This is a genomic window from Planosporangium spinosum (assembly GCF_049999945.1).
GTDB classification, from domain to species: Bacteria; Actinomycetota; Actinomycetes; order Mycobacteriales; family Micromonosporaceae; genus Planosporangium; species Planosporangium spinosum.
Genome location: NZ_JBLYUB010000015.1, coordinates 111,966 through 169,636, shown reverse-complemented (window position 1 = coordinate 169,636; position 57,671 = coordinate 111,966). Strand labels below are relative to the sequence as shown.

The window sequence follows — 57,671 nt, the reverse complement described above, 5'->3', positions numbered from 1 at the left end:
CCAGTTCGGCATGAACTGGAGCGCCTACTCCCGGTACGTCGGCGACATCTTCGGCGCGCCGCTGGCGATCGAGGGACTGCTGGCGTTCTTCCTGGAGTCCACGTTCCTCGGCCTGTGGATCTTCGGCTGGGACCGGCTGCCGAAGAAGGCGCACCTCGCCAGCATCTGGCTCGCCTCGATCGGCACCATCCTGTCGGCGTACTTCATCCTCGCGGCGAACTCGTGGATGCAGCACCCGGTCGGGTACCGGATCAACCCGGACACCAACCGGGCGGAGCTGACCGACTTCGTGGCGCTGCTCACCAACTCCACGACCCTGGTCACGTTCCCGCACACCCTCGCCGCGGCGTTCCTCACCTCGGCCGTCGTCATGCTGTGCGTCTGCGCCTGGCACCTGAGGCGCGGCAACGAGATCTCCGTCTTCCGGCCCAGCCTGCGCCTGGCGCTGTGGGTCATCGTGATCTCCGGTGCTGCCGTCGCGATCAGCGGTGACATCCAGGGCAAGATCATGACCGAGCAGCAGCCGATGAAGATGGCCGCCGCCGAGGCGCTGTACCAGACCCGGCCGGCCGCCTCCTTCTCGCTGTTCTCGATCGGCCCGCTGGACGGCAGCGCCGAGACGTTCGGGCTGCGCGTGCCGAACGCCGCGTCGTTCCTGGCCACCGGCGACCCGAACGGCACCGTCGAGGGGATCAACGACCTCCAGCGCGAGTACGAGCAGCGCTTCGGCCCCGGCGACTACACGCCGTACGTGCCGGCCACGTACTGGTCCTTCCGGCTGATGATCGGTCTGGGCATGGTCTCGGTCCTGCTCGGCGTGCTCGGCCTGTGGCTGACCCGACGGAGCCGGCTGCCGAAGGGCGCGCTGTTCTGGCGGGCCGCCGTCTGGTCGGTGTCGCTGCCACTGCTGGCCAACTCGTTCGGCTGGATCTTCACCGAGATGGGCCGCCAGCCGTGGACGGTCTTCGGGGTCCTGAAGACGGCCGACAGCGTCTCCCCGTCGGTCGGCGCCGGCACCGTCATCACGTCCCTGGCCGTCTTCACCCTCCTGTACGGCGGGCTGGCCGTGGTCGAGCTGTACCTGATACTGCGCTACGCCAAGGCCGGGCCGCCGCAGCTACCGGCGCACGAGCCGGACGACGAGTCCACCGACGCCGACGACCGGCCGCTGGCCTTCGCGTACTAGAGAAGAGGCAGTCATGACGCTGGTTGACGTCTGGTTCACGCTGATCGCGGTGCTGTGGACCGGGTACTTCCTGCTCGAAGGGTTCGACTTCGGGGTGGGCATCCTGCTGCCGGTGCTCGGCCGGGGCGACGAGGCCCGCAAGCGGGTGATCCTCAACACGATCGGACCGGTCTGGGACGGCAACGAGGTCTGGCTGATCGTCGCGGGCGGTGCGACGTTCGCCGCCTTCCCCGAGTGGTACGCGAGCCTGTTCTCCGGGTTCTACCTGCCGTTGCTGCTGATCCTGGTCGCGCTGATCGTGCGCGGCGTGGCGTTCGAGTACCGGGGCAAGGTCGACAGCGACCGCTGGCGGCGCAACTGGGACACCGCGATCGTGTTCGGCAGTCTGCTGCCGGCGATACTGTGGGGCGTGGCATTCGGCAACATCGTGCGCGGGGTCGCACTCGACGCCGATCACCACTACGTCGGTGGGTTCATGGATCTGCTCAACCCGTACGCCCTGGTCGGTGGCGCCACCACGCTGCTGCTGTTCACCACCCACGGGGCGGTGTTCCTCGCGCTGAAGACGGCCGGTCCGGTCCGCGCCGACGCGCGGGCGGTCGCCGCCCGGGCCGGTACCGCCGCGGTCGTCCCGGCCGCCGGGTTCCTGCTGTGGACCCAGGCCACCCGGGGCGACGCGACGACCGCCGTCCCCGCGCTGATCGCGGCGGCCGCGCTGGTCGCGGCGCTGCTGGCCAACCGGTCCGGCCGGGAGGGCTGGGCGTTCCTGGCCACCGCGGTCACGATCGCGGCCGCCACGGCGACCCTGTTCGGCGCGCTCTTCCCAAACGTGCTGCCATCCACGATCGACCCGGCGTACAGCCTGACGGTCACGAACGCCGCCTCCACCCCGTACACGCTGAAGATCATGACCTGGGTGGCGGTCGCCTTCACGCCGGTCGTGCTGGTGTACCAGGGCTGGACGTACTGGGTGTTCCGCAAGCGCATCGGGGTGCAGCACATCCCGCCGGCGACCGCGACCCCGACGCCGGCCCGCAACGCGGCTTCCGTGGGGGCGACGTCTCCGTGAAGCCGCTCGACCCCCGGCTGATCCGCTACGCCGGGGCGACCCGCTGGTACCTGGTCGCCTGCGTCACCCTCGGCCTGGCCGGCGCCGGGCTGATCGTGGCGCAGGCGACCCTGCTCGCCGACGGCATCAGCACCGCCTTCCACGGCCACGGCGGCATCACCCCGATCCTCGCCGCCCTGGCCGTGGTCGTCGCCGTGCGGGCACTGCTGGCCTGGGCGCAGGAGGTGACCGCCCACCGGGCGGCCGCGGCGGTCAAGAGCCAGCTCCGCCAGCGACTGCTCGCGCACGTGACGAAGCTCGGCCCCGGCTGGCTGACCGGCCAGAAGGGTGGAGAACTGACCACGCTCGCCACCCGGGGGGTCGACGCGCTCGACGGGTACTTCTCCCGGTACCTGCCGCAGCTCGTGCTCGCCGCGGTGGTACCCGCGATCGTGCTCGCCCGGCTCCTGCCGGCCGACCTGCTCGCCACCGTGACGATCGCGCTCACGCTCCCGCTGATCCCGATCTTCCTCGCGCTCGTCGGGCTGACCACGCAGGCCCGCAACCGGCGCAGCTTCCGGATGCTGACCCGGCTGGCCCACCACTTCCTCGACGTGGTCGCCGGGCTGCCCACGCTCAAGGTGTTCGGCCGGGCCAAGGCCCAGGCCGAGACGATCCGCCGGGTCAGCGACGAACACCGGCGGGTCACCATGCGTACCCTCCGGCTGGCCTTCCTGTCCTCGCTGGTCCTGGAGCTGGTCGCGACGATCTCGGTCGCCCTGGTCGCGGTCGGCGTGGGCCTGCGCCTGGTCAACGGCACCCTCGACCTGCGCACCGCCCTGCTGGTACTGATCCTGGCGCCCGAGGCGTACCTGCCGCTGCGGCTGGTCGGCACCCACTTCCACGCCAGCACGGAAGGGCTCGCCGCCGCCGAACAGGTCTTCGCGGTACTGGAGGAAGAGCCGCCGGCGCGCGGCAGCCGCACCGACGTGCCACCCGGCCCGATCTCGCTGTCCGGCGTGTCGGTGCGCTACCCCGACCGCGCCGTCCCCGCCCTCGACGGCGTCGACCTGACCATCTCCCCCGGCGAGGTGCTCGCACTGACCGGACCGAGCGGCTGCGGCAAGTCCACCCTGCTGTCGGTCCTGCTCGGCTTCGTCACCCCGGACGCCGGCCGGGTCGGAGTCGGCGGCGCCGACCTGGCGACCCTCGACCCGGACGCATGGCGCCGGCACGTGGTGTGGATGTCGCAGCGGCCGTACCTGTTCGCCGGTACGGTCGCCGACAACATCCGGCTCGGCGCCCCCGACGCCTCGTCCGACGCCGTGCGTTCGGCGGCCGAGGCGGCACTGGCCGCCGGTTTCCTTGACGTCACCGTCGGCGAGGGCGGTGCCGGACTCTCCGCCGGCCAGCGCCAACGCGTCGCGCTGGCCCGTGCCTTCCTGTCACCGGCGCCTGTCGTGCTGCTCGACGAGCCGACCGCCAACCTCGACGGTGAGAGTGAGGCCGCCGTCCTGGAGGGGGTCCGCCGCTTGAGCCGCGACCGTACGGTCGTCCTGGTCGCCCACCGGCCAGCACTGCTCGCGATCGCCGACCGGGTGGTCACCATGGAGGCCGGCCGGATCGTCGAGGCGGTGACGGCATGACCACCCCCGCTCCCGTCCCGACCCCCTCCGCCGCTCCCCCCGCCACCTCCCTCACCTCTCCGCGATCGTGGACGCGTACGGGGCCTGTGGGCCGTACCCGGCGCCACGATCGCAGGTCGGTGCTGCGGTTGCTGCGCCTCGCGTCGCCGGTCGCGCCGCGCCTGCTGCTCGCGGCGCTCTACGGGGTACTGGCCGCCGGGAGTGCGATCGGCCTCACCGCGACCTCGGCCTGGCTGATCTCGCGGGCCGCCCAGCACCCGCCCGTGCTGTACCTGACCGTCGCGATCGTGGCGGTCCGCACGTTCGGCATCGCACGCGGGGTGTTCCGTTACCTCGAACGCCTGTCCGGGCACGACGCGGCGTTCCGGGTACTGACCCGGCTGCGGGTACGCGCCTACCAGCGGCTGGAGCGGCTGGCGCCGGCCTCCCTTCCGCTCCTGCGCGCCGGTGACCTGGTCAGCCGGTTCGTCGCCGACGTCGACGCGGCCCTCGACGTACTCGTCCGGGTGGTCCTGCCGTACCTGGTCGCCGCCCTGGTCGGCGCGTTGACCATCGGGTTCGTCGCGACGCTGCTCCCCTCGGCCGCGGTGGTCCTCACCGCCGGGCTACTGGTGGTGGCGATCGGCGTGCCGCTGGTCCAGCAGGCCGCCGCACGGCGGGCCGACCGCGGCACCGCGCACCTGCGCGGGGAACTGTCCGCGGCCACCGTCGACCTGCTGCACGGCCTGCCGGACCTGATCGCGTACGGGGCGACGGAGCGGCGGCTGGCCGCCCTCGCCGCGACGGACTCCCGGCTGCGGCGGGCCGCCTCCCGGTCGGCGACCGGGGTGGGCCTCGGCGCGGGCCTGCTGTCCCTGGCGACGGGCGGGTGCGTGTGGGCGTCCCTCGCCCTGGGCGCCCACGCCGTACCCGCGGGCGCGCTGGACAGCGTCCTGCTCGCCGTCGTGGTGCTCACCCCGCTGGCGGTCTTCGACACCGTCTCGGGACTGCCCGCCGCGGCGGCCCAACTGGCGACCGCCCGCGCCGCGCTCACCCGGGTCTTCGACCTGCTCGACCAGCCCGACCCGGTGGCCGAACCGACCGCACCGGCACCCCTGCCGCAGCCGCCGTACCGGCTGGAGGCGACCGGGCTGGGCGCCCGGTGGCCGGGCGGCCCCGAGGTGCTGCATGAGGTGTCCCTTGCGCTCCCGCCGGGCCGGCGGGTCGCGGTCGTGGGGCCCAGCGGCTCCGGCAAGAGCACCCTCGCGGCGGTACTCGTCCGGTTCCTGGACCCGAGCGCCGGGACGGTCACGCTGGACGGCGTGGACACCCGTGATCTCGCCGGCGACGACCTCCGTACCGTGGTCGGTCTGCTCACCGACGACGCCCGGCTGTTCGACACGACGATCGCGGACAACCTCCGGATCGGTGCCCCCGACGCCGACGAGGCCCGGATGCGCCCCGCGCTCGCCGAGGCCCGACTGCTGGACTGGGTGGACTCGCTGCCGAAGGGACTCGACACGATGGTCGGCGAGCAGGGCTCGCGGCTGTCGGGCGGCCAGCGACGCCGGCTCGCGCTGGCCCGCGCGCTGCTGGCGGACTTCCCCATCCTGATCATGGATGAGCCTACCGAGCACCTCGACGAGATGACCGCCGACGCGCTCACCGCCGACCTCCTCGCCGCCACCCGCGGGCGGACCACGGTCCTCATCACGCACCGGCTGACCGGCCTGGCCGAGGTGGACGAGATCGTCGTCCTCGACGGCGGGCGGGTCGTCCAGCGCGGCAGCCACGACGCGCTGGTCGCGGTCGACGGGCCGTACCGGCGGATGTGGCGCGGCTGACCGGAGAACCCCCGCACCCTCCGGCGCCCCGGAGAGCCCGGCAGCCGCCCGGCCGGCCGCGCACCCGCAGGAGTCCGCGCGGAGCGGAGCGGGCTACCCCTCCCGCCACACGGACAGGGCCGCCCCCTCCGCTTCCGCGGGGGCGGCCCTGTCCGTGGTCGCTGCCGGTGTGCCGACTACTTGCTGCCGGTCCCGCCCTGCCCGCGCCGTCGGGTCGGCGGCTTCGGCGGTGCCGGCTGCTCCACCTCGGGGGTGGGCAGGACCTGCGTACGCTCGGAGTCGTCGTCCGCCGCGGTCGCCGGCAACTGGATCGGCTGCGTCCTCTCGGCGTCCTGGCCGGCGTCGCCGCCGGTACCCGCCAGTTCCGGTGCGATCTCGGCGAGGCTGGCGACCGGCAGCGCGACCGTCGGCTCGTCGGACGGCGGGGCCTGCGGCAGGGTACCGGCCTCGGCAGCGGCGCGGCGCGCCGCGGCCTGCTCGGCACGCTCCCGCGCGGTCAGCCGACCGGTGCGCTTCTTCGCCGCCGGCCGTGCCGCCGCTTCCGGCGCCGCCTCGACGGGTGCCACCGCTTCCGGCGCCGCTTCCGGCGCCGTCTCAGCGGGGGACGTCGCTGCGGGGGCGGTCACCGTAGGCATGATCTCCGTCGGCGCCGTGACCGCCTGGGCAGCAGCCTCCTGCGCCTCGGCCTCCCGCCGGGCCGCCTCCTCGCGTTCAGCCGCCTCCCGCGCCTCGGCCTCCCGCCGGGCCGCCTCCTCGCGCTCCGCAGCCTCCCGCGCCTCAGCCTCCCGCCGAGCCGCCTCCGCACGCTCGGCCTCCGCCGCGGCAAGTGCCTCGGCCTCCCGCCGGGCCGCCTCCTCGCGTTCCGCTGCCTCCCGCTCGGCCGCCTCCCGCGCCTCAGCCTCCCGCCGGGCCGCCTCCTCGCGCTCCGCTGCCTCCCGCCCGGCCGCCTCCCGCGCCTCAGCCTCCCGCCGAGCCGCCTCCTCGCGCTCCGCAGCCTCCCGCTCCGCTGCCTCCCGCGCCTCAGCCTCCCACCGGGCCGCCTCCGCACGCTCGGCCTCCGCCGCGGCGAGTGCCTCGGCCTCCCGCCGAGCCGCCTCCTCGCGCTCCGCCTGCCGCTGCTCGGCCGCCTCGCGCACCTGCTCACGGACCTGCGGCAGTTCCAGCTCGACCCGGCTCAGCCAGGACTCCCAACGCAGCTGCATCGGCCGGATCAGGCCGCCGCCGACGCCGACGACGAGGATCCCTGCGATGGTGGCGAGTACCGCGATGAGGATCGGCGTGGTCACCGTCGTCGCCACGCCGATCTGGTTCAGCGCGGCGATGACACCGATGCCGATGATGAACGCACTGACCGTACCGGCGAGCAGCCGCCCGTACGACAGGCCGCCGAGCAGGCCGGTGATCAGGTTGCGCACCGCGGCGGCGACGGCCGCGGCGACCACGACGATGATGATCGCGACGAACGCCTTCGGCAGCCAGGTCAGGATCGCCGCGATGAGATCGGACACCGGGTTGGGTCCCCAGATCCCGAACGCCAGTTGCAGCGTGACCAGCAGGACGGCGTAGTAGACCAGGGTGGCCATCAGGCCACGGGCGTCGTACCGGGTGTGCGCCAGCACCCGCCCCACGCCTCCGCGCTCCACCGCCCGGTCGAAGCCGATGCGTTGCAGCAGGTGGTTCGCACCGGCGCGGAGCAGCCGGGCGGCGAGCCAACCGAGGACCAGAATCGCGATGAACGCGATGAACCTGGGTACGAAACGGGCAACGTCACTGAGCGCATCCTGGACCGGTCCGGACGCGAGGGCCATCACGGCGCCACCTCCCCATACGAGTTCCTATCGACCGTGCCGTACCCGACAGGTACGTCGATGACACGCCGGGACGCGATCACGGCTACGGCGGAACAATGTACTGGCAGGAGCGGTTATGTAATGCGTCGGTGTGCTGAGTGTCCCCCGGGCTACAATCATCGCCTTCGCGGAATACCGTCCGGCTGGAGCCGCGTCGCGCCACTCGCCGAGAGGCGACCTGCACACCGACCTTTCGTCACGCCCCCGCTGGTCAGCATGGCCGCGGGGGCGTCGCGTATCGCCACGCGGGCGTCGAGATCTCCCATCGGACGACCGCCTCTTCCGCCGGGAAACGTGGCACGGGAGGCCGCGTTTCCCGGCGGAAGAGCTCATCCTGGTCACGAAACTCACCCGAATATTCATCCAGCTTGGCGATAGCAGCCGCGGTGGGAGAGGATCCGACCATGCGTGCCGGAGTCGACCGTACGGGCAGGCGCAACGCCGCCGAAGGGTGGAGCCTGCCCGCGTGACCGTCCCCGATACGACCCCAAGCACCCGCCACGAGCTGGCCCATCTGGACCAGCTCGTGCGTTCGACGCAGTTCGACCGGGCCGGCCGGCTGCGGGTACTGCTGGTCGAGGACGACCCGGGCGACGCGTTCCTGGTACAGGAGCTGTTGCTCGAGGCGCAGGCTCCGGTCGAGTTGCAGATCGCCACCAGCATGGCGGAGGCCCGGGCGCTGCTGCGGTCGGTCGACTGCGTGCTGCTCGACCTCGGGCTGCCCGACGCGAGCGGGCTCGGCGGCCTGCGCGAGTTGCTGGACGAGGCCGGGGGCGCCGCGGTCTGCGTACTCACCGGGCTGGAGGACGAGCACCTCGGCGTCGCCGCGGTGGGTGAGGGCGCACAGGACTACCTGGTCAAGGGCAAGGTCGACGGGGTACTGCTGAGCCGGGCGCTGCGCTACGCCGTCGAGCGCAAACGGGCCGACGAAAACGCCCGCCGGCTGCGCGAGGCCGAGTTGCGGCAGGCCGAGTCGGCGCGGCTGGAGCGCGGCCTGCTCCCCCAGCCGCTGATCGACCCGTCGACGGCCGGGCTGGTCTCGTTCTACCGGCCGGGCCGGCACCGGGCCCTGCTCGGCGGCGACTTCTACGACGTGGTGGAGGTCAGCCCGGGCCGGCTGCAACTGCTCGTGGGCGACGTGTGCGGCCACGGCGTGGAGGAGGCCGCGCTCGGGGTGACGCTGCGGGTCGCCTGGCGGGCGCTCGTGTTGGCCCGGGTACCCGACGAGGAGGTACTCCCGGCGCTGGAGCAGGTCCTGGTCAGCGAGCGCCGCTCCGACGAGCTGTTCGCGACGGTGGCGATGGTCAGCGTCGACGTGCCGGCGAACCGGGCCACCGTCCGCCTCGCCGGCCATCCCCCACCGGTCCTGCTGACCGGCGGGCGCGCCGTGCCGTGCGAGGTGGACCCCGGCCTGGTCCTGGGAGTGATGCCCGGCCTGTCCTGCCCGGCGGTCGACGTCGACCTCCCCGGCTCCGACTGGGGGCTGCTGACCTACACCGACGGGCTGATCGAGGGGCTCGGCGGCGGTACCCAGGACCGGCTGGGCATCGACGGGCTGTGCGCGCTGCTGCGCGGGTACCGGGAGCGCGTCGGCACGCCGCACGAGCTGCCGCGGTGGCTGGTCGGCCAGGCGGAACTGCGAAACGGCGAGCCGCTCGCCGACGACGTGGCGATGCTGCTGCTCAACCCGGGTGGTGCGGAATGGTGACGAGGTGGACGCTGGGCCGGCGGATCACGGCCCTGTGCGCGGTCGTGGCGCTGCTGCTCACCGCCATCGCGATGGGCGCGGCCGGCGCGGCCGAGACGGGCCGGTCCCAGGTCAAGGAACTGCTGGACCGGATCGGTCCGCTGCGCACCAGCTCCGAGCAGCTGCTCACCGTGCTGGTCGACCAGGAGACCGGGGTACGCGGCTTCGTGCTGACCCGGTCCGACGACTTTCTCACGCCGTACCGGTCGGGGGTCGCCGAGCAGCAGCGGCTGATCACGCAGATGCGCGGCCTGACCCGCGACGGCACCGTGCTGCGGCACCTGGACGCCATCGACGCGCAGGCCGCGGCCTGGCGGGCCGAGGTCGCCGAGCCGGCGATCGCCGCGGCCCGCGCGGATGACCAGGCGCGGGTCGAGTCGATCCTGTCCGAGGCGAGCCGGGCGCGCTTCGAGGAGATCCGGGCGTCGGCCGGGGCGCTCCAGGAACGGGTGACCGCGATCCGGGCCGCCGCCGCGGACCGGATCCGCGGCACCCAGGGTGCGGTCGTCATCCTGCTGCTGCTGGCCGCGGTCGTGACGGTCGTCGGCGGCGTGGCGCTGGTGCTGCTGCTGCGCCGGTTGGTCACCCGCCCGGTGGTCACGCTCGCCGGCAAGGTACGGCAGGTGGCCGGGGGCGACTACGAGCGCGAGATCGCCAGTGAGGGGCCACCGGAGGTGGCACGGCTGGCCCACGACATCAACGCGATGCGCCAGCAGATCGTGGCCGACCTTGGCACGGTACGCCGGGCGCACCTGCTGCTGGAACAGGCCAACCAGCGGCTCGCACAGCAGGCCGAGGAGCTGACCCGGTCCAACCGGGACCTGGAGCAGTTCGCCTACGTCGCCTCGCACGACCTGCAGGAGCCGCTGCGCAAGGTGGCCAGCTTCTGCCAACTGCTGCAACGCCGGTACGCCGGCCAGCTCGACGAGCGGGCCGACCAGTACATCGCGTTCGCCGTGGACGGCGCGCAGCGCATGCAGCGGCTCATCAACGACCTGCTGGCGTTCTCCCGCATCGGCCGGATCACCACCGGGTTCACCGACATCGACCTGAACCGCATCGTCGCCGACGCGGCCGGCCAGCTCGGTTGGCGGATCGAGCAGGTGGACGGCGAGGTCACCTGGTCCGACCTGCCGGTCGTAAAGGGTGAGGAGCCGCTGCTGTCGGCGCTCTTCACCAACCTGATCAGCAACTCGCTGAAGTTCCGCCACCCCGACCGCCCGCCCCGGGTACGCGTCGAGGCGGAACGGGTCGGCGACGAGTGGCAGCTCTCCTGCGCCGACAACGGCATCGGCATCGAGCCGGAGTACGCCGACAAGATCTTCGTCATCTTCCAGCGGCTGCACCCGAAGAGCGAGTACCCCGGGACCGGCATCGGGCTGGCGATCGTCAAGAAGATCGTCGAGTACCATGGCGGCCGCATCTGGCTGGACACCGAGGCCCGGGAGGGCACGGTGATCCGGCTCGCCCTACCGGCCGTCACCACCGGGGCGGCGGCAGCCGGGCACCCGGAGCCGACGGCGACCGGCGAACCGCCGGCGATCACCGGCGCGCCGCCGGCGGTCACCACCGGCGACACCGAGTTGAGCCCGGCGGCCGCCGGCGCCCCCCGCACCGAGGAGACCGCGTCATGACCGACGCCCTGCGCCACCCGTCCGCGACCCCGATCGAGGTGCTGCTGGTCGAGGACGACCCCGGTGACGTCCTCATGACGCGGGAGGCGTTCGAAGAGCACAAGGTGGGCAACAACCTGTCGGTGGTCAACGACGGCGCGGAGGCGATCGCGTACCTGCGCCGGCAGGGCCGGTACGCCGACGCGGCCCGGCCGGACCTGATCCTGCTCGACCTGAACCTGCCCCGGCGTGACGGCCGGGAGGTGCTCGCCGAGATCAAGAACGATCCGGACCTGCGCCAGATCCCGGTGGTGGTGCTGACCACCTCGCAGGCCGATGAGGACATCGTGCGCAGCTACCAGTTGCACGCGAACGCGTACGTGACCAAGCCCGTCGACTTCGAGCGCTTCATCGAGGTGGTACGCCAGATCGACGACTTCTTCGTCAGCGTGGTGAAGCTCCCGCCCCGCGCCTAGCCTCCCCAAGGTCGTCACAACTTCCGGGAAGTTGTGGTCTCGGGGTACCCGTGAGGCCACAACTTCCCGGAAGTTGTCGCGGTCTAGTGAGCCGCCGAGTTGGCGGCGCCCAGCTTGTGCAGCAGCAGCGCCTCGGCCAGGCAGCCCCGGGCGAACTCGGCCAGGTGCAGGCTCTCGTTCGGGCCGTGCGCCCGCGAGTCCGGGTCCTCCACCCCGGTGACGAGCACCTCGGCGCCGGGGAACAGTTCCTGGAAGGTCGCGATGAACGGGATCGACCCGCCGACGCCCATGTCGACCGGGGCGACGCCGTCCCACGCCTGCGCGAACGCGGCGCGCGCCGCGTCGTACGCCGGGCCGGAGGTACCGACCACGCACGGCTCGCCGCCGCTCTCCAGGGTCACGGTCACGCGTGAGCCCCACGGCGCGTGGCGCTCCAGGTGCGCGGTGAGCGCCTCGTAGGCGGACTTCCAGTTGTCGCCGGGCGCGATGCGCACGCTCACCTTGGCCTTCGCCGCCGGTACCAGCGCGTTCGGCGCCTCACCGGTCGCCGGGGCGTCGATGCCGAGTACCGAGATCGACGGCTTGGTCCACAGCCGCTCGACGATCCGGCCGGTGCCGATCAGGTCGACCCCGTCGAGGATGCCCGACTCCTGGCGGAACCGGTCTTCGGGGTAGTCCAGCGGGGCGGCGCTGCCCCGGGCCAGCCCGTCGACGGCGACGTCGCCGGCCTCGTCGTGCAGCGTGGCGAGCAGCCGGGACAGGGCGGTCAGGGCGTCGGGCACGGCGCCGCCGAACATGCCGCTGTGTACGGCGTGGTCGAGCGTGCGTACCTCGACGAACGCGTTGACCAGGCCGCGCAGCCCGGTGGTGAGCGCCGGCTGGCCGACGTCCCAGTTGCCGGAGTCGGCGATGACGATGACGTCGGAGGCGAGGTCGTCGCGGTACTCGCGCAGCAGCGTCTCCAGGGATTCGGAGCCGTACTCCTCCTCGCCCTCGACGAAGACGATGACACCGACGGGCAGCGCGTCGCCGAACGCCCGCAGCGCGGCGACGTGCGTCATGATGCCGGCCTTGTCGTCGGCGGCGCCGCGCGCGTACAGCCGGCCGTCGCGCTCCACCGGCTCGAACGGGTCGGTCCGCCACTGGCTGAGGTCGCCCGGCGGCTGGACGTCGTGGTGGGCGTAGAGCAGCACGGTCGGCGCGCCGGGCGGGGCCGGCTTGCGGCCGATGACGGCCGGCTGGCCACCGGACCGGACGATGCGGACGTCGGGCAGCCCGGCGCCGCGCAGCAGCTCGGCGACCGCCTCGGCGGAGCGCTCGACCTGGCTGTGGTCGAAACCGTCGAACGCGATGCCCGGAATCCGGACCAGTCGCTCCAGGTCCGCTCGTACGCCCGGCAGTTCACGGTCTATGGCGGCGCGCAGTTCGGTCTCGGTCATGGGTGCGGTCATGACCGCGATCGTATGTTCCCCTTACCCGCCCGGCTACGTTCAGGGTTGCTCGCCGCCCCGCTCGTCGCCGGGATTCGTGGCCTGGGACCAGGGGTCGTCGTCGGCCTCCTGCCCTCCGGTGCCGGTGCCCCCGGTCCTCGGGCGGCCCGCGCCGGCCATCCAGTCGCGGACCCGTCCGGCGCCGGTGCCGACCCAGTCGCCGGCGCCGTCGCCGAGGCGGCGCAGCAGCGACACCAGCGGGTCCTGCGACCGGGCGAACGACTCCCGGTACGAGTCGGCGGCGGCCTTCACGTCCTCGCGTACCGACGAGGCGCGCGGATCGTCGCGGCGCAGGTACTCGCCGCCGAGGATGCGCTGGTACTCCCCCGAGTCGACCCACGCGCGCAGCGCCGCCGCCCGGCCGACCGGCAACGGGTGGGTGCGGTCCAGCACCATCCCGATCTTGATCATGCTGTCCCGCAGGTCGCCGGCCCGGTCGTACTCGGCGGCCTGTTCGAGGAACGCGGTGACGTCGATCTCGGACAGGTCACCACCGCCGGCGAGTTTCATGTTCAGCCGCAGCGACGCGTGCGGGTCCTGGCTGGCGAGCAGGCCCGCCCGGTCGGCGGACAGCTCGGCCTTGCGCCACCATTCCCGCAGCCCCGCCGAGATGGCGCGCAGCGCCAGCGCCCCGACCGGCAGCCAGGACAGCCGGGTGGCCCAGTCGTGCAGGATCATCGCCATCGTCCGGTAGACGGCGTGCCCGCTGAGCAGGTGTCCGATCTCGTGGCCGAGCAGGCAGCGCAGCTCGGAGTCGTCGAGCAGCTCCAGCGCACCAGAGTTGATCACGATGAACGGCTTGGACATGCCGATGCACATGCCGTTGATCGAGCGGTCGTACTGCACGTACAGCTCGGGCAGCTCCGTCACGTCGAGGGTGGCGGCCGCCTCGGCGAACAGCCGGTAGACCCGCGGGTACTGCCGGTGGTCGACCCGGATCGCGCTGCCGAGGTACTCCAGCCGCAACGCCCGCTCGTTCCACAGGCCGGACAGGGCCTTGAGGACGTCGTCGAAGCCGCGCAGTTCACGCAGCGCGGACAGGGCGCCCCGGTCGGCCGGGTGCTCCCAGGTCCGCGAACTGATGCCGGTCAGGACCACCCGCCTGCGTACCGGAGCCGCGCCGGTCGCCCCGTCGGGAGCCGCGCCGGTCGCCTCGTCGTCCGCCCCGTCGGGAGCCGCGCCGGTCGCCTCGTCGTCGGTGCTCATCGCCGATCCCCTCCCGGCATCACGCCGTACTCCCCGATCGTCGTCTACGCCCAGACCTTCCGTACATACTGGCCCCCGGGGTCAAGCTGAACGCCGGGTGCGCCGTCGACGAGCAGGTCCGCGTGGTCGGCGATACGGTCGGCGGCGAAGTGCGCCGCCTCGGTGTCGAACCAGCGCCGCAGCTCGGCCTCGATACCGGCGCCGTCGCGGCGCAGCGCCCGCGCCAGGCGCAGCTCGCGCGGCGCGGTGACGAAGACCGCCAGCGTCAGCTCCGGGCGGATCACCGCCCGCGCGCTGGTCACCCCCTCGACGACGAGGACATCCGGTACGGGTACCGGTACCGTCCCGGCGAACCGGCCCGCGTGCCAGTCGTAGCAGCGGTACGCCCCGGGCTGCTTGTCGCGCAGCGGCACCAGGACGTCCCGGTCGAACCGGGGCCAGAAGGTCAGCATGTCGTCCCAGCCGTCGAGCAGATCGTCGGTGTGGATCTCGGCGGTGTCGGCACCCGCCGCGCGCAGCGCCTGCGCCAGACGGGCGGCGAACGTGCTCTTGCCCGCGCCCGCCGGCCCGTCGACGGCGACGAGCCGGACCGGGCCGAGCCGGGGCGGGCGATCGAGTACCCGGGCGGCCAGGCCGGCGAAGGTCTCGACTGTTGTCACGGGGCACCCGGGGGGACGAACGGCAGGCGGGGCGGTGCGCCGGTCTCGATCAGGCGCCACAGCGCGTCCGTGTCGAGGTGCTCCTCGACCAGGTCACCGAGGACGTCCAGGCCGCGTTCGCGAAGTGCGGCGAAGTCGGTGTCGGGTGCCACCCGGAACCCATGCCGGCCGGCCCGGCGGGCCGCCACGGACAGGAACGCCCGGCGGAACTCGTCGGACTCGAAGGCGCCGTGCCAGTGGGTACCGAAGACGTTGCCGGCCCGGGCGCCCTCACCGATCCCGCCGGTGGTGTGGATCAGTGGGATGACGGCTCCGCTGGACACGTACCCGTGGTGGATCTCGTATCCGCGCACCGGGACGCCGAAGCTGGCGCCGACGGGGCGGGCGAGGGTCTTCTCCGCGGCGAACGCGATCTCGATCGGCAGCAGGCCGAGGCCGGGCACGGTGCCGCGCCGGCTCTCCACCTCGTCGTGGATACGTTCGGCGAGCATCTGGTACCCGCCGCAGATGCCCAGCAGCGGCTTGCCGGCCTTCGCGTGGGCCAGTACGGCGGCCGCGAGACCGGTCCCGCGCAGCCACATCAGGTCGTCCACGGTCGACTTGCTGCCGGGCAGGACGACCAGGTCGGCGTCGGCCAGGTCGGCGGGCTCGGCGGTGATGCGGACCCGTACGCCGGGCTCCGCGGCCAGGGCCTCGGCGTCGGTGGCGTTGGAGATGCGCGGCAGCCGGACGACCGCGACCGTCAGCCATTCGGTGCCGGCCGGCTGGGTCGGCCGGCCGAGGGTACGCCCGTACGCCAGCGAGTCCTCGCCGTCGAGCCACAGGTCGGCGCGCCACGGCAGTACCCCGTACACCGGGCGGCCGGTCAGCCGGTGCAGGTCGTCGAGGCCGGGCCGCAGCAGTGCCGGGTCGCCGCGGAACTTGTTGACCACGAACCCGGCGAGCAGCGCCTGGTCCTCGGGTGACAGCAGGGCGAGCGTGCCGTACAGCGCCGCGAACACCCCGCCCCGGTCGATGTCGCCGACCACGATCGTGGGCAGGTCGGCGGCGCGGGCGAGGCCCATGTTGACGAAGTCCCCGGCCCGCAGGTTGATCTCGGTCGGGCTGCCCGCGCCTTCGCAGACCACCACGTCGTACTCGGCCCGCAGCTCGGCGAGGGTGTCGAGCACCGTGTGCCGCAACTGGTCGCGCATCGTGCGGTAGTTGACCGCGTCGACCTGGCCGACCGGCCGGCCGAGCAGGACGACCTGGCTGCTGCGGTCGGAACCGGGCTTGAGCAGGACCGGGTTGAACCGCACACTCGGCGCGATCCGGCACGCGGCGGCCTGCATCGCCTGGGCCCGGCCGATCTCGCCGCCGCGCCCCTGCTCGTCCACGACCACGGCCGAGTTGTTGGACATGTTCTGGGCCTTGAACGGCGCGACCTTCACGCCCCGCCGGACCAGCCAGCGGCAGATGCCGGCGGTGAGCAGGCTCTTACCGGCGTCCGAGGTGGTACCGGCGACGAGGAGTCCCCCGCTCACGCCCGCTCCTCTCCGAGATCCTTGGCACCTACGCGGGCCATAGGCCGCCCAGGTGTCCAGGATCGACGAGTTCTCGTAGGGCGAGTTCCCGTGCCGCGGGCTTTCGCGGTGGCGGCGAGCACGGCGAGTGCCGTGGCCCCGGCGCTCACCAGCCCCGACAGCCGTACCGCCCGGTGGATGTCGGCGGGCTCCGGGGCGCGGCCGTGCCTCCCGAGCATCGGACGCTCCTCGACCCGCCCGGCGTACACGTTACGGCCACCCAGCCGCACGCCCAGGGCTCCCGCCATCGCGGCCTCGCACTGGCCCGAGTTGGGGCTCGGGTGCCGGCGACCGTCGCGGGTCCAGGTCCACAGCGCCCGTACCCGGCTGCCGCCGACCAGCGGGGCGGCGGCGACGGTGAGGGCGGCGGTGAGGCGGGCGGGTACCAGGTTCGCCGCGTCGTCGAGGCGCGCGGCGGCCGTGCCGAACCGGGCGTACCGCGCCGACCGGTGCCCGACCATCGCGTCGAGGGTGTTGACCGCCCGGTACCCGACCAGGCCCGGCAGTCCGGCCACGGCGCCCCAGAAGAGGGCGCCGACGGCCGCGTCGGAGGTGTTCTCGGCGACCGACTCGACGGTGGCCCGGGCCAGTTCGGACGGGCCGAGCGCGGCCGGGTCGCGCCCGCACAGGTGCGGCAGGCGCTCCCGTGCGGCGGCCAGGTCGCCGCTGTCGAGCGCCCCAGCCATCGCGGTCCCCTCCCGTCGCAGCGACGTCGATCCGAGCACGGTCCAGGTGGTGGCCGCCACGAGCACCGCCCGGGCCAGCGGCCGGCGGCGGGTAGCGACACTGGCGAGGACGGCCGCGGCGGTGGGGACGCCCGCGGCGACCGCCACGTACCGGGCCCCCGCGGCCGTGGTCGGCGCGTACATCCGCCGTTCGAGCGCGGCGGCGGCCCGCCCGTACCCGGCTACCGGATGCCAGCGCCGCGGGTCGCCCAGCGCGGCGTCGAGCAGGGCCCCGGCCAGCAGCCCCGCACCGGTGGCGACGGCGATCTTCGCAGACACCCGTGCAGCGTAACGACGAACGGCCGGGCGGGCCGCCGCAGTCCCGTCGCGCCGGTCGGGATCGCCAGGTACTGACGATCCCGACCGTCCCCGTTGCGCGGCGCCGGTCAGGCAGGGACCGGTACGCGGGTCCGGCTCCGCCGGCGGGCGGGCCGGGCGACCTCGGGAGCATCGTCGGCGGTCCCATCCGCCTCGGCGTCGTCGTCGCCGTCCGGGTCGCCGCCGTCGGGGTCAGCTCCGGAGGCGTCGACCGCCAGGTCGGTGCCGAGGCCGACGGCGCGGAGCATCTTCAGCGCGTCGTCCACCGCGTCGTCGTCGGAGCGGCCGTCATCCCGCTCGTCGTCCGTGCTGTCGCCGGCCGGCTCGTCGCCCGTCGGGCGCGCCGGGCCGTACCCGCCGTAGGGTGACGCCAGCGGCGTCCCGCCGTATGAGGACGCCAGCGGCGTCCCGCCGTACGGTGACGCCAGCGGCGTCGACGGCGGGTCGAAGGTCGGCGTCGGCGCGTCGGAGGGCGACAGCTCGTCAAGGTCGCCACGGCGCGACGGGTCGGCGGGGCCGCCGCGGCGCGACGGGTCGGTGGCCGGGGCGCCCACCGGGACGCTGACCTGACCCGCGATCCGGGCGTCGGACTCGGCGTCCTCGACCATGCTGGTCGCGGCGCCCGGGCGGTGGCGCCGGAAGTCGGCGAAGCCGCGGGACAGGTCGTGGCCGACCGCGATGGCCTCCAGCTCGTACGAGACCCGCTGCTGGCCGTCGTCGCCGATCCAGTCCCGGGTGTACATCCGGCCGGTGACCACCAGCGGATCGCCGGTGACGACCGAGTGCGTCACTCCCTCGGCGAGCCGGCGCCAGCACGTGACGCGCACCCGCAGGCTCGGGCCGTCGACCCACCGGCCGCTGTCCCTGTCGTACCGTCGCGACGTGGACGCCACCCGGAAGCTGGCCACCAGGGTGTTGGTCCCGGTGGTACGCCGAAGCTCGGGCGCGTTGAGCGCATTACCGACAATCGTCACAGTTGTATCGAACATCGCCTCTCCCAGTGCTGTGTCCTCAGCGGTGCCGTGCGAGTCGACTCGCGGACCAGCCTGGGGCCGTACGGGGACGCGCGTCACCCGGTACCCATGGATCTGTGGACAGCGAGGGTGCCTGTGGACGGGGCAGCGCGCAGAACGCGGATCTGGTAGGGGGATCCCTTTTAGTTGACTCGGCGGTAACCTCCCTGGCGTGGAGACGGACCTGCTGGGCGAGCCGTACGAGCGGCACACGATCGACCTCGGTACCGATGACGAGGGGCCGGTGACGGCGACGCTGGTGCGCCGGCGCGCCGACGAGCCCGACGGACGCGCCGCGCTGTACGTGCACGGCTTCTCCGACTACTTCTTCCAGACGCACCTGGCCGACTTCTACACGTCGCGTGGGATCGACTTCTACGCGCTCGACCTGCGAAAGTACGGTCGCAGCCTGCACCCGCACCAGACGCCGAACTTCTGCCGCGACATGTCGGACTACTACCCGGAGCTCGACGAGGCCGTCCGGATCATCCGCGAAGCGGACGGCCACGACCGGCTCCTGGTCAGCGGCCACTCCACCGGCTGCCTGGCCACCGCGCTGTGGGCGCACGACCGCCGCGACGCCGGTGTCGTCGACGCGATGTTCTTCAACAGCCCGTTCTTCGACATGAACGTGCCCCGGCGGATCCAGCTCGTGATGCGGCCGATCGCGATGCGCAAGGGCCGCACGCAGCCGTACTACAAGATGCCGACCGGCCTCAACGAGGTGTACGGCAGCAGCATCCACCGCGACCGGCACGGCGAGTGGGACTACAACCTGGAGTGGAAGCCGCTGCCGGGCTTCCCGGTCCACGCCGGCTGGCTGCGCGCCATCCTGCTGGGCCAGAAGCGGCTGCACGCCGGCCTCGACATCCCGGCGCCGATCATCGTCGGGGCGTCCACGGCCAGTTACAAGCGGGCCCGCTGGGGCGAGGAGGCGCGCGCCGCGGACTCGGTCCTCGACGTCGACCACATGGCCAAGTGGATGCCGGCCCTGGGGCGGCGGACCACGCTGGTACGCATCGAGGGCGGCCTGCACGACCTGGCGCTGTCCGCCGAGCCATCCCGCAAGCAGCTCTTCGACGAGCTGGGCCGCTGGATGGACGCGTACTTCGCCCGGGCCGCCGACGAGGTGGCTGCCCCGGCGTCCTGACGGTGTCCCGACGGCCCCCTACGGCTTGAACGGTATCCAGGCGCCGTCGCGGCGGACCAGCAGGTCCCGGCTCAGCAGGTGCTGATCGCCGGCCCGGAAGACCCGATCGACCGTACGCTTCGCCTTGTCCAGACCCGGTGGCGACTGCGACCCGGTCACAATGACGACATCGCGGGCCGGTACGCCGACGACAAGGTCACCGGGTAGCGAGGTCGCCAGCCGCGGCCACGGCCCGTCGGCCAACAGCAGGCTCGACTCGATCCCGTCGAAGGAGAGCATCAGGGTCGGCGGCCTGCCGTGGACGCGCACCGCGCCCGCCAGCGCGTCGAGGTTGTCGGCGGCGCGGCGCTGCAACACCCGCCGCGACAGCCCGAGTTGGTCGAGATCGAGCCAGCTCACCAGCCGCTCGCCGTATGGCGGGCCGAACGAGTACGAGACGGCGAGGTCACCGGCGAACTCGTCGAGGACGGGGGCGGCCGGGTCACCGTACGGGTCCTCCTGCGCCGGGGCAAGGAGGGGCAGGAATGTGGTGCTCGTCACTTGCACGGATGCACGGTAGTCGGTCGCGAGCCGTATTGGGGATCATCCATACAGCCCCCACGATTCCAGCCATTTCATCCCGTACGCCCGGATCGTAGAATTACCGAGTGTAGTTGCCTAAAACGTCTACGTACGGGGCGAGAAAGAAGACGCGCCGTTATCCCTTTCGACCAGCATGACGCCGTGGTATGGCGGTAGCCTTTGTCCGCGGCGCGGCCCCGCGCCGCCCAGGCGCCCGTAGCTCAGTGGATAGAGCAGAGGACTTCTAATCCTAAGGTCGCAGGTTCGAATCCTGCCGGGCGCGCCCAGTTCACAAAGTTTGTCCTCGATCTTTCGGCACCACCAGCTCACTGGGCTGAAGGGGCGCACCGATCCCGTTCTCGTAGTGCGTGAGCGACGATTTCCGACAGCGCAGCCCCGGCCTCGTCGGCCACCCCCAGCACCCACGCGGCACCAGCGAAGTAGTGCATGGCGCGGTAGAAGTTCTCCTCATCCTCGCTCAGCAGCGGGATACCACGCCGCCGCGTTCCATCCATCACCGCCGCCCCAGCAGCACGTGACCCGCTACCCCTGGGGTACGCCGCGGAAGCCTGCCGTACCTCGCGAACAACTGGCCCGCCGCAAGGCGACTGCGACAGGGCTCCTCCTCGCCGCAGGCTCGGCAGTATCCGCCGGGCGTACTGATCAAGTGGCGCTGGAGTTCCGCCTGCGCCTGGTCGAGCTGCGCAATCACCAGCGCGCTCAGGTACGTCGTCACCACTCCCCCTGGTTGCCGAGTGCGCTTATCCGTACGAGCACATGCCGCTCCCCCACCTCTTCGCCATCGCACCGCAGCTCGATGCCTCTGGCGAACGTCCACGTGGCGTTTGGGAACTGCGGGTGCGGCGGGACGATCTCGGTGAGGCGCATGCGTAGTGGGCCGGCACCAAAGCAGTAATCACCCGCTACGAGCGTCACTACGTCCCCGACGCGGGCCAGGCGGTCTGTCATCGCTCCACCTGCGCCTGGCGCCCACCCGGCTGGGTGCAGACGGGGCACGTGAACTTCGAGCCGCACCCTGGACACCAGCGCGACTTGACCTTGAACAGGAACAGTCCGGCGGCGAAGCCCAGGATGGCGACGCCGGTCAGCGTGCAGGCGGACAGGTAGAACACTGCGTTCACCTCCACCGGAGCAGATCGGTACGGGCACCGGCCACCCACAGCGGCCCGTCACCCTCGTCTCGGGGAGTCGGCGCCAAGCCTCACGAGAAGTACCCGATGAGGTCCGGCGCCGACCCGATGCGCCGAGCAACCGGCGCGGCGCAGCCGGAACCCTGAAGGAAACGGCAAGCGTCGAGCGCGGCGCCCATCCACCCGAATCCCAAGGCGTTGATCAGGAGAAACGGGGTCGAGAGCGACGTCGCCCGAGTTTGCCGACTAGGAACGCAGGCCGCTCTCGCCGCCCAGACTGGCACAACTCAACATGTTGGGTCAACAGCCCAACATGTTAGGTTGAAGATCACTTAACATGTCGAGAGCTTGAACGCGGGATCCTCGCGTGGTCGAATCGTGGAGCCGACTAGGGAGTTCCACGACCATGCCCGAAGAACCCGCGTACCGCCGTATCGAGGCCGACCTGCGCCGCCGCATCCGGGATGGCGAGTGGCCACCGGGCGGACGGCTGCCCACCTATCAGGAACTCGCGAACGAGTACGGCGTGTCGCTGCAACCAGTTCGACAGGCCCTGACCCGGCTGGAGAGCGCCGGCGTCGTCGTCCTGCGCATGGGAGGTCGACCGCTCGTCGCCGACGAGGAACAGCGGCGCGGTTCATCCGACTGACAGAGGCCGGGTCAGCATTGGCAAAGCTCAACGAGCGGTGCCGCGCCGTCCACAGCCAACCATGGGGTTCTTCGCCATGCCGGAAGCCGAATACTTACGCATTCAAGCGGATCTGCGGCGCCGCATCGATGCAGGCGAGTGGCTGCCGAACACCCGTCTGCCCACCCAGACAGAGCTGGCCGAGCACTACGGCGTGAGCGTACAGCCGATCAAGGCAGCGCTCAGCCGTCTCGACGTGCTCGGCGTGGTTGTCCAGCGCCGGGGCGGCAGAGCCATCGTGGCCGATCGCAGCCGGCAACAGCCAGCCGGGCGCTGAAGCGCCACGAATGGCACCCGCCCGCGCTGTTCGGTCCGCTGACCCAGCGGGCGGCCCGGGGCAATGCCAAGCCGCCGGCACACGTATTCGCGCCGCGCCATCGTCGACGCGATCCGCCACACCGCACACAACGACGGAGGGTGGCGGGCCCGGCGGCCCGCCACCCGTACCCGCGCCCTATTCGAATGGTTGGTGGTCGGGCTGGCAGACCGTACCGGCCGGCGGTACCGCCAGGTCGACCAGGTACCGCAGCGCGATCGAATCAGCGCATACGCTCTGGCCGCCCAGGATGGCGTGGCCGAAGGCGTCGACGCTGACCAGCCGGTCGTTGCCCAGCTCCGCGGCCATCCGCTGGTTGAAGTGGTAGTTGGTGGCCGGGTCGTGGTAGTTGCCGAACAGCAGGACCGGGTTGGCCGTCTTCCGGTTCCACGGTCCGCTGTAGCGCTCCGGCCGGTCGACCGGCCATGTCGCGCAGGCCACCTGGCTGAACGCGTGCGTGCGGCCGACGGTCGGCGACTGACGCTCCCACAGCTCAGCGGCGGCCGGGTGCAGCGCGGGTACCCGGCCGAACGGCTCGTCGGAGCAGTTCACGCTGATCCCGGCGTCGTTGCCGGTGTACGGAGTGTCGGGCCGCACGTCACGCAGCCCGGCGCCGGCCGCCGGTGTGCTCCACCGGCTACCCGCCGCCCGCGCGGCAGCCGACGGAGGCGTCGCGCCGGGGTGGATCGCCTCGTACAGCAGCTGCAGGTTCGCCGCCAGTTCGGGGTACGCGTCCGCGGAGTACAACGAGCCCGCCACGTAGTCAGTGAACATGCTCAACGTGACCGTGAAGCCGAGAGCCGGTACGTCCACCGGCCCCCGGCGCAGCCGCTGGCGGATCTCGGCGAACGTGGCCGCCGGGTCCCCGTCGCTGAACGCGCACCGGCTGCCGGCCTGGTCGCACAGCGCGAGGAAGGCGTTCACCACCTCCTCCTGCCCGGCGGCGCGCTGGTGCAGGTACTCCAGTCCGTTGCTGGTACGCAGGGCCGGGTCGACGTTGCCGTCGAGCACCATCGCGCGGACCCGCTGCGGGTACAGGTTGGCGTAGGTGGCCCCGATCAGCGTCCCGTACGAGAAGCCGAGGTAGTTGAGCCGGCTGTCGCCCACGGCGGCGCGCATCAGGTCCAGGTCCCGCACCACGTTCACTGTGGACACATGAGCGAGCAGCGGTCCGGCGTTCGCCGCGCACGCGTTCGTGAACTCCCTGTTGCCCTGCATCGTCGACGCGATCTCCGGGCCGGTCACCGGCACGCCGACGATCTTGTCGAAGACCGCTGTCGCGTCCTCCTCGGTGGTGAAGCAGCGCACCGGCGCGCTGCGGCCCACACCGCGCGGGTCGAAACCGATGAGGTCGAAGCGCCGCCCCACCTCGGGCAGCAGGGCGGCGAGCGCGACGGGCATGGTGTACCCGCTGCCGCCCGGGCCGCCCGGGTTGGAGAACAGGGACCCGAGCCGCCTGCCCGGGTCGTCGGCCGCGCGGCGCAGCAGGGCCAGACCGACCGTACCGGCTGCCGGGTGCGCGTAGTCGAGCGGAACGTCGTACGTCGCGCAGCTGTACCTGTTCCGATCGGCCGCCGGTAGCTCGGCAAGGACGTCGGTGGGGCAGGTGCCCCAGGTGACCGGTGGCGCGGCTGGCCGCGCCGCCGGGGTGGCGGCCGCCGCGGCGACCGCAGGTTGCGCCAGCAGCACGGCGGCGACCCCTACGGCGATCGCCGCCCGGACCCGCCACCGCACGCGCCTCGCTGGACCTTCCATCGGTACCCTCCCCTGGGACGACTGGTCGTCCTGCCATCGTCGTGTACCGATGGCTCCAGGGCATCGGGGATTATCCCTACATCGGGGTACGGCTACGACTCAGCCGGACGGCGGCCACCGCGAACCCCTCAGCGACGAGCAGGTGCCGCTACCACCACTTGCCCTGTTCGCCCTTGGCTCCCTGCGGCACGCCGCCGACCCAGTGCGCGCCGATGCCGTCGATCTCGACCACCAGGTCGGCCATCTCGGCGCCGGGCTCGCCCCCGTAGTGCTTGACGACCAGGGCGGAGACCTCGTCACCGGCGACCGGATGGGCTTGGCCGGGCAGTTGGCCGGTCACCGACGACCGCCACTGGAACGCCTTCTCGTCCGCGGCGCTGATGCCGTACGTGACGACGCTACCCAGTACTGCCACCGCCACCCCCTCCTTTACCCGCGTACGCGAATCGCGGCATGGACGGAGGTAACGTAACGTGCCTCGACCGGCAGCGCGACGATCTACCGAAAATCTACTAGCGTCAATCTTCTCCGTTAGTGATGTCAGCTCCGCACCGGCACCGACCAGCCCCGACGGGGCAGTCCACCCCGCGGCCGCCGCTCGAACGCGGCGACCAGACTGCCACATCACAGACCCGGCAAGGTCACAACCCTCCACTCACCGGACTCGGATCTGACGCGCGATTCCCACCATGAATTGATCTCGTCAGGCACTCACCGGCGCCACACTCTTGACCCGTCACAGTAGCCGACGATATATTTTTTCAATTCACGTCGGCCATTTCAGGCCATCATGCGGGACCCGGTTCGGACCGACACACCCGCCCCCGACGCGGGCCACCGGCGACAACCGCGAAACATATTCCAGGTTCCCCTGGCACCGCCAGCCATCCGCAGCAGCGCTTCAGCGTCGAATGACAACCAGATAATTTCCTCCCGCACCGCGGCGAGATCGCGACGGCGACCAGAGCGGAATCCACGACCGGAGCCAGGCGGACCGCACACCTCGATCCGCAGCGAAACCCGCCACGAAGCCCCCGAGCGAAAACCCGACGCGGGCACCAACCCCGAACCGGCCCCGGACACCCGACGCAAAAATCGACACGGACCCTCACCGAAATGCCGAAAGAATCTCCGTCCAGGAGGTGATGCCGCCATGCCGATTTTCGGCTGGGATTGACGCGTCCGACTACGACTGGGACCGGGGTCCGATGGACCTGACCGCTGCGGCCCGCGACGGGATCTCGTTCTTCACCCACAAGGCCACCGAGGGCACCCAGATCCGGCACGCCCACTACGGAGACGCGCTCAACCGGGCCGCCGCGGCCGGAATTCCCCTGGTAGGGGCGTACATCGTAGTCCGCACCCCGGGCAACAACGGCCACGGGAGCATCCAGGCCCAGGTCAACTACTTCGTGTCGTACCTCGACGCGCAGACGCCGTGGTGGCGTGGCCGGCGCGAGTTCTTCGTCCAGGTCGACCTGGAGCACTGGGGTTATGACGACGTGGCTCCGCAGTACGGGGTGCAGGCGTGCGGCCTGCTGCGCAGCGCGACCGGAAAATGGGTCGTCCTCTACGCGCCACGATGGGCCTACGGAAACAGCATTCCCGGCAATGATCCATTGTGGGCGTCCGCCTACGGCACCAATCCCGCCGTGCCCTACCGGCAGGCGTACCGGGGCGACGACGACGCCGGCTGGAGTCCGTATTCCGGCCGCACGCCGATCATTCTCCAGTACGGCAGCAGCACCACGATCGGATCGCAGCCCACCTGCGACGCCAACGCCTATCGCGGAACCGGCGACCAGTTCCGTGGAATCATTATCGGAGGTGCGAACGTGGCCGGAGAAGCCGACCTGGCATTCAGTGCGCCGTACACCGGAACCGAGCCGTGGATTTCCGGGCAGTCCTGGATGGCGAAGGCCGTGGAGGGCCCGCTCATCCGAGCGAACGTGAAACTCGACCAGCTGATTGCGACGCTCGCCCAACTGAACACGAAGCTCGACCAGTTGAGCGCCAAGCTCGACGCGCTCCAGGCGGTCACCGCACCGACCCAGGATCAGGTAGACGTGTCGATCCTGAAGGCGATGCAGGACCCGGCGGTACAGCAGGGGATCGGCGACGCCATCGCATCCCACCTCCACGTGAGCTGACCGTACGGCTCCGCTGCGTGAGGGCGACACAGCCGAGCACCAGCAGCGCGACACCGACCGCCGGGCCGGTGACCGGCTCGTGCAGCAGCACCGCCGACCAGCCCAGCGTCAGGACCGGCTGGGCGAGCTGGATCTGGCCGACCCGGGCCACGCCGCCCCGGGCGAGCCCGGCGTACCAGGCGAAGAAGCCGAGGAACATCGACACCACGGTCAGGTACCCGAAGCCGAGCCACCCGGCGGCATCAGCACGCGGAACCCGCGCGAGCACCGTCACGGCGGTGACCGGCACGGTCACCGGCAGGGACAGTACGAGCGCCCAGCAGATCGTCCGGGCGCCGCCGAGGTCACGGGCGAGCGCGCCGCCCTCGGCGTACCCGAGGCCGCACAGCGCCACGGCGGCGAGCAGGAACAGGTCCGCCGACGAGAACGAGCCGGACACCGCACCACTGACGGCGAGAAAGCCGAGCACCGCGACGAGCCCGGCGGCACCGGCGGCCCAGAACGCCGCCGGTGGGCGCTCCCCCGCCCGTACCACCGCCAAGACCGCGGTCACGGCCGGCAGTACGGCGATGACGACGGCGCCGTGCGCGGCGGTCCGGGCCTCCAGGGCCAGCGAGGTGAACAGCGGAAACCCGACGACCACCCCGGCGGCGACCAGGACCAGCCGGCGCCACTGCGCGGGCGTGGGCCGCGGCGCGCGGGTCAGCCACAGGTACCCGCAGGCGAGCGCACCGGCGCCGGCGGCCCGCCCGAACGCGACCAGCCACGGGTCCAGGGTGGCGACGGCGACCCGGGTGGCGGGCAGCGACAGGCTGAACGCGAGGACGCCGAGCGCCCCGAGGGCGATACCCGTCACCCGGTCCCGCCCGATACCCGTTACCCGCCCAGCACCGGTAGCGTTACTCTGATCTCTCATGAATGATGATAACGCAGCCGGACGCGTTATCCGAGAGCTCCGGGCCCTGGCCGCTTCCGCCGCGCCCGGTAGCCGCCTGCCGTCGGTCCGCGAACTGACCACCCGGCACGGCGCCTCCCCGGTGACCGTCACGCGGGCGGTCCGCACCCTGGCCGCCGAAGGACTGGTCGAAGCCCGGCCGGGCCAGGGCACCTTCGTGGCGCGGCAAGCCGGAAGCGAACAGCGGCAAGCCGGAAGCGAAACCGGGCAACCGGAACGGCCCGACCTGGAGTGGCAGGCCGTCGCGCTCGGCGCCCGGCCCGCCGGCGAGGAGACGATGCAGGCGCTGCTCGCGGTCCCCCGCCCCGGCGCGATCCCACTCTCCGGCGGGTACCTCGACGAGGACCTGCAACCGGTCGCCGCGCTCGGCGCCGCACTGGCCCGGGCCGCCCGGCACCCGGCGGCGTGGCAGCGCGGGCCGGTCGAGGGGCGCGCGGACCTGCGGGCCTGGTTCGCCCGGGAGGCCGGCGGGGGCCTACGCGCCGACGACATGGTGGTCTGCCCGGGCGGGCAGGCGGCGCTGTCGACGGCGTTCCGCGCCCTCGCCGTACCCGGCGAGACGATCCTGGTCGAGTCGCCCACCTACCTCGGCGCGCTCGCCGCCGCGCGGGCCGCCGGGCTCACCGTCGTCCCGGTACCCGCCGACGCCGGCGGCGTCCGGCCGGAGCTGCTCGCCACGGCGCTGGCCCGCACCGGTGCCCGGCTGTTCTACTGCCAGCCGCTGTACGCCAACCCGCACGGCGCGACACTCGACCCGGCCCGGCGCGCGGCGGTCGCCGAGGCGATCCGGAGAGCCGGAGCGTTCCTGATCGAGGACGACTACGCCCGCGACCTGGCCGTCGACGGCGACCCGCCGCCACCGCTGGCCGCCGACGACCCGCACGGCCACGTCGTGTACCTGCGGTCGCTGACCAAGTCGGCGGCGCCCGGGCTGCGGGTCGCGGCGATCGGCGCGCGGGGGGCCGCCGGGGCTCGGCTGCGCTCGGCCCGGGTACTCGACGATTTTTTCGTCGCCGGCCCGTTGCAGCAGGCCGCGCTGGACTTCGTCACGTCGCCGGCCTGGCTGCGCCACCGGCGGGCGCTACGCGCGGCGCTGCGGGCACGGCGGGACGCGCTGATCGCGGCGCTGCGACGGCACCTGCCCGAACTCGTACCGGACACGGTGCCCGGCGGCGGCCTGCACCTGTGGGTACGCCTGCCCGACGGGCTCGACGACGTCGAGGTGACCGCCGCGGCAGCGGCCGAGCAGGTGGTCGTGTTCCCCGGGCGACCGTGGTACGCCGGCGAGCCGCCCGCACCCCACCTGCGCCTGACGTTCGCCGCCGCGCCGCCGGACGTCCTCGACGAGGGGGTACGCCGGTTGGCGCGGGCTATCCGGAGCTGACCCCCAACCGGTCGGCCAGCCAGTCGGCCGTGTCCGGCAGCCACGCCCAGCGGGCGTTGCCGAGCAGGTGGTTGCCCTCGGGGACGAGGAGGTACTCCCCGCGCGGCGCCTCCCGGGCCAGCCGTTCCCCGTTCGTGACACCGGGGATGGCGTCCCGGCCACCGTCCACGACCCGCAGCGGCTGCCGGATCCGCGCCGCGACGCGATCGAGCCGGACCCGGCCGGCGAACGCGCGGGCGGCGTCGGCGCTCCCGGTACGCAGCGCGAGGGTCCCGGTCACGAACGGCGGCAGGTCGTCCCAGGACAGCGCGTACGGGCCGCTGACCGTGACCCCGGCCCGGAGCCGGGGGTGGTGGGCCAGCGCGACGGCGCCGTAGAAGCCGCCGAGGCTCAAGCCCAGCAGGCCGACCCGGCCGGCGTCGACGTCCGCGCGCCCGTCGAGGGCGGCGAGCGCGGCGGCGACGACCGGGTGGAAGTCCGGCTCGGGTGCCGAGGTCGCGGCCAACTCCCCCTGGCCGGGCCCGTCCAGGGCGAAGGTCGCCACGCCCCGGCGCAGCAGGGCGGCGGCGATGGGGTGGAACTCGATCCGGCTGGAGTCCATGCCTGCGACCACCAGGGCGACCGGTGGACGGTCGGCCCCGGCCGGGCGCCGCAGGGTGGCCCGGAACCCCGCTCCCGCGACGTGGTCGGCCGTCGGGTCGAGGTGGCGCAGGGACCGGCGCATCGCGTCGGTGGCCGCGGCGTGCGCCTCGGTGGCCCGGACCGGCAGCGTGGTGGCGAAGTGGAACCACAGCGCCGCGTCACGGTACGCCTCGCCGGCCGTCACGGACCGGCCGGCGGCCTCGGCGCGTTCACCCCGCGCCAGGTACTCCGACGCCGTGGCGACGAACGCCGCGGGCCAGTCGCGCAGGGAGGTCAGCCGGGACGTCACCGCGTCGTACCGGGCGGGGTCGACGCCGGCCGGTACGACGCGGGACCGGGCGTCCGCGACGTGCGCGGCCAGCACGCCGGGAGTGTCGAAGAATGACATACCTGTCCTCAGTGGTTGGTCAGCCGGACGCCGGCCCCGTCGGCCGGCCGGGCGCCGGGCGCGGCGAGTGTGGCGGGCGCGGCGAGCGTGGCGAGCAGGCGCAGGGCGTCCTCCGACGTACTGCCCGGTTCGGGGGTGTACGTCACCAGCACCTGGGCCGGATCGTCGGACAGCCGCATCGTCTCCGACGCCACCTCGAGCCGGCCCAGCAGCGGATGGCGGAGCTGCTTGATGGCCGAGGTCTTACGACGTACCGGGTGCGCGGCCCACCAGCGCCGGAAGTCGTCGCTGCGCACCGACAGCTCGCCGACCAGCGCGGCCAGGTGCGGATCGTCCGGGTGGTGACCGGCGTCCATCCGCAGGTAGGCGACCTGCGCCCGGGCGCACTCGGCCCAATTCGGGTACAGGGCCCGGTAGGAGGGGTCGAGGAACATCAACCGGATGAGGTTGCGGTCCCGGCCGGCCAGCGCACCGAAGTCCGTGATCAGCGCCGCGGCGAGCCGGTTCCAGGCAAGGATGTCCATGCGCTGGCCGATCACGAAAGCCGGCACGTGGTCGAGGGTGTCCAGCAGCCAGCGGACGGTCGGCCGGACCCGCTGCGCCGGCACCGGCCGCCCCCGTGACGGCCGGTGCCGGGCCAGCCGGCCGAGGTGCGCCCGTTCGTCGGTGTCGAGGCGCAGCGCCCGGGCCACCGCGTCCAGGATCGCGTCGGAGACGTTGCGTACCCGGCCCTGCTCCATCCGGATGTAGTAGTCGACGCTGATCCCGGCCAGCTGAGCCAACTCCTCGCGGCGCAGGCCGGGCACCCGCCGTCGACCCGCGTGGGGCACGCCCAGGTCGGCCGGGTCCAGCCCGGCCCGACGGGCGCGCAGGAACTCCCCGAAGTCGCCTCCGGGCTCCCCCGATGTGCTCATGTGTCCATTGTGGTCCAGATATCGCCGGCGAGCCTGGCCCTGCCGTTACCACCATCGGCGGCCCCGCCCGGGCGCGGTACCCGGGCTTTACAGGAAACGGGCTTCCGTAAACCGCCGGGAGACGGAAGGCTGAATCCATGACATCGCCAACCGTCGACCTCCGGCTGCTCGCCGACCCGAGCGTCCGGGCCAACCCATACCCACTGCTGCACCAGCTTCGGGAGGCGTCACCACTGTCGCTGATGGACGGACAGCTCGTGGTCGCGGCCCGGCATCGCGACCTGTCGGCCATCCTGCGCCACCCCAACGCCAGCAGCGAACGCTCCCGCTCCGCGCTCGCACCGCCCGACGTGAAGCCCGGTACGTTCTCCTTCCTGTCGCTGGACCCGCCCGACCACACGCGGCTGCGCCGGCTGGTGTCGTCGGCGTTCACCCCGCGGGTGGTCGCGGACCTGCGGCCCCGGATCACCGAGATCGTCGACACGCTGTTCACCCGGGTCGCCGGGCGGGGCCGGATGGACATCGTCGACGACCTCGCGTACCCGCTGCCGGTACAGATCATCAGCGAACTGCTGGGCGTGCCGGCCGAGAACGGCGAGCAGTTCCGGGAGTGGTCGGGGCTGCTGGCCCGGTCGCTGGACCCACAGGTCGCCGACCCGGACCCGGAGCGGCTGGCCCAGGGCGCGACGGCACTGGCCGAGTTCCACCGCTACTTCTCCCGCCTGATCGGGCAGCGCCGCGACCACCCGCGCGAGGACCTGCTGTCGCTGCTGGTGCACGCCGAGTCCGAGGGCGACAAGCTCACCGAGGACGAACTGCTCGCGACGTGCGTCCTGCTGCTGGTCGCCGGGCACGAGACGACCACCAACCTGATCGCGAACGCGGTACTGGCGCTGCTACGCCACCCCGACCAGCTCGACGCGCTGCGGTCCCGGCCGGACCTCGTCGACGGGTGCACCGAGGAGACGCTGCGCTACGACGCCCCGGTGCAGCTCACCACCCGGATCGCCCGCGGCCCGCTGCCGGTCGGCGACCGCGAGGTACCCGACGGCACGGTCGTCCTGATGCTGATCGCGGCGGCCAACCGCGACCCGGAGGTGTTCGACGACCCGGACCGCTTCGACATCACCCGCGGATCCGGCCGGCACCTGGCGTTCGCGGCCGGCATCCACTTCTGCCTCGGCGCCGGCCTGGCGCGGCTGGAGTCGGCCGTCGCCCTGGCGGCGTTCGCCCGGCGGGTCACCGCGCCGCGCCTGCTGACGCCCGACGTGGCGTACAAGGAGAACTTCACCCTGCGCGGGCCGGCGCGGCTCGACATCGGATTCGAGGCCATCGAACCGGCGTAGTTCGAAGCCATCGAACCGGAGAAGGGCCGGTTCGCCAGGCCGGCGTTTAGGGACGAGGGCGGGGCGGGCACACATATTCCGCCCCCTCGATCCGACTGGAGACCGACGGCCATGAGCGAGTACTGGTACAAGGAGGCGGTCATCTACTGCCTCGACGTCGAGACGTTCGCCGACTCCGACGGCGACGGCGTCGGCGATCTGCGGGGGCTCATCGGACGCCTCGACTACCTGGCGCGGCTCGGCGTGACGTGCCTGTGGCTGAACCCGATCCACCCCTCGCCGGGCAAGGACGACGGGTACGACATCACCGACTTCTACACCGTCGACCCGCGCATCGGCAGCCTCGGCGACTTCGCCGAACTGCTGCACCAGGCGTCCAACCGGGGTATCCGGGTGATGATCGACCTGGTGGTCAACCACACCTCCGACGAGCATCCCTGGTTCAGGTCGGCCCGCTCGTCACCGGACTCGCCCTACCGTGACTGGTACGTCTGGAGCGACGAAGAGCCGCCGGACCGGTTCCAGGGCATGGTCTTCCCCGGCGAGCAGAGCGAGACGTGGACCTACGACCGCACCGCGAGGGCCTGGTACTACCACCGCTTCTACGATTTCCAGCCCGACCTGAACTTCCGCAACCCGCAGGTGCGTGAAGAGGTCAAGAAGATCATGGCGTTCTGGCTCCAGCTCGGTGTCGCCGGCTTCCGCCTGGACGCCGTGCCGTTCATCATCGAGCTGACCGAGCCGGGCAAGGACCCCTGCCCGAAGGACTTCGAGTTCCTCACCGAACTGCGCCAGCACGTCCAGTGGCGGCGCGGCGACGCGCTCCTGCTGGCCGAGGCCAATGTGGAGCCCGACCAGCTTCCCACGTACTTCGCCGACGCCGGCGGCTCGAACAACCGGCTGCACATGCTGTTCGACTTCATGCTCAACGGCCGGCTGATGCTGGCCCTGGCACGGCAGGACCCGGAGCCGGTCATCGAGGCGCTCCGCGACACCCCGAAGCTGCCGCCCGGCGCCCAGTGGGCGACGTTCCTGCGCAACCACGACGAGATCGACCTGTCGCGGCTCACGGCCGCGCAGCGCGCCGACGTGTTCGCCGCCTTCGGCCCGGACGAGGACATGCGCCTGTACGACCGCGGGATCCGCCGCCGGCTCGCCCCGATGCTCGGCGGCGACCGGCGGCGCCTGGAACTGGCGTACTCGCTGCAGTTCACCCTGCGGGGTACACCGGTCCTGCGGTACGGCGAGGAGATCGGCATGGGCGACGACCTGTCGCTACCCGGCCGTAACTCGATCCGTACCCCGATGCAGTGGTCGCCGGCGGCGAACGGCGGCTTCTCCACCGCCGAGAAGGCCGAGGACCTGATCCGGCCGGTCGTCTCCGGCGGGCGGTTCGGGTACGGGAAGGTCAACGTCACCGCGCAGCGCCACGACAGCGGCTCGCTGCTGGCCTGGTTCGAGCGGATGATCCGCACCCTGCGGGAGAGCCCCGAGGTCGGTGCCGGTACGTGCCACCACGTCGAGCGCGAACTGCCCGGCGGCGTCCTGGCCCACCGGGCCGACGGCAACACCGGCACGATGCTGTTTCTGCACAACCTCGGCCCCGACGAGGTCACCGTCGACCTCGGCCACCTGTACGGCGAGGCGGACGATCCCAACCAGGTCTTCGGCGACCGCGAGTACCGGCCGGTGGGCCGGCTCGACGCGCTGGAGCTGGCCGGGTACGGGTACCGCTGGATCCGGCTGTGCCGCACCGCCGGAAGCTGACCCGGCACCGTTCTACAAGCAGGGGCGGGCCGCCAGCACGCACATGTCGTCGGCCGGGTTGGTCGGGCCGAGCCGGCGCAGCAGGTCGGTCAGTGAGCAGCCGTCACCCTCGGCGACACTCGCCAGGAGCGAGTCGGCGACGTCGTCGAGGCCCTGATCGTGGCTGCCGCCCCGGGACTCGATCAACCCGTCGGTGTACAGCAGGAGGATGTCACCGGCGGCCAGGGGCACCGTCGCCGTCTGGTAGGTGGACCGGACGTTCGCGCCGAGCAGCATGCCGGGCGGGCGGGCCAGTTCGCTCACCTCGCCGCCGCGTACCAGCAGCGGTGCCGGGTGCCCGGCCTGCGCCCAGGTCAGCACGCCGGTGGCGCGGTCGAACCGGCCGACGGCGGCGGTCGCGGTGCGCGGCCGTTCCCCGTCGTGGTCGCAGAGGATGCGGTTGAGGTGCCCGAGCAGCTCCGCCGGGTCGGTCGTGGTGGTGACGGCCAGCGCGGCGAGCGCATGCCTGAGCTCGGCCATGACGGCCGCCGCGGCGAGCCCGTGGCCGGCGACGTCACCCACGGCGAGAATGGCGGTGCCGTCGGCGAGGCCGGTCGCGTGGTACCAGTCGCCGCCGACCGGTTCGCCGTGCTCGGCGGGCTGGTAGCGCACCGCGACCAGCAGGCCGGGCACCATGAACGGTGCCGCCGGCAGCGGCAGGACGACCTGGCGGAGCTGCTCGGACAGCTGCCGCTCGGCGGCGATGCGGCGCTGGCACTCGGCGACGGCCCGGCGCAGCTGCGCGTTCTCCGCGGCCGCCCGCCGAAGCTCCGTGTTCTCCGCCAGCAGGCGCGCCATGGTCTCGGCGGGGGACGGGTCCGCCCGCTTCCCCTCGACTGGCGACGCGCCGGGGTCCATCCCCTGACGATGTCACACCGGCACCGGCGAGCTGAACCCTCGAACCGTTGTGCCGTAAGGAACCGCACGGTGAGGAAAGTGCCCTTGCCCGCCGGTACCGGTGGACAAGGGCACTTTCGTGCGAGCGGGGTCGCGCTTTAGAAGACGCTCACGCCGTAGACGCTGAGCGCCTCGGTGACGGGCTGGAAGTACGTGGTGCCACCGGAGGAGCAGTTGCCGCTGCCGCCGGAGGTCAGGCCGAGCGCCGTCGAGCCGGCGTAGAGCGAGCCGCCGCTGTCACCGGGCTCGGCGCAGACGGTGGTCCGGTAGAGGCCGGAGACGCTGCCCTCGGCGTAGTTGACGGTCGCGTTCAGCGCCGTCACCTGGCCGCTGTGGATGCCGGTGGTGCTGCCGCGACGGGTCACCGTCTGGCCGACGTACGCGTTGCCGGCGCCGGTGATGTCCTGCGAGCCGACCGTGCCGGACTTGGTGATGGAGGTGTTGGTGTACCGGACGATGCCGTAGTCGTTGCCGGGGAAGCTGGTGCCGGCCCGGGTGCCCAGGGTCGTGCTGCCGTTGGTCCAGGTGGAACCGGCGTTGGTGCAGTGGCCGGCGGTCAGGAAGTAGTAGTTGCCGGCGCTGTCCCGGACGTTGAAGCCCAGCGAGCAGCGCGAGCCGCCGGTGTAGATGGCGTCACCACCGGAGATCGTGGTGCTCAGGATGCCGGGCGCGCTGGTCACCCGGACGATGCCGCCGAGGCGGGCCACGGCCGCGTCGAGCTGGGCGCGCTTGGCGCCGGTGACGGTGCTGTCGGCCTCGACGACGACCTGGTTGGTCTTCGGGTCGACGTACCAGGCGGTGCCCGGGATCTTGGCGGTGCGGTCGAGCTCGGCGGTCGCCCCGTTCAGCTGCGTGGAGCTGTACGTGACCAGCTTGGCGGTGGCGCCCTTGGCGCGGACGGTCTTGGCGGCGGCGTCGTCGGTGACGGTGACGGTGATCCTGCCGGTGGTCGAGTCCAGGTAGGAGCCGGCCGAGCGGGCGCCGAGGGAGTCCGCCAGCCCCTGGGCGGTCTCCGCACCGGCGGCGCCCTGGAGGGTGTCGGGCGGGGCGGCCTGGGCGAGGGACGGGGCAGCCAGTGTGCCGGCGACCAGTCCGGCGGCCGCGACGGTGAACGCGGCGCGACGGAACGACCTTGTGAGTCTCACGCATACCTCCGGGGATGAGGACAGTGTCCACGCGGCTGCACGGGTGCCGCGTGGACGGAATGCTGCCATCCCATCGATAGATGTACAAGAATGAATCTTGGCTGCGCGGGTATGCCGAGGGAAAACATTCTGACCCCTTTCGCGAACTCCTCGTCAGGAAGGGGTGTCGTAGATCACACCCATTGGTCCGCAAACGCGCGGGTGGCGGCCGATGCCGGCAAACGCCAAGGAGGCCGGCGATGCCGGCCTCCTTGGGTTATGTCCACCGCGCGGGTGTCAGCGCCGCTCGTTGGCCTGCTTGCACGTCACGCACAGGGTCGCGGACGGGTACACGGCCAGCCGCGCCGGCGGGATCGGCTCGGCGCACCCCTCGCACCAGCCGTATCCACCCTCGTCGAGCCGCTCCAGTGCCCGCTCGACCTGGTCGATCCGCTCCAGCACCGCGTTCGCCAGCGAGATCTCCTGCTCGCGGTTGAACGCCTTGGTCCCGATGTCGACCACGTCGTCACCCGCGTCGGGTACCAGCAGGCCCCGCTCCTGCGTCGTAATGTCGGCGACCAGCTCGCGGTGCTCGGCGCGCAGCTCGGCCAGGCGCTCCTCCAGGGCCTCACGGACGTTCGCGGTCTGCACGTCGACGGCCTCGGCGTTCGGCGCGACCGGGCCGCTGTGGACGGCGACGGAGGAACCACCGGGCGCGGCCGGCAGAACCGTCGGTCGGGCGAGGGCGGTGGTGTCGGCTTCCATCAACATGGGCGCTCCCAGTCAGCGGCCCGCCGGTCCGCCGGTCGGGCGTTGTCGTCCTATTCGTAACTACCTCGCGTCGACGCCGGCTTGGTGATCGTGCGTCGATGCGGCCCCCGGTACCCCAGGAATGCCCGCACGAAACCAAACGCAGAACTCTCCGTTTCGTCGCGGCTTTGCCGATAGAGCCTGGCATGAGCTCCTCCATCCACCTGCCGACCGCCCGGAGTGCGCGCCTGCGCGCCTTCGTGGAGGTGACGACGGCGACCCTCGACGCCGTCGCCGGCGAGGGGCGGCTGGCGGCGCTCGTCGTCGATGTGATCGGGCGTACCCTCGCCGCGCACGCGACCGTGTGGATCCTGCCCACCGACGGCGGTCCCATGACGATGCTCGCCGGCGACCACCCGGGCGGGCAGGAGGCGCGCCTGGCGGCGGCCCTGCGCGACTGGCTGGCCGATCCGGCCGGCGACACCGACACCGTCTGGATCGACGGCGCCGCCCTGCTGCCGATGCGGGTACGCGGCCGGCTGGCCGGCGCGGTCGCGGTGTCCCGCCCCGACGGGGAGCCGTTCACCGACGACGACATGGACTTCGTCCACGCCCTCGCGGACGTGACCGGTGCGACGTTCCAGAACGCCCGGGTCCTGGCGGACTCCGCCGAGGTGATGGAGGAGCTGCGCCAGCAGGGCGAACTGATGGAGCACATCTCCGACGCGCTGATCGCCTGCGACTCGGAACGGCGGATCGTCAACTGGAACGCCGGAGCGGAGCGGATCTACGGGTACCCGCAGGGCGAGGCCCTCGGCTGCGACGTCTTCGCCCTGCTCGCCACCCGGTTCTTCACCGTGGGCGGGGTCGCGGTACCGGCCGAGGAGGTGTTCGAGGAGCTGGCCAACACCGGTCAGTGGCACGGCGAGCTGCACGAGCGGCGCGCCGACGGGGCACCGCTGACGGCGATGTGCTCGCTGACCGCGCGCGGCGGGCCGCTCGGCGGGGACGCCGGCATCATCCTGGTCAACCGGGACGTCACCGACCAGCGACGGGAGGAGCACCGCGCCCTGCACGACGCGCTCACCGGACTGCCCAACCGCCGGCTGCTGACCAACCGGCTCTACGACGCGCTGGCCCGCAGGCACCGGACCGGTTCGGCCCTCGCGGTGCTCTTCGTCGACCTCGACAAGTTCAAACCCATCAACGACACCTACGGCCACGCCGCGGGCGACGAGGTCCTCACGGTGACGGCGCGGCGGCTGGCCGACGTGGTCCGCCACAGCGACACGGTGGCCCGGTTGGGCGGCGACGAGTTCGTCGTCGTCCTGGAGGACGCCGGCACGCAGGAGAACATCCGGTGCGCCACCCGGCGGGTGGTCGAGCAGCTTGCCGAGCCGATCGACCTGGGCGGCACCATGGTCGAGGTACGGGCGAGCATCGGCGTCGCCGTCGTGAACACCCCGCAGGGCGGTGGCGAGATCGCCCCGGAGACCCTGATCGGCATCGCCGACGAGGCCATGTACGAGGCCAAGCACAACCACACCGGCATCCGGTTCACCTACTGTTCGGACACATCCGGCTGTTCGGATACATCCGACACACAGGGGCGCGTCGGACACTGCTGAACCGGGCTAGATGGACTAAAACTAGGCATACACCTCGGCCATCATTGACCGGCGTGGACGCTCAATGCCGCCTGCGTCGCGGCTTCCACCGGCGAAGCTACGGCTTCGACCAGCAAAAAGGGCACGATCCGGCGGCGGAGAAAAAACCCGATAGTCGACATGAGTAGCGGGGATGACACGTAGAGTGACTGACATGGCGAACGAAGCGAGCACCCGGATCACCGGGCAGACGATCCTCGCCGTCGACGACGAGGCCGACCTGCTCGAAGCGGTCCGGCGGGTCCTGATCCGGCGCGGGCACACCGTCCTCACAGCCGGCGGGCCGGCCGAGGCGCTCGAGGTGTGCCGCCACTACCCCGACCGCATCGACCTGCTGCTCACCGACGTCCGCATGCCCGGCGGTACCGGTACCGAACTGGCCGCTCAGGCCGTCGCCCTGCGCCCGGAGCTGTCCGTGCTGTACATGTCGGGCCTGCACGACACGTCCGACGACGCACCCGGCTCGGCGCGCCGGATCGTCGCCAAGCCGTTCACCCCCGCGAGCCTCACCGAAGCGGTCGACAGCGCCCTCGTCGCGCACGCCGGCCACTAGATCCGCTGCCCTGCCGCGCCAGCGGCGACCGCCGCGGCGGCGGTCGCCGACCGCCGCACCGGCTCAGGTCGCGTCGAGCACCAGGCGCACCATCTCCAGCAGCACCGTCTCCGTGAACGGCTTCTCCAGCAGGGTCACCCCCGGCTCCAGCGTCCCGCTGCTGGCCAGTACGGGCCGGGCATAGCCGGACATGTAGAGCACCTTGACGTCGGGGCGCAGCGCCCGGATCCGCTCGGCGACGTCCTTGCCGAGCATCTTCGGCATCACCACATCCGTCATCAGCAGGTGGATCGGTCCGCCATGGGCACGGGCCACGTCCAGCGCGTCCAGCGGCGACTCCGTCATCAGCACCTCGTACCCGTGCCGGCGCAGGATCCGCCGGGCGACCTCGCGGATCGCCGGTTCGTCCTCGACGACGAGGACCGTTTCACCGCCACCCGACGGCGCCCCGACCGCGACCGGTACCTCCAGCTCGTCCAGCGCCTCGTCGGTGGCCGGCAGCAGCACCGTGAACGTGGTACCGACGCCCGGCTCGGAGATGATCCGCACGTCGCCGCCGGCCTGCTTGACGATGCCGTACACGGTCGCGAGCCCCAGGCCGGTCCCCTCACCCTTGGGCTTGGTGGTGAAGAACGGTTCGAAGGCGCGCGTGACGACCTGCCGCGGCATGCCGGTGCCGGTGTCGGCCACCCGCACCCCGACGTACCGTCCGGCGGGCAGCTCGGACTCGTTACCGACGATCATGTTCCGGGTCCCGATCGTCAGCGTGCCTCCGCCGGGCATCGCGTCGCGGGCGTTGACGGCGAGGTTGACCAGGATCTGCTCGATCTGGCCCGGATCGGCCTTGACCGGCCAGAGCACGGGCGCCAGTTCCGTGGCGAGCTGGACATGCTCGCCGATCGAACGGACCAGCAGGTCCCGGACGCCGGTGACGACGGTGTTGAGCGACAGGACCCGCGGGCGCACCACCTCCCGGCGGCCGAACGCGAGCAACTGGTGGGTGAGGGCGATGCCCCGGTCGGTGGCCCGCTGGATCTGCTGTACGTCCCGGGCGACCGCGTGCCAGCGGTCTGGGTCGGCGGTGGCCGCCGTCTCGATCTCCTCCGCCACGAACGCGGCGTAGTTGACGATCACCGCGAGCAGGTTGTTGAAGTCGTGCGCGACGCCGCCCGCGAGATGGCCGAGGCTCTCCAGCCGCTGCGCCTGTTGCAGGCGGCCGTCCAGGTGCTCGTCGGCCGGCGGCCGCTCGACCGGCTCGCGGCAGACCGCGGCGACGCCGACGACCGTACCGGTGTCGTCCCGGATGGCCGACGGCGTCACCACCACCTCCACGGGTGTACCGTCGCGGCGCTGCCGCCAGGTCCGGTAGCGCCCGACCCGTTCACCGCACGCGAGGCGGGCCAGGACCGCCCCCGTCTCGGCGCGCTGGTCCTCCGGCCACAGCAGTCCGGTGTGCCGGCCGACCACCTCCGCCGCCGGGTAGCCGAAGAGCCGCTCGGCGGCGGGGTTCCAGGTGGTGATCACGCCGTCCAGGGTCGTGCTGACGATCGCGTCGCCGGCCGACCGCACGATCGCCGCCAGCAGCGCCCGCTCGTCGTCGGCCCGGCCGTCGGCGGACACCGCCCGCTCGTCGTCGGCCCGGCCGTCGGCGGACACCGCCCGCCCGTCGTGGACGTGCTCGCGCGCCCCGTGGCGAAACCGCCGCGACTGTCCGTTCCCGCATTCACCCATCAGCCACCATCCAACACGTACTATCTCGACGGTATCTTCCATTTCGGGTAAAGCGGGGTGAATTGAGCAGATCGGCGGGCCGCCAGCGGCACCTCGACACCCGGGTCAGGTTCCGCGACATCGGCCAGGTCCTCGACGAGCGCGCGGTCACGACGGTGTTCCAACCGCTGGTACGCCTCGACACCTACGAGACCATGGGGTTCGAGGCCCTCAGCCGGGGGCCGGTCGGATCGCCGTGGTACGCGCCGTCCGCGCTCTTCCCCGCCGCGCAGGCGGCCGGCCGGCTGGACGAGCTGGACTGGGTGTGCCGGGTTCTGGCCTACCAGCAGGCGCTGCGCGCCGACCTGGACCCGTCCATCGCACTGTTCGTCAACACCGAACCGCTCGCCCTGCGTACCGAGTGCCCGCCGGACCTCGCCCCCTGGCTCGATGTCGCCCGCCGCCGCCTGCGGGTGGTCACCGAGATGACCGAGCGCGCGGTCGCCGCCGACCCGTCGGCGCTGCTCACCGCGGCGGCCACGGCCCGGTCGGCCGGCTGGGGCGTCGCCTTCGACGACGTCGGCGCCAACCCCGCCTCGCTGGCGCTGATGCCGTTCGTGCACCCGGACGTGGTCAAGCTCGACATGCACCTGGTGCACCACCCGCACCGGCCGGAGGTGGCGCGGGTGGTCAACGCCGTCATCGCGTACGCCGAGCGCACCGGCGCCACGATCCTCGCCGAGGGCATCGAGACGCCGGCGCACCTCGCCACCGCGCTCAGCATGGGAGCCACGGTCGGGCAGGGCTGGCTGTTCGGCCCCGCCCAGCGACTGCGCCGTCCGGCGCGGCCACCGCGCGAGCCGCTCGCGTTCGTGGCCGCGCCGGAGACCGCCGCGCCGGCCAGCCGCACCGAGGCGCGTACCCCGTTCGAGATCGTCGCCGCCCGGCGCCCCACCAGCCACTCCACCAAGCGCATGCTGCTGCCGATCAGCAAGTACCTGGAGGCCAAGGCGACCGACCGGACCGAGCCTCCGGTACTGCTGAGCTGCTTCCAGGAGGGCCGTCACCTGACGCCGGCCACCGTGCGCCGCTACACCGGCATCGCCGATACCGCAGCGCTCGTCGCGGTGCTCGCCACCGACGTCGGCGAGGAGCCGATCCCCGGGGTACGCGGAGCGCGGCTGACCGCCGACGACCCGCTGCGGGGCGAGTGGAACGTGATCGTCGTCGGCCCGCACTTCACCGGCGCACTGGTGGCGCGCGACCTCGGCGACGGCGGCCCGGAGATGGACCGGCGATTCGAGTACGCGCTCACCTACGACCGGGGCCTGGTCCTGGCGGCGGCCCGCTCCCTGCTGCACTGGGTGGTCCGCACCGACGTGGTCCGCACCGACCAACCTCCCGGCCGGCACCGGCCGCCGGCGGACGCCGGCAATGGCCGTACGGCGACCGCGGCCCGCCATTCGGCGTAACCCGAACGGCCGGCGATGGCCGACCGGGCACCGAGAAAGGAACGGTCGGCTAATTGGCGTGTATCACTGTGTGGAAAATCTCGCGCGGGGGCATTCCACACAGTGGACGAAATCACGCATCAATGCCGCCGAGTATCGGAAATGACGCCACTACCAGCCAAAACTCGGCAATTTGAGCCGCCCACCAGCCACCGTGGACCGTCGCATCGGAGATCAGTAAAGGCTCCCTCGGTAACGCTCTGCCATGCCCTCAGAACAGGACGTAACAACGACTTTCACCTAAGGTGGGGAGCCAGTACGCGTAACGGACAGGATGTACTTCCCGTACGTCCAAGATCACGTTAAGTTGGTCTAGGCCCGCTCGTAAGTCCGCCGCCCAACCCGGGTGACGACGAGCCGGCACCGCCGAATCGCATAACCCGTCGCCGCCCGGCGGCGCACGGGGTGAACCGGGGAACCACCCGACGGCCACGCCGTCCCGGGGTGAATCCGCAGGACCCTGCGGTAGGGCCATCTTCTTCCGGCCCGAACCCGTCAGCTAACTCGGTAGGCGGTAAGGAAGAAGGGTGCTCTGTGCCTGCAGTACCACGACTGCTGCGTGCCATGCTCCTGGGCGCGGTGGGGGTAGCCGTCCTCGCGCCGGCCACGGCGGCCAACGCGGAACCCTCAGCGAGCGACCTGACGCAGCAGATCAACCAGTCCTCCAGTGCCCTCGAAAAGATCGTCGAGCAGTACAACGGCGTGGGCGAGAAGCTGAAGGCGACCCAGGCCGCCGCCGACGAGCTCAACGTCAAGATGGCGCCGCTCCAGTCACAGGTCGACCAGGCCTACGACAACGTCGGCAAGATCGCGGCGCGCGCCTACATGGGCGGCGCGGCCCGGCCGATGACGCTGTTGCTGTCGGACGGCTCGTCGGGCAACGTGCTGGCCGAGCTCACCTCGCTCAACCACATCGCCTCCACCGAGCAGCGCCAGATCGAGGGCTACGCCCAGATGAAGGCGCAGTACGACACGCAGAAGAAGCAGCTCGACGACCTGCTCAACCAGCAGCGGGCCGACCAGAAGAGCCTGGCCGACCAGAAGGCGAAGATCGAAAGTGACCTCGCCACGCTGATGGAGCTGCGCAAGAAGGCCTACGGGTCGGCGACCACCCCTCCGCCGACCAACAAGCCCGCCGCCCCGAACATCGCCGGCAGCGCCGGCACCGCGGTGAAGTTCGCGTACAACGTCATCGGCAAGCCGTACGTCTACGGCGCCGCGGGCCCCAACGGGTACGACTGCTCCGGGCTGACCATGGCGGCCTGGGCGGCCGCCGGCAAGTCGCTGCCGCACAACGCGGCGATGCAGTGGGACCAGGTCGCGCACATCTCGGCCAGCCAGCTACAGGCCGGTGACCTGGTCTTCTACTCCGGTCTGGGGCACGTCGCCATCTACGTCGGCGGCGGCCAGGTGATCCACGCACCGCAACCCGGCGACAATGTCAAGCTCGCCAGCGTCAACATGATGACGCCGTACGGGTACGGCCGGGTCCGCTAGACAGCACACCCATGATCGCGGGGGACTGGACACACCGGTCCCCCGCGATCATGCTTTTCGGGGTGAGCTGGGATCCCGCGCAGTACGAACGGTTCGCCGCCGAGCGGGCCCGCCCCTTCCACGACCTGACCGCCCGGATCCGCACCACCGCGCCGGAGCGCGTCGTCGATCTCGGCTGTGGCCCCGGCACGGTCACCGCCACCCTGGCGGACCGGTGGCCCGGCGCCCACGTGTACGGCCTCGACTCCTCGCCGGAGATGATCGCCGCCGCCGAACGGCTGACCCACCCGGGCCGACTGGAGTTCGGCCTCGGCGACATCGCGGCCTGGCGGCCCGACCCCGGGTCGGTCGATGTGATCGTCTCCAACGCCGCGCTGCAATGGGTGCCCGACCACCTGGCGGCGCTGCCCACCTGGGCGGCGGCGCTGCGGCCGGGCGGCGCGCTGGCGATCCAGGTACCCGTGTCCGACGGCATGGCCGCCGCGGACGTCATCCACGCGGTCGTCACCGCACCGGAGTGGACCGATCGGCTCCGCGCAGCCGCGTCCGGCACCGGGCCACGGAGCGCGAGCCCGGTACGTCCGGTCGACGAGTACCTCGACGTGCTGGCCGGCAGCGGGCTGGCGGTCGACGCCTGGCAGACCACCTACCTGCACATCCTGCCCGGCACCGACCCCGTCCTCGAATGGTTCGCCGGCACCGGCCTACGGCCCTACCTCGACGCGCTGGCCGGCGACCCGCCAGCAGCCGCACGCTTCCGCGACGAGGTGGCGTGGCGGCTGCGCGAGGCGTACCCGAACCGCGGCTACGGCACCGTACTGCCCTTCCCCCGCCTGTTCATCGTCGCCAGCCGGGCCTGAGACCCCCGCCCGGGTGGGCTGCCCGTACGTGTCGTACGGACACGACGAGGGCCGGACCCCACCGGGGTCCGGCCCTCGTCACGTTCTTCAGATCGGTCGGCCTTCGGACCGCGCGGATCAGGCGGCCTGCATGCCCTCCGCGCGAGCCAGCTCGCGCAGCCGGCCCAGCGCCTGGATCTCCAGCTGGCGGATCCGCTCCCGGGACAGCGAGAACCGCGACGCCACCTCGGTCAACGAGTGCTCCCGGCCGTCCTCGAGGCCGTACCGCGCCCGCATGATGCCGGCCGACCGGTCGTCGAGGTGGTTGAGCAGGCCCTCGATGCGCTGGCGCTCCAGCGCCGCCAGCACCAGGTCCTCCGGGGACGGGGCGTCGGAGTCGGCCACCAGGTCACCGAGGTTGGTGTCGCCGTCGTCGCCGACCGGCGTGTCCAGCGACACGGTGTCCTGCGACCAGCGCTTCAGTTCGTTGACCCGCTCCACGGGTACGCCCAGGGCCGCGGCGAGCTGCTCCGGCTCGGGCTCGTTGCCGTGCTCACGGGTGAGCTGGCGGGCCACGCTGCGCATCCGGTTGACGTCCTCGACCAGATGCACCGGGAGTCGGACCGTGCGCTCCTGCTGGGCGATCGCCCGGCTGATCGCCTGGCGGATCCACCACGTGGCGTACGTCGAGAACTTGTACCCGCGGACGTAGTCGAACTTCTCCACCGCGCGGACCAGGCCGGTGTTTCCCTCCTGGATCAGGTCGAGCATCGGCATCCCGGACCGCACGTACCGGCGGGCGATCGACACAACCAGCCGCAGGTTGGCGCGGATGAACCGATCCTTGGCGCGCTCGCCGTCCGCGACCAGCCGCTCCAGCTCCTCGCGCGTGGCGTCGTTCTTCCCCGGCTCGCCCGCGTCGAGCAGCTGCTCGGCGTAGAGCCCAGCCTCGACGGCCTTGGCGAGGACGACCTCCTGCGCGGCATCGAGGAGCGGCGTCTTGGAGATCTCGTGCAGATATACGCCGACCAGGTCGCGCTCCTCAGCGACCTCGCCCGTCCGCATCGCCGTCATATTCTCCACTTCGGGCCCTCCCCCGTCGTCTTTATCGCGTTCCCCGCACTGCCCGCTCTCAAACCGGACACCCCCTGGGTGCTGCCCTTCTCACAACAGGACAGGCCACCGGTTGATTCCGGTTCCCTGCCACCCGCGAGTACCGACCGCTGAGATGTACACCACTTACCCAAACGGACGGGGAGCTGCACAGGTTCATTTGGGTTATCGAGTGTTCGTGATGACCGGGGCGGTGGGCCGTACTGCCACAGGGACCACTTCGTCCGCCCGACCGGTGCCCTGAGAACAACGCGCAAGACGTAAGGAGCATTCCCTCAAGACGGGATCAAAACCGGCACCTCAAGATCAAGACATGGTGCCGTGCCACTTTTCCAGCAGCGCGGCCTCATCCTCCGGGCTGATGCCCGCGCCCGTCAGCGAGGACTCCGGTGTGGTGCGCCGCCAGGCGAGGGTGTGCCGGGCGGTGTCGGTCACGTCCCGGGTACGCAGGCCTGCCTCCAGCGCGGCGGACACGTCACGGCTGAGGAAGCCGGCGTACTCCGGCAGGGGCAGCCACAGCGGCAGGGACCGCGGCCCCATCCAGGGCGCCACCCCTTCCGACCGCAGGAACTCCTGGTCGACCCAGGTGAGCTGGACGGGCGTGGCGACCCCGACCGCGACGTGGGTCAGGAAGTGCTCCCGGGAGACCGGGGCGCCCGTCCCGTCGTACACCCCGGCGAGGCGGGTCTCCGCCGCTCGGACCAGCCAGTCGGCGAGGTCCCGGACATCGACGTACTGCACGAGGTCGTCCGGGGCGCCCGGCGCGAGCACCTCGCCGCCGCGGGCCAGCCGGTCGACCCAGTACGTGAACCGGCCCGTGTCGTCCTCGGGACCGATGATCAGTCCGGCGCGGCAGACGAACGTCCGGTCGGCGCCGAACCCGTCGAGGACGGCCCGCTCGCAGGCGACCTTGCGGGGGCCGTACGTCTCCGGCGCCGTCGGGTCGTCGTCGGACGGCGACGCCGGGGCCAGCAGGGGCGCCTCGGTCGCCCGCTGGCCGGGGGTACCCGTGTCGGCGTAGGCGGAGCCGCTCGACACGTACACCGCGTGACCCACCCGCGGCGCCAGTTCCGCGACGGCCCGGCGCACCTGGCCGGGCCGGCTCGACACGTCGACCAGGGCGTCGAACTCCAGGCCCCGCAGCGGCGCCAGGCCGTCGGGGCCGTCGCGGTCGACCGCGACGAAGGTGACACCGTCCGCCGGCTCGCCGGAGCGGCCGCGCGCGGCGCAGGTGACCTCGTGGCCGGCGGCGAGGGCCGCGCGGGCGGCGGCACGGCCGAGGAAGGCGGTGCCGCCGAGGATGAGAAGTCGCATGCCCCCGGATCCTGCCGGCCCGGTACCGGCGACAGCAGCCCTGTTCGCCACGGGCGGACGCGCACCGCCCGTGGCGGGACCACCCGGTACCGGGACAGGATCGTCGGCTCAGCGCCGGGACCGGGACCGGCGGCTCAGTCGCGGTACACGCTCAGCAGCGTGCGGTTGGCCGCGTAGAGGGCGGCGAGGACCACCGCGAGCCAGGGCCGGCCGGTGCGTACCAGCGCGGCGGCCGCGCCGCCGAACCACAGGACCTCGAACCCGAGTCTGGCCGGGCCGGGCAGCGCCACGGCCGCCTTCGGCGAGGCGAACAGTCCCCACAGCACCGCGGCCACGACCGGGGCACCGAGGCCGAGCAGCAGCTTCGTACCCAGGCCGCCGCCGACCACGAACCCCCAGTACCCGAACGCGGCCAGGCCGGCGAGTTCGAGCGCGAACCGCAGGGCCAGGTTGGCGTACCGCATCAGGCACGTTCCGCGGGTGTCATAGCCATGGAAGTTAAGATCACGCCCCGGCACCGTCAAGCCGCCACCCGGTGACCGGCCGACCGCCGCTCTCCTCCGGTGACCGGTCCGGCCCGGACCGCCCTCGATCGGTGCCCCTGACGGGCATGGATGCCCTTGACAATCCCCTCGTTCGTCGGACATTCATCTGGATGGCTCGCCTCCGCCGCTGGCGGAACGCAAGGATGTCGCTCGACGCATACGTCGCAAGAACCGAGGAGAGACGATGGTTGAGTCCCGCCCGCGGCGGTTCGCGCGCGCGGCCCGGCTCCTGGCCGTACCCGTGCTCGCCGCAGCGGTGGTCGCACTGCTTCCGGTCGGACACCCGAGACCGGCCCAGGCCACCACGTGGACGCCGATGTCGCCGGTGAAGGTCACGTTCCCCGGCGCCACGAACGGCTCCCCCGCGAAGGGGCACCTGATCGCGTTCAACGACTTCCACGGCAACATCGACCCGCCGACCGGCAGCACCGGACTGGTCAACGGCAACCCGGCCGGTGGTGTCGAGTACCTGGCCACCTACGTCAAGAAGCTGCGCGCGGCGGCGCAGAAGGAGACCCGCAACGTCTACACGGTGGCGGCCGGCGACCTCGTCGGCGCCTCGCCGCTGGTCAGCGCCGCGTTCCACGACGAGCCCGCGATCGAGGAGATGAACGCGCTCGGCCTCGACCTCAGCTCGGTGGGCAACCACGAGTTCGACGAGGGCGTCGACGAGCTCAAGCGGCTCCAGCGCGGCGGCTGCCACCCGACGGACGGCTGCGCCGACGGCGACGGCTTCACCGGGGCGAGCTTCACGTACCTGGCCACCAACGTCATCGAGAAGCAGACCGGCCTGCCGATGCTGCTGCCACTGGACGTGAAGCTGGTCGACGGGGTACCGGTGGCGTTCGTCGGCATGACGCTGGAGGCCACCCCGGCCATCGTCAACCCGGCCGGCATCCGGTCGGTGACCTTCACGGGCGAGGTCGCGACGGCCAACCAGTACGCCGACCTGCTCGGCCGGTTCCTCGGCATCCACGCGATGGTGCTGCTCATCCACCAGGGCGGCAGCCAGCAGACCACCCAGCCGGCGATCCCCGACGTCTCCGGGTGCGAGAACTTCGCCGGTGACATCACCTCGATCGTCAAGGGCCTGCGCCCGGAGTACGGCATCGTGGTGTCCGGACACACGCACCGCTTCTACAGCTGCGCGCTGCCCAACTCCTCGGGCGCCACGTCGGTGGTCACCAGCGCCGGCTCGGCCGGCGTCATCGTGACCGACCTGTCGTTCACGCTCGACCGCAAGACCCGCCGCTTCGCCTCGGCCGCGGCGCGCAACGAGATCGTCCTCAACGGCGTGCGCAACCCCGACGGCACCTGGGCCAAGGACGCCAAGGGTGACTACCTGCGCAACCCCGGCCTGGTGGACGCGCCGGCCAAGGCGATCGCCGACAAGTACCGCACGGCGGTGGCCCCGCTGTCGAACAAGGTGGTCGGCAGCATCACCGCCGACATCACCAACGCCGCGAACGCGGCCGGCGAGAGCGCGCTCGGCGATGTGATCGCGGACGGGATGCTCGCGTACACGCGGCCGGCGAACGCACAGCTCGCGCTGATGAACCCGGGTGGCATCCGCACCTCGCTCAGCTACGCCAACTCCCCCGGCGGTGAGGCGCCCGGCCAGGTGACGTACGGCGAGTGCTTCGCCGTGCAGCCGTTCAACAACCTGGTGGTGACCCAGACGTACACCGGCGCGCAGCTCAAGGAGGTGCTGGAGCAGCAGTTCGTCGGGTACGCCGGGCAGACGGTGACCAAGTTCCTGCAGGTGTCTGCGGGCTTCACGTACGCGTACGACGCGACGAAGCCGCTGGGGCAGCGGGTGGGCGGCATGGCGCTCAACGGCGTGGCGATCGACCCGGCCGCGACGTACCGGGTGGCGATGAACGACTTCCTCGCCAACGGCGGCGACGGCTTCACCGCGCTGCAGGCCGGTACCGACCGGGCGACCGCGCCCGGCTTCGACGTCGACGCGCTGGTCGCGTACCTGGGTGCCGGTCCGGTCGCGCCGGGGCCGCAGAACCGGATCAGCAAGCTCGGCTGACGGGTCGGGTCAGCGGACCCGGCCGATGAACCAGGCCGATGCGCCCGACTGACCGGTCAACTCCACAGTGGAGGCCGAGGTGGTTGCTCACCAGCAGCCACCCCGGCCTTCCACGGGGCAACCACACGGCGACCCCGAGGGCTATGCTCGCCGGAGCGCGTCGAGGCGGCGACGCGCGGTGACGAGAGGGGATCGGCGTGGAGCGGCCGACCTGGGTTCCGGAGGATGTCGACGTCGAACGACCGAGCGTGGCCCGCGTCTACGACTACTACCTCGGTGGTTCGCACAACTTTGCGGTCGACCGGGAGTTCGCCCGCAAGGTGCTGCGGGCGATGCCGGACGCGACGACGGTCGCCAGGGAGAACCGGGCGTTCCTCCGCCGTGCCGTGCGCCACCTGTGCGACCTCGGCATCCGCCAGTTCATCGATCTCGGCTCGGGCATCCCCACCGTGGGCAACGTGCACGAGGTGGCGCAGGGCGTCGACCCGGAGGCCAGGGTCGTCTACGTCGATATCGACCCCGTCGCGTACGCGCACAGCCAGGCGATCCTCGCCGACAATCCACAGGCGACGGTCATCCGGGGCGACCTGCGCCAACCGGCCGAGGTGCTCGCCGACCCGCAGGTCCGTGCACACATCGACTTCGACCGGCCGGTGGGCCTGCTCCTCGTGGCCGTGCTGCACTTCATCCCCGACGAGCAACGACCGGCCGACATCGTGGCCGGGTACGCCTCGGCGATCGCCCCCGGCAGCCACCTGGTGCTGTCGCACCTGAGCATCGAGGTGGCCGACTCGTCCAGCGACGAGGCGGTGAACCTGTACCAGCGCTCGTCGACGCCGCTGATCTCGCGGACGGCGGACGAACTGGCGGCGATCCTGGGCGGGCTGAGCCTGGTTGAACCGGGGATCGTGCGGCCCGGGCAGTGGCATCCGGAGGTGTCCGACGAGCAGGACCCGACCGGGATCCCCGGACTGGTCGCGGTCGCCCGCCGGGACTGAGCCGGCACTCTCCGTCGTGCTTGCCTGACAGAGGGAGACCTCGCATCAACGTCGGGCCACACCGGTTCCCTCCCGCTGGACCAACCCGTATGCTCGCAACGCTTGCTTGTACGGAAACGGGGAGGGAGTTTTCGTGGGGCGGCTGAACCAGGCTCCGGCACACGGCGAGGTGTGCCGACTGGAGTCGCACACGCCGATGCACACTCCTCGGTGCGCTCACTTTCCGTCACCGCGGACCAGCGTTCCGCCCAGCGGAAAATCGACACCATGTGCGGCATGACCAGGCATGCGTTGCGCAGGCGTGACCCCGGCGGCGTGGGGCTCACGGGCTAGGTCCACGCGATGCGCGCCTCGAAACCAGTGCCGGACGGCCGTGCCACATCCGCTCCCACCCCGGAGCGGATCGCCCGAGCATGGGCGCGCGCGATAGCCGGGACGAGCTATGTCTCGATGAGCCGGCGCGAACTCCAGTCGTACCTGACCGACCTGGCCCGCCGACTGCTGTCGGCGACCACCGCGGAGATCTTCGAGCCGTCGATCGGCCACGAGGTGGGCGCGGCCCTGGTCGAAGCGCACTTCACCCATCCGGACTCGCTCGACCGTTCCCTGTGCGTGCTCGCCGAGTACCTGGGTGACGTCGGCGAACGCGCCCGCGGGCCGGCGCTGCGCGGCGCCCTGGCCGCCGGGTACGCGCAGGCGCTGCGCGAGCGCACCCTCGCCGAGCAGGAGGAGATCCGCGCGGCCGCGATGCAGGCCAGGGCGGCGGCGGAGGCGGCGCGCTGGTCCAGCGAGGCCCGGTTCCAGGCGGTCTTCGCCGGTGCCGTGATCGGGATCGCGATCACCGACATCAACGGCAAAATCATCGACGTCAACCAGACCACCTGCGACATGCTGGGGTACACCCCGGAGGAGTTCACCCACCTCACGGTGAACGAGTTCATCCACCCCGATGACGCGCCGGGCATCTGGGACGCCTACCGGGACCTCATCCGCGGCGACCGGGAGCATTTCCGGCTGGAGAAGCCGTACTACCGCAAGGACGGCCAGGCGGTCTGGACCGACCTCGTCGTGTCCCTCATCCGCGACCAGGACGGGCGGCCGCAGTACGTCGTCACGATGGTGGAGGACATCACCGAGCGGCACCACCTCCAGACCCGGCTGCGCCACCAGGCGCTGCACGACCCGCTCACCCAGCTTCCCAACCGGACGCTGTTCTTCGAACGGCTCGGCCAGGTCCTCGACGACGCCGATGGCGACGCCCGGATCGGTGTCTGCTACCTCGACGTCGACGGCTTCAAAATGATCAATGACACGCTCGGCCACGACATCGGCGACTACCTCCTCCTCGCCGTCGCCCGCAAGCTGCACTCCACGGTGTCCGGGCCGGGCAAGCTCGTCGCGCGGATGGGCGGCGACGAGTTCGTGGTGCTCGTCGAGCGCTCGGCCGGCCCCGAGCAGCTCGTGGAGATCGCCGAGGCGGCACTGGCCGCGGTCCGCGAACCGGTCCAGCTCGGCGGACACGAGATCACCGTGTCGGCGAGCGTCGGCGTGGTCGAACGGGCCGCGCACACCACGAGCGCCCGGGAGCTGATGAAGGCCGCCGACACGACGCTGCACTGGGCCAAGCGCGACGGCAGGAACCGCTGGGCGCTCTTCGACGCCGACCGGCACGCCCGCGAGGTGACCCGGTTCGAGCTGTCGGCGAGCCTGCCCGCCGCGCTCGAACGCGGCGAGTTCCTCGTGGAGTACCAGCCGTTGGTGCGGTTGGTCGACGAGACGGTGATGGGCGTGGAGGCCCTCGTCCGGTGGCGCCATCCCAAGCTGGGGTTGCTGGGCCCGGACCGGTTCATCGAGCTGAGTGAGGAGACCGGGCTGATCGTCCCGCTCGGGCAGTGGGTGCTGGCCGAGGCGTGCCGGCAGGCCGCCGAGTGGCGGCAGCGGTACCCGGACGTCAACCTGATCACCAGCGTCAACCTGGCGGTACGGCAGGTCCAGGATCCGGGCATCGTCGAGCAGGTCAGCACGATCCTGGAGCAGACCGGACTCGACCCGGGCAACCTGCAACTGGAGCTGACCGAGAGCGCCGTCATGGGTACCGCCGGCCGGCCGCTGGAGACCCTGCACGCGCTGGCCGGGCTCGGCGTACGGATCGCGATCGACGACTTCGGCACCGGGTACTCGAACCTGGCCTACCTGCGCAACCTGCCGGTCCACAGCCTGAAGCTGGCCGGCTCGTTCGTCGCGGGACTGCGCCCGCCGGACTCCCCCGACCCCGTCGACAAGGAGATCGTGGCGACCCTCATCAAGCTGGCGCACACCCTTCACCTGACGGTGACCGCGGAGGGCGTGGAGACGCCGCAACAGGCGGCCCGGCTTCGGGCGCTGGGCTGCGACACGGCGCAGGGCTGGCACTACGCCATGCCCGGCACGGCCGACGAGGTGATCGCGATGCTGGACGCCCGGGCGGCCGGCGCGGCGACCGCCGGCGACAACGGGGCCATCGCCGGCAGCGGCAGCGGGGACGCCCCCGCCGGCGGGGACGCCCGGGGCGGCGGGGACGACCGCGACGGCGTCACGGTGTCGGCGCGGACCGCCGACCCCGTGACGCCCTGACCCGTCCCGGGTCAGCGGATCAGACGTCGTCCCAGCGGAACAGCCGGGCCGCCGCCAGCGAGACCACGATCGCGAAGCCGGCGAGGATGCCCAGCTCGGGCAGGACCGCCGCCGGCCCCTTCCCGCGTACCATCACGTCGAGCATCGCCTGGTTGAGGTGGCGCAGTGGCAGGACCTCCGCGATGGCCTGGAGCCACTTCGGCGCGTTGTCGAGCGGGAAGAACGACCCGGACAGGAACGCCATCGGCAGCACGATCAGTTGGGCGATCACGTTGGCCGCCTCCTGGGTCTTGGCCCAGGCGCCCGCGAGCAGGCCGATGGACAGGAACGCCAGCGTGCCGACCAGCACCACCGGAATCGACATCCACCAGTAACTGGACAGCTTCAGCCCGAAGTACGGCAGCAGCGCCACCCCGACGAAGATGGCCGTCTGAAGCAGGGCGATGCCGAGGCTCACGCCGACCCGGGCACCGACCAGCGAGCCGACACTGACCGGCGACAGCCGCAGCCGCCGCAGGATCTTCTTCTGCCGCCAGGTCACCAGCGTCATCGCCGCGCCGAACGTGGCACCGGTGGCGATCGCCCAGCCGAGCAGCCCCGGCGTCACGAACTGGATCGCCTCGAACGACTTGTCCTCGACCTGCTGCGCGTCGAGTGTCAGCCGGCCGGGGTTCGTCGACGTCGCCAGGTTGGTCTCCTGCACCAGCGAGCTCATGACGCCCCGGACGGTGCCGGCGCGGACCTGGTCGGCGGCGGAGAAGTGCAGCACCACCCGATCGCCCTGCTGCTCGATCGACGCGGTGTAGTCCCCCTTGCGGACGGCGTCGAGCGCCTTGGCCGGGTCGTCCATCTTCGTCACGTCGAGCACCTTGGCCAGTTCCGCCTTGGCGTCGGCCGGCACGGCGTCGAGCAGGGCCACCTGGCCCACCTCGATCACCTTGGACCGCGACTCGCCCTGGTCCTTGAACAGCCCGCCGAACAGGACGAGGAACATCAACGGGAACAGGATCGTGAAGAACAGCGCGGTGCGGTCCCGGACGAACCCGAGCAGCATCGCGCGGGACAGACTCACAAAGCCGCCGGTCATGCCCGGTACTCCCGTCCGGTGAGGTGGAGAAAGACGTCCTCGAGGGTGGCGCCGCGCACCGACAGCCCGCGCAGCGCGTTGCGCTCGGCGAGCGCGGCGAGCACCGGCGCGGGGGTACGGGTGACGACGGTGAGCGAGACCCCGTCGTCGTCGACCTCGGCACCGGGGAACAACCGGCGCGCCTCCTCGACGTCGACCGCACCGGTCTCGATCGAGATACGGGTGGTCGTGTCGAGCCCGCGCACCAGCTCCGCCGGTGGCCCCGACTGCAGGATCCGGCCGTGGTCCATGATCGCGACCCGATCGCAGAGGATCTCCGCCTCGTCCATGTAGTGCGTGGTGAGCACGATCGTGCGGCCCTTGGTGTTGATCGCCCGTAGCAGGTCCCACAGGTTGCGCCGGGCCTGCGGGTCGAGCGCGGCCGTGGGCTCGTCGAGGAAGACCAGCTCGGGGTCGTGCACCAGCGCGCAGGCGATCGACAGGCGCTGCATCTGCCCGCCAGACAGCTTCTCGGCCCGTACGTCGGCCTTGTCGGTCAGCCCGACCACCTCGAGCATCTCGTCGGCCTTCGCCGGCGCGACGCCGTACAGCGAGGCGAACGTGCGGATCTGCTCGCGCGCGGTCAGCCGCTCGAAGAACGACGACGCCTGCAACTGCACCCCGATCCGGGGCAGCAGCGCCGGGTTGCGCGGCCACGGCGACTCTCCCAACAGCCGGACCTCGCCGGCGTCGGCCTGCCGCAGCCCTTCGACGATCTCCAACGTGGTGGTCTTGCCGGCCCCGTTCGGGCCGAGAATGCCGAAGAACTCCCCGGCCTCCACCTCGAACGAGACACCGTCGACGGCCTTGACCGCTCCGTATGCTTTCTCTATTTCCGTGACCTGAATGGTCGATGCCATGGCTGGCAGGGTATCGGCCAAGGTCACGCCACTACTGCCCAGCGGCATGGCCATCGGTGTCGGGTTTCGAACCGTTCGGTGGAGACGAGATCAACCCGACGTGGGAGGCGACCCGGGTACGCGGACCGCGCCGCACCGCCCACCGAGGGCGTCCTGCGCCGATCGCGCGGCCTGGGCCACACTGACGGGGTGGAATCCCGGTACATCGCCGCCATCGACCAGGGCACGACGTCGACCCGGTGCATCGTGTTCGACGAGCACGCCGCCATCGTCTCGGCCGACCAGCGTGAACACCGCCAGCTCTATCCGCGCCCCGGCTGGGTCGAGCACGACGCCGCCGAGATCTGGCACAACACCGAGGCCGTGGTCCGCTCCGCGCTCGACCACGCCGGACTCAGCCGCGCCGACCTCGCCGCCATCGGGATCACCAACCAGCGGGAGACGACCCTGCTGTGGGACGCGGCGACGGGCGAGCCACTGCACAACGCGATCGTGTGGCAGGACACCCGCACCGACCGGTTGGTCGCCGAACTGGGCCAGGGTGACGTCGACCGGTTCCGGGAGAAGTCCGGCCTGCCGCTCGCGACGTACTTCTCCGCGCCCAAGATCCGCTGGCTGCTCGACACCGTGCCCGGCCTGCGCGAGCGGGCCCGCAACGGCGAGGTGCGGTTCGGCACGATGGACACCTGGCTGATCACGAAGCTGACCGGCCGGCACGCCACCGACGTCACCAACGCCAGCCGGACCATGCTGATGAACCTGTCCACGTTGGACTGGGACGACGAGTTGCTGGACGCGTTCGGCATCCCGCGCGCGATGCTGCCCGAGATCCTACCTTCGTCCTATGTGTACGGTGAGGCGGGCGGCTTCCTCGGCGGCGTACCGGTGGCCGGGGCGCTCGGCGACCAGCAGGCCGCGCTGTTCGGCCAGACCTGCTTCCACACCGGCGAAGCCAAGTGCACCTACGGCACCGGCTCGTTCCTGCTGCTGCACACCGGCGAGCGGCCGGTACCGAGCGAACGCGGCCTGGTCACCACCGTCGCCTACCAGATCGGCGACGCCGCGCCCGCGTACGCCCTCGAGGGTTCGATCGCCGTGACCGGCGCCCTGGTGCAGTGGCTGCGCGACAACCTCGGCCTCATCTCCACCGCCGCCGAGGTCAACGACCTCGCGGCGACCGTCGACGACAACGGCGGCTGCTACATCGTCCCGGCCTTCTCCGGTCTGTTCGCCCCGTACTGGCGCTCCGACGCGCGCGGGGTGATCGCCGGACTGACCGGGTACGTGACCAAGGGTCACCTGGCGCGGGCCGCCCTGGAGGCGACCGCCTGGCAGGTCAAGGACGTCGTCGACGCGATGGCGGCGGAGTCCGGTGTCGAACTGACCGCGCTGAAGGTCGACGGCGGGATGACCGCGAGCGAGCTGCTCATGCAGTTCCAGGCCGACGTCCTCGACGTACCGGTGGTGCGCCCGACCGTCGCGGAGACCACCTGCCTCGGCGCGGCGTACGCGGCCGGCCTGGCCGTGGGTTTCTGGCCCGACGTCGAGGCGCTGCGGTCCAACTGGCGCGTCGACCGCCGCTGGGAGCCGGCGATGCCGGCGGCCGACCGCGAGACCGGGTACGGGTACTGGCGCAAGGCGGTCGAGCGCACGATGGGCTGGACCCACTGACGGCGGCGGGCGAGGCGGTCGGTGACCGCCTCGCCCGCGCTGGAGGGGAGGGAGTGAGGAGTCTCGTGGTCGCTAGGGCGCTTCACCCAGAGTGATCGTGATCTGCTGCTCGGCACCGTTACGGACGACCGTCATCGCCAACTGATCGCCGGGCTTGGCGGACCTGATCGCGGCGACCAGCGACCGGGAGTCGGTCACGGCACGGGATCCGACCTTCGTCACCAGGTCGCCCTTGCGCAGGCCGGCCTTGTCGGCGGGGCCACCCGACACCACGTCGGCGATCAACGCGCCACCGTCGCCGTTACCCACCTGCACCCCGGCGTACGGGTGGCTGACCTTGCCACCCTTGAGCAGCTGGTCGGCGGTCGACTTGGCGACGTTGCTGGAGATCGCGAAGCCCACGCCGATGTTGCCGGACGCCCCCTGGCCGGAGGTGAGGATCGCGGTGTTGATGCCGATCACCTCACCCGCCAGGTTCACCAGCGCACCACCGGAGTTGCCCGGGTTGATGGCGGCGTCGGTCTGGATCGCGTCCCCGATGGAACCCCGGGCGCTGGCCGAGTCGCCCTCGTCGATGGTGCGGTGCAGCGCGCTGACGATGCCGGCGGTCACCGAGCCCTGCAGGCCCAGCGGGCTGCCGAGGGCGAGGACCGTGTCGCCGACCTGTACCGCGTCACTGTCACCGAACTTCGCCGCGGTCAGGCCGGAGACGCCCTGCGCCTTCACGACGGCCAGGTCGCCCGAGGGATCGGCGCCCACGATCGTCGCCTTGGCCGACTTGCCGCTGCTGAAGGTCACCTCGACGGTGTTACCGCGAGCGCCTTCGATGACGTGGTTGTTGGTCAGGATCGCGCCGTCGGCGGAGATGACCACGCCCGATCCCTCGCCGCTGCCGGTGGTGATGTCCACGACGCTGGGCTGGACGGCGGCGGCGACCGCCGCGACCGACGAGCGGTCGACGACCGGAGCGGCGTTGCGGGTGACCGTCTGCACCGGGCCGTCGCCGTCGAGCTGGTGCGTCACCAGCCCGCCCGCCACGCCGGAGCAGAGAGCGAGCGCGACCGCCGCGACCGCGACCACGGCGCCCCGGGCGAGCCCGCTGCCCGACTTCGCGGTGGGCGTGGTCGACGTCGTCGCCCAGGCCGGCGCGCCCGGGTAGGGCGTTCCCGGATGTCCGCCGGGCGCTCCGGGTTGTCCGCCGGGCTCACTGGTCCCGTACGGGACTCCCGGTCGCTGGTACGGGTTTCCCGGAGCCTGGTACGGCGAGCCGGGTGCCT

The 57,671-nt window shown here is 72.0% G+C and carries 47 protein-coding genes, 1 tRNA gene and 1 riboswitch (2 of these 49 cut by a window edge); of the genes, 24 read left to right on the top strand and 24 right to left on the bottom strand.

The features are described from left to right. The 4 genes from ACNTMW_RS20710 to cydC form a co-directional block, all read left to right on the top strand. A protein-coding gene (locus ACNTMW_RS20710; RefSeq protein WP_426635342.1) for a cytochrome ubiquinol oxidase subunit I crosses the window boundary here: on the top strand, positions 1–1,186 show its 3' portion. Its footprint begins 221 nt before the window's first position; only the last 1,186 of its 1,407 coding nucleotides appear in the window; its start codon lies beyond the left edge, outside the window; the stop codon is at positions 1,184–1,186. A gap of 13 nt (positions 1,187–1,199) precedes the next feature. Then, positions 1,200–2,255, top strand: coding sequence for a cytochrome d ubiquinol oxidase subunit II (cydB, locus tag ACNTMW_RS20705; RefSeq protein WP_426635341.1), 1,056 nt, complete (start codon positions 1,200–1,202; stop codon positions 2,253–2,255). After that, positions 2,252–3,880, top strand: a complete 1,629-nt coding sequence (gene cydD / locus ACNTMW_RS20700) for a thiol reductant ABC exporter subunit CydD (RefSeq protein ID WP_426635340.1) — start codon at positions 2,252–2,254, stop codon at positions 3,878–3,880. The genes cydB and cydD overlap by 4 nt, the downstream gene beginning before the upstream one ends. 119 nt (positions 3,881–3,999) lie before the next feature. Then, a complete protein-coding gene (gene cydC / locus ACNTMW_RS20695) occupies positions 4,000–5,703 on the top strand; it encodes a thiol reductant ABC exporter subunit CydC (RefSeq protein WP_426635339.1) in 1,704 nt (567 codons plus the stop codon). A gap of 176 nt (positions 5,704–5,879) precedes the next feature. On the opposite strand, the gene ACNTMW_RS20690 is transcribed toward cydC, so the two are convergent. Further along, complete coding sequence (locus tag ACNTMW_RS20690; protein WP_426635373.1) at positions 5,880–7,511, bottom strand: mechanosensitive ion channel family protein; 1,632 nt, start codon at positions 7,509–7,511, stop codon at positions 5,880–5,882. 547 nt (positions 7,512–8,058) lie between these two features. Here ACNTMW_RS20690 and ACNTMW_RS20685 point away from each other — a divergent pair. Genes ACNTMW_RS20685 through ACNTMW_RS20675 form a run of 3 tightly spaced genes read left to right on the top strand, consistent with a single transcriptional unit; the run spans position 8,059 to position 11,389 of the window. Continuing rightward, positions 8,059–9,261, top strand: a complete 1,203-nt coding sequence (locus tag ACNTMW_RS20685) for a PP2C family protein-serine/threonine phosphatase (protein WP_426635372.1) — start codon at positions 8,059–8,061, stop codon at positions 9,259–9,261. Beyond that, positions 9,255–10,934 (top strand): sensor histidine kinase, encoded by a 1,680-nt coding sequence (locus ACNTMW_RS20680; protein ID WP_426635338.1) that lies wholly within the window; start codon positions 9,255–9,257, stop codon positions 10,932–10,934. Before ACNTMW_RS20685 ends, ACNTMW_RS20680 begins: the two co-directional genes overlap by 7 nt. Beyond that, entirely contained in the window at positions 10,931–11,389 is a 459-nt protein-coding gene (locus ACNTMW_RS20675) for a response regulator (protein WP_426635337.1), read from the top strand. The genes ACNTMW_RS20680 and ACNTMW_RS20675 overlap by 4 nt, the downstream gene beginning before the upstream one ends. A gap of 83 nt (positions 11,390–11,472) precedes the next feature. On the opposite strand, the gene ACNTMW_RS20670 is transcribed toward ACNTMW_RS20675, so the two are convergent. The 6 genes from ACNTMW_RS20670 to ACNTMW_RS20645 form a co-directional block, all read right to left on the bottom strand. Then, entirely contained in the window at positions 11,473–12,828 is a 1,356-nt protein-coding gene (locus tag ACNTMW_RS20670) for a dipeptidase (protein WP_426635371.1), read from the bottom strand. Between the two features lie 51 nt (positions 12,829–12,879). Further along, on the bottom strand, positions 12,880–14,085 hold the full coding sequence (locus tag ACNTMW_RS20665) for a M48 family metallopeptidase (protein WP_426635336.1): 1,206 nt from the start codon (positions 14,083–14,085) through the stop codon (positions 12,880–12,882). 44 nt (positions 14,086–14,129) lie between these two features. Continuing rightward, on the bottom strand, positions 14,130–14,744 hold the full coding sequence (locus ACNTMW_RS20660) for a uridine kinase family protein (RefSeq protein ID WP_426635335.1): 615 nt from the start codon (positions 14,742–14,744) through the stop codon (positions 14,130–14,132). Beyond that, on the bottom strand, positions 14,741–16,267 hold the full coding sequence (locus ACNTMW_RS20655) for a cobyric acid synthase (RefSeq protein WP_426635334.1): 1,527 nt from the start codon (positions 16,265–16,267) through the stop codon (positions 14,741–14,743). The genes ACNTMW_RS20660 and ACNTMW_RS20655 overlap by 4 nt, the downstream gene beginning before the upstream one ends. After that, on the bottom strand, positions 16,264–17,298 hold the full coding sequence (locus ACNTMW_RS20650) for a cobalamin biosynthesis protein (RefSeq protein ID WP_426635370.1): 1,035 nt from the start codon (positions 17,296–17,298) through the stop codon (positions 16,264–16,266). Before ACNTMW_RS20650 ends, ACNTMW_RS20655 begins: the two co-directional genes overlap by 4 nt. A 119-nt stretch (positions 17,299–17,417) precedes the next feature. After that, a complete protein-coding gene (locus tag ACNTMW_RS20645; protein WP_426635333.1) occupies positions 17,418–18,323 on the bottom strand; it encodes a single-stranded DNA-binding protein in 906 nt (301 codons plus the stop codon). Between the two features lie 211 nt (positions 18,324–18,534). Here ACNTMW_RS20645 and ACNTMW_RS20640 point away from each other — a divergent pair, with 211 nt between their 5' ends. Continuing rightward, on the top strand, positions 18,535–19,512 hold the full coding sequence (locus tag ACNTMW_RS20640) for an alpha/beta hydrolase (RefSeq protein ID WP_426635332.1): 978 nt from the start codon (positions 18,535–18,537) through the stop codon (positions 19,510–19,512). 18 nt (positions 19,513–19,530) lie between these two features. On the opposite strand, the gene ACNTMW_RS20635 is transcribed toward ACNTMW_RS20640, so the two are convergent. Continuing rightward, on the bottom strand, positions 19,531–20,058 hold the full coding sequence (locus tag ACNTMW_RS20635) for a DUF1444 domain-containing protein (protein ID WP_426635331.1): 528 nt from the start codon (positions 20,056–20,058) through the stop codon (positions 19,531–19,533). A 225-nt stretch (positions 20,059–20,283) separates the two neighbouring features. Between ACNTMW_RS20635 and ACNTMW_RS20630 the strand changes: the two genes are divergently transcribed. Beyond that, positions 20,284–20,356: transfer RNA gene (locus tag ACNTMW_RS20630), tRNA-Arg, on the top strand. Positions 20,357–21,038: 682 nt separating this feature from the next. On the opposite strand, the gene ACNTMW_RS20625 is transcribed toward ACNTMW_RS20630, so the two are convergent. Further along, complete coding sequence (locus tag ACNTMW_RS20625) at positions 21,039–21,206, bottom strand: hypothetical protein (RefSeq protein ID WP_426635330.1); 168 nt, start codon at positions 21,204–21,206, stop codon at positions 21,039–21,041. A 424-nt stretch (positions 21,207–21,630) separates the two neighbouring features. On the opposite strand from ACNTMW_RS20625, the gene ACNTMW_RS20620 reads away from it, so the two are divergent. Continuing rightward, the gene (locus tag ACNTMW_RS20620; RefSeq protein ID WP_426635329.1) at positions 21,631–21,873 is read left to right on the top strand and encodes a winged helix-turn-helix domain-containing protein; all 243 of its coding nucleotides are present in this window, start codon (positions 21,631–21,633) and stop codon (positions 21,871–21,873) included. Between the two features lie 61 nt (positions 21,874–21,934). Next, positions 21,935–22,189 (top strand): winged helix-turn-helix domain-containing protein, encoded by a 255-nt coding sequence (locus ACNTMW_RS20615; protein WP_426635327.1) that lies wholly within the window; start codon positions 21,935–21,937, stop codon positions 22,187–22,189. Between the two features lie 177 nt (positions 22,190–22,366). Here ACNTMW_RS20615 and ACNTMW_RS20610 read toward each other — a convergent pair whose 3' ends face one another. Together ACNTMW_RS20610 and ACNTMW_RS20605 are read right to left on the bottom strand one after the other, a co-directional pair. Continuing rightward, positions 22,367–23,983 (bottom strand): alpha/beta hydrolase, encoded by a 1,617-nt coding sequence (locus ACNTMW_RS20610; protein ID WP_426635326.1) that lies wholly within the window; start codon positions 23,981–23,983, stop codon positions 22,367–22,369. Positions 23,984–24,131: 148 nt separating this feature from the next. Continuing rightward, positions 24,132–24,398, bottom strand: coding sequence for a hypothetical protein (locus ACNTMW_RS20605; protein WP_426635324.1), 267 nt, complete (start codon positions 24,396–24,398; stop codon positions 24,132–24,134). 730 nt (positions 24,399–25,128) lie between these two features. Between ACNTMW_RS20605 and ACNTMW_RS20600 the strand changes: the two genes are divergently transcribed. After that, a complete protein-coding gene (locus tag ACNTMW_RS20600) occupies positions 25,129–26,133 on the top strand; it encodes a GH25 family lysozyme (protein ID WP_426635323.1) in 1,005 nt (334 codons plus the stop codon). Here ACNTMW_RS20600 and ACNTMW_RS20595 read toward each other — a convergent pair. Further along, positions 26,021–27,049, bottom strand: a complete 1,029-nt coding sequence (locus tag ACNTMW_RS20595) for a DMT family transporter (protein WP_426635322.1) — start codon at positions 27,047–27,049, stop codon at positions 26,021–26,023. The two genes, ACNTMW_RS20600 and ACNTMW_RS20595, sit on opposite strands and share 113 nt — an antisense overlap. Between ACNTMW_RS20595 and ACNTMW_RS20590 the strand changes: the two genes are divergently transcribed. Next, a complete protein-coding gene (locus tag ACNTMW_RS20590) occupies positions 27,048–28,472 on the top strand; it encodes an aminotransferase-like domain-containing protein (RefSeq protein WP_426635321.1) in 1,425 nt (474 codons plus the stop codon). The two genes, ACNTMW_RS20595 and ACNTMW_RS20590, sit on opposite strands and share 2 nt — an antisense overlap. Here the strand turns inward: ACNTMW_RS20590 and ACNTMW_RS20585 are convergent. Both ACNTMW_RS20585 and ACNTMW_RS20580 read right to left on the bottom strand, forming a co-directional pair. Continuing rightward, complete coding sequence (locus ACNTMW_RS20585) at positions 28,459–29,502, bottom strand: alpha/beta hydrolase family protein (protein WP_426635320.1); 1,044 nt, start codon at positions 29,500–29,502, stop codon at positions 28,459–28,461. The genes ACNTMW_RS20590 and ACNTMW_RS20585 overlap by 14 nt on opposite strands. Before the next feature lie 8 nt (positions 29,503–29,510). Then, a complete protein-coding gene (locus ACNTMW_RS20580; protein WP_426635319.1) occupies positions 29,511–30,416 on the bottom strand; it encodes a helix-turn-helix domain-containing protein in 906 nt (301 codons plus the stop codon). Positions 30,417–30,553: 137 nt separating this feature from the next. Here ACNTMW_RS20580 and ACNTMW_RS20575 point away from each other — a divergent pair, with 137 nt between their 5' ends. Together ACNTMW_RS20575 and ACNTMW_RS20570 are read left to right on the top strand one after the other, a co-directional pair. After that, complete coding sequence (locus ACNTMW_RS20575) at positions 30,554–31,762, top strand: cytochrome P450 (protein ID WP_426635318.1); 1,209 nt, start codon at positions 30,554–30,556, stop codon at positions 31,760–31,762. A gap of 111 nt (positions 31,763–31,873) precedes the next feature. Beyond that, positions 31,874–33,529 (top strand): alpha-amylase family protein, encoded by a 1,656-nt coding sequence (locus ACNTMW_RS20570; protein ID WP_426635317.1) that lies wholly within the window; start codon positions 31,874–31,876, stop codon positions 33,527–33,529. 12 nt (positions 33,530–33,541) lie between these two features. On the opposite strand, the gene ACNTMW_RS20565 is transcribed toward ACNTMW_RS20570, so the two are convergent. The 3 genes from ACNTMW_RS20565 to ACNTMW_RS20555 form a co-directional block, all read right to left on the bottom strand. Continuing rightward, entirely contained in the window at positions 33,542–34,426 is an 885-nt protein-coding gene (locus ACNTMW_RS20565; protein WP_426635316.1) for a PP2C family protein-serine/threonine phosphatase, read from the bottom strand. 137 nt (positions 34,427–34,563) lie between these two features. Further along, positions 34,564–35,610 carry a S1 family peptidase gene (locus ACNTMW_RS20560; protein WP_426635315.1) on the bottom strand — a complete coding sequence of 349 codons (1,047 nt, stop codon included), beginning with the start codon at positions 35,608–35,610 and terminating at the stop codon, positions 34,564–34,566. Positions 35,611–35,886: 276 nt separating this feature from the next. Then, positions 35,887–36,360: a TraR/DksA family transcriptional regulator gene (locus ACNTMW_RS20555; protein ID WP_426635314.1), complete on the bottom strand. Its 474-nt coding sequence runs from the start codon at positions 36,358–36,360 to the stop codon at positions 35,887–35,889. 185 nt (positions 36,361–36,545) lie between these two features. Here ACNTMW_RS20555 and ACNTMW_RS20550 point away from each other — a divergent pair, with 185 nt between their 5' ends. Both ACNTMW_RS20550 and ACNTMW_RS20545 read left to right on the top strand, forming a co-directional pair. Beyond that, positions 36,546–37,967: a diguanylate cyclase domain-containing protein gene (locus ACNTMW_RS20550; RefSeq protein WP_426635313.1), complete on the top strand. Its 1,422-nt coding sequence runs from the start codon at positions 36,546–36,548 to the stop codon at positions 37,965–37,967. A 193-nt stretch (positions 37,968–38,160) separates the two neighbouring features. Next, a complete protein-coding gene (locus ACNTMW_RS20545) occupies positions 38,161–38,559 on the top strand; it encodes a response regulator (protein WP_426635312.1) in 399 nt (132 codons plus the stop codon). Between the two features lie 63 nt (positions 38,560–38,622). Here ACNTMW_RS20545 and ACNTMW_RS20540 read toward each other — a convergent pair whose 3' ends face one another. Then, positions 38,623–40,290, bottom strand: a complete 1,668-nt coding sequence (locus ACNTMW_RS20540; RefSeq protein ID WP_426635311.1) for an ATP-binding protein — start codon at positions 40,288–40,290, stop codon at positions 38,623–38,625. A 62-nt stretch (positions 40,291–40,352) separates the two neighbouring features. On the opposite strand from ACNTMW_RS20540, the gene ACNTMW_RS20535 reads away from it, so the two are divergent. The 3 genes from ACNTMW_RS20535 (at position 40,353) to ACNTMW_RS20525 (ending at position 44,137) form a co-directional block, all read left to right on the top strand. Next, complete coding sequence (locus ACNTMW_RS20535) at positions 40,353–41,741, top strand: sensor domain-containing phosphodiesterase (protein ID WP_426635310.1); 1,389 nt, start codon at positions 40,353–40,355, stop codon at positions 41,739–41,741. A gap of 393 nt (positions 41,742–42,134) precedes the next feature. Continuing rightward, positions 42,135–42,309: riboswitch (cyclic di-AMP (ydaO/yuaA leader) on the top strand. Positions 42,310–42,314: 5 nt separating this feature from the next. After that, complete coding sequence (locus ACNTMW_RS20530; RefSeq protein ID WP_426635309.1) at positions 42,315–43,277, top strand: C40 family peptidase; 963 nt, start codon at positions 42,315–42,317, stop codon at positions 43,275–43,277. Between the two features lie 62 nt (positions 43,278–43,339). Next, a complete protein-coding gene (locus ACNTMW_RS20525) occupies positions 43,340–44,137 on the top strand; it encodes a methyltransferase domain-containing protein (protein WP_426635308.1) in 798 nt (265 codons plus the stop codon). A 117-nt stretch (positions 44,138–44,254) separates the two neighbouring features. Here ACNTMW_RS20525 and ACNTMW_RS20520 read toward each other — a convergent pair whose 3' ends face one another. The 3 genes from ACNTMW_RS20520 to ACNTMW_RS20510 all read right to left on the bottom strand — a co-directional run bounded on the left by ACNTMW_RS20520 (position 44,255) and on the right by ACNTMW_RS20510 (position 47,007). After that, entirely contained in the window at positions 44,255–45,190 is a 936-nt protein-coding gene (locus tag ACNTMW_RS20520; protein ID WP_426635369.1) for a sigma-70 family RNA polymerase sigma factor, read from the bottom strand. 345 nt (positions 45,191–45,535) lie between these two features. After that, positions 45,536–46,543, bottom strand: a complete 1,008-nt coding sequence (locus ACNTMW_RS20515; protein WP_426635307.1) for an NAD-dependent epimerase/dehydratase family protein — start codon at positions 46,541–46,543, stop codon at positions 45,536–45,538. Positions 46,544–46,677: 134 nt separating this feature from the next. Next, a complete protein-coding gene (locus ACNTMW_RS20510; protein ID WP_426635306.1) occupies positions 46,678–47,007 on the bottom strand; it encodes a YrdB family protein in 330 nt (109 codons plus the stop codon). Between the two features lie 265 nt (positions 47,008–47,272). On the opposite strand from ACNTMW_RS20510, the gene ACNTMW_RS20505 reads away from it, so the two are divergent. The 3 genes from ACNTMW_RS20505 to ACNTMW_RS20495 all read left to right on the top strand — a co-directional run bounded on the left by ACNTMW_RS20505 (position 47,273) and on the right by ACNTMW_RS20495 (position 52,737). Next, positions 47,273–49,126 carry a bifunctional metallophosphatase/5'-nucleotidase gene (locus ACNTMW_RS20505; RefSeq protein WP_426635305.1) on the top strand — a complete coding sequence of 618 codons (1,854 nt, stop codon included), beginning with the start codon at positions 47,273–47,275 and terminating at the stop codon, positions 49,124–49,126. 197 nt (positions 49,127–49,323) lie between these two features. After that, positions 49,324–50,124, top strand: coding sequence for an SAM-dependent methyltransferase (locus ACNTMW_RS20500; RefSeq protein WP_426635304.1), 801 nt, complete (start codon positions 49,324–49,326; stop codon positions 50,122–50,124). 342 nt (positions 50,125–50,466) lie between these two features. Further along, positions 50,467–52,737, top strand: coding sequence for a putative bifunctional diguanylate cyclase/phosphodiesterase (locus ACNTMW_RS20495; protein ID WP_426635303.1), 2,271 nt, complete (start codon positions 50,467–50,469; stop codon positions 52,735–52,737). Between the two features lie 19 nt (positions 52,738–52,756). Here the strand turns inward: ACNTMW_RS20495 and ACNTMW_RS20490 are convergent, their stop codons facing one another. Then, entirely contained in the window at positions 52,757–53,824 is a 1,068-nt protein-coding gene (locus ACNTMW_RS20490; RefSeq protein ID WP_426635302.1) for an ABC transporter permease, read from the bottom strand. Then, entirely contained in the window at positions 53,821–54,723 is a 903-nt protein-coding gene (locus ACNTMW_RS20485; RefSeq protein WP_426635301.1) for an ABC transporter ATP-binding protein, read from the bottom strand. The genes ACNTMW_RS20490 and ACNTMW_RS20485 overlap by 4 nt, the downstream gene beginning before the upstream one ends. A 189-nt stretch (positions 54,724–54,912) precedes the next feature. Between ACNTMW_RS20485 and glpK the strand changes: the two genes are divergently transcribed. Next, on the top strand, positions 54,913–56,394 hold the full coding sequence (gene glpK, locus ACNTMW_RS20480) for a glycerol kinase GlpK (protein ID WP_426635300.1): 1,482 nt from the start codon (positions 54,913–54,915) through the stop codon (positions 56,392–56,394). A gap of 72 nt (positions 56,395–56,466) precedes the next feature. On the opposite strand, the gene ACNTMW_RS20475 is transcribed toward glpK, so the two are convergent. Next, positions 56,467–57,671, bottom strand: the 3' portion of a protein-coding gene (locus tag ACNTMW_RS20475) for a S1C family serine protease (protein ID WP_426635299.1). It continues 286 nt past the right edge of the window; the window shows 1,205 of its 1,491 coding nt (coding positions 287–1,491); its start codon lies off the right edge, out of view; it ends in the stop codon at positions 56,467–56,469.

Coding starts and splice junctions, on each gene's coding strand:
- ACNTMW_RS20585 (WP_426635320.1), bottom strand. CDS start 29,502: ATGTCATTCTTCGACACTCCCGGCGTGCTGGCCGCGCACGTCGCGGAC.
- ACNTMW_RS20675 (WP_426635337.1), top strand. CDS start 10,931: ATGACCGACGCCCTGCGCCACCCGTCCGCGACCCCGATCGAGGTGCTG.
- ACNTMW_RS20590 (WP_426635321.1), top strand. CDS start 27,048: ATGAATGATGATAACGCAGCCGGACGCGTTATCCGAGAGCTCCGGGCC.
- ACNTMW_RS20555 (WP_426635314.1), bottom strand. CDS start 36,360: ATGTTGATGGAAGCCGACACCACCGCCCTCGCCCGACCGACGGTTCTG.
- ACNTMW_RS20540 (WP_426635311.1), bottom strand. CDS start 40,290: ATGGGTGAATGCGGGAACGGACAGTCGCGGCGGTTTCGCCACGGGGCG.
- ACNTMW_RS20545 (WP_426635312.1), top strand. CDS start 38,161: ATGGCGAACGAAGCGAGCACCCGGATCACCGGGCAGACGATCCTCGCC.
- ACNTMW_RS20600 (WP_426635323.1), top strand. CDS start 25,129: ATGCCGCCATGCCGATTTTCGGCTGGGATTGACGCGTCCGACTACGAC.
- ACNTMW_RS20520 (WP_426635369.1), bottom strand. CDS start 45,190: ATGACGGCGATGCGGACGGGCGAGGTCGCTGAGGAGCGCGACCTGGTC.
- ACNTMW_RS20505 (WP_426635305.1), top strand. CDS start 47,273: ATGGTTGAGTCCCGCCCGCGGCGGTTCGCGCGCGCGGCCCGGCTCCTG.
- ACNTMW_RS20610 (WP_426635326.1), bottom strand. CDS start 23,983: ATGGAAGGTCCAGCGAGGCGCGTGCGGTGGCGGGTCCGGGCGGCGATC.
- ACNTMW_RS20515 (WP_426635307.1), bottom strand. CDS start 46,543: ATGCGACTTCTCATCCTCGGCGGCACCGCCTTCCTCGGCCGTGCCGCC.
- ACNTMW_RS20595 (WP_426635322.1), bottom strand. CDS start 27,049: ATGAGAGATCAGAGTAACGCTACCGGTGCTGGGCGGGTAACGGGTATC.
- ACNTMW_RS20575 (WP_426635318.1), top strand. CDS start 30,554: ATGACATCGCCAACCGTCGACCTCCGGCTGCTCGCCGACCCGAGCGTC.
- ACNTMW_RS20510 (WP_426635306.1), bottom strand. CDS start 47,007: ATGCGGTACGCCAACCTGGCCCTGCGGTTCGCGCTCGAACTCGCCGGC.
- ACNTMW_RS20570 (WP_426635317.1), top strand. CDS start 31,874: ATGAGCGAGTACTGGTACAAGGAGGCGGTCATCTACTGCCTCGACGTC.
- ACNTMW_RS20680 (WP_426635338.1), top strand. CDS start 9,255: ATGGTGACGAGGTGGACGCTGGGCCGGCGGATCACGGCCCTGTGCGCG.
- ACNTMW_RS20565 (WP_426635316.1), bottom strand. CDS start 34,426: ATGGACCCCGGCGCGTCGCCAGTCGAGGGGAAGCGGGCGGACCCGTCC.
- ACNTMW_RS20670 (WP_426635371.1), bottom strand. CDS start 12,828: ATGACCGAGACCGAACTGCGCGCCGCCATAGACCGTGAACTGCCGGGC.
- ACNTMW_RS20615 (WP_426635327.1), top strand. CDS start 21,935: ATGGGGTTCTTCGCCATGCCGGAAGCCGAATACTTACGCATTCAAGCG.
- ACNTMW_RS20580 (WP_426635319.1), bottom strand. CDS start 30,416: ATGAGCACATCGGGGGAGCCCGGAGGCGACTTCGGGGAGTTCCTGCGC.
- ACNTMW_RS20690 (WP_426635373.1), bottom strand. CDS start 7,511: ATGGCCCTCGCGTCCGGACCGGTCCAGGATGCGCTCAGTGACGTTGCC.
- ACNTMW_RS20485 (WP_426635301.1), bottom strand. CDS start 54,723: ATGGCATCGACCATTCAGGTCACGGAAATAGAGAAAGCATACGGAGCG.
- ACNTMW_RS20495 (WP_426635303.1), top strand. CDS start 50,467: ATGCGCGCCTCGAAACCAGTGCCGGACGGCCGTGCCACATCCGCTCCC.
- ACNTMW_RS20490 (WP_426635302.1), bottom strand. CDS start 53,824: ATGACCGGCGGCTTTGTGAGTCTGTCCCGCGCGATGCTGCTCGGGTTC.
- ACNTMW_RS20620 (WP_426635329.1), top strand. CDS start 21,631: ATGCCCGAAGAACCCGCGTACCGCCGTATCGAGGCCGACCTGCGCCGC.
- ACNTMW_RS20550 (WP_426635313.1), top strand. CDS start 36,546: ATGAGCTCCTCCATCCACCTGCCGACCGCCCGGAGTGCGCGCCTGCGC.
- ACNTMW_RS20665 (WP_426635336.1), bottom strand. CDS start 14,085: ATGAGCACCGACGACGAGGCGACCGGCGCGGCTCCCGACGGGGCGGAC.
- cydB (WP_426635341.1), top strand. CDS start 1,200: ATGACGCTGGTTGACGTCTGGTTCACGCTGATCGCGGTGCTGTGGACC.